The organism is Rothia sp. HMSC065C03 (genome assembly GCF_001837295.1).
Classification (GTDB): domain Bacteria; phylum Actinomycetota; class Actinomycetes; order Actinomycetales; family Micrococcaceae; genus Rothia.
The window spans coordinates 571,470-629,140 of sequence record NZ_KV832006.1 but is presented as its reverse complement, the minus strand read 5'-3'; the positions used below and the strand labels follow the sequence as shown (position 1 = coordinate 629,140).

Here is a 57,671-nt window from a genome sequence, read left to right as displayed (position 1 = left end):
GGGCTGCCTCGAGGTTCTGTTCGCAGACCCCGCACGCGGCATGTACCAGAAGATTGTGACCAGCGGCGACGCAAAGACCCTGCTGGGTGGCGTGTTCGTTGGTGACACCGCTCCCTTCGACTCCCTGAAGCCCCTGCTCGGTCGCGAACTGCCCGCTGAGCCGAACGTTTACCTGACCGCAGCTGGCGGCGGCGACGGCATCCCCGATACCGAACTTCCCGACGACGCAATCCTGTGTTCCTGCAACAACATCAGCTTCGGTGCTGTCCGCGAGGCTATCGTTGACGGCAACCACGATGTTGCATCCCTGAAGTCCTGCACCACCGCAGGTACCCAGTGTGGTTCCTGTGTTCCGATGCTGCAGAAGACTCTGGAACAGCAGATGAAGAAGATGGGTCTGACCGTCTCCAAGGCACTGTGTGAGCACTTCGACTTCTCCCGTGCTGAGCTGGCTGAGGCTGTGCGCCTGACCAGCCTGGATGACTTCGACTCCGTGCTGGCACGCTTCGGCCGCGGTGGCGACGGCTGTGCAATTTGTAAGCCGACCGTTGCATCGATTCTCTCCTCCTTCCGCAACTCCTACGTCCTGGACGCAGGCCGCGGTGGTATTCAGGAGACCAACGACCGTGCGCTGGCAAACATGCAGAAGAACGGTACCTACTCCGTCGTTCCGCGTATTCCCGCAGGTGAGATTCCCGCTAAGAAGTTGGGCGTCATCGCAGAGGTCGCTGAAGAGTTCGGTCTGTACGTGAAGATCACCGGTGCACAGCGTATCGGTATGTTCGGTGCTCGCCTGGAGCAGCTGCCCTACATTTGGGAGCGCCTGGTGGATGCTGGCTTCGAGTCCGGTCAGGCATACGGTAAGTCCCTGCGTAACGTGAAGTCCTGCATGGGTTCGACCTGGTGCCGCTTCGGTGTTCAGGACTCGACCGGTATGGCAGTCCAGCTGGAGAACCGTTACCGCGGCCTGCGTTCCCCGCACAAGTTCAAGTTCGGTGTTTCCGGCTGTAACCGTGAATGTGCCGAGGCACAGGGCAAGGACGTCGGTCTGATTGCAACCACCAACGGCTGGAACCTGTACCTGGGTGGTAACGGTGGTGCAAACCCCGCTCACGGTCGCCTCTTCGTCAAGGACGCCTCCAGCGAGGACATCATCCGCTACATCGACCGCTACCTGATGTACTACATCCGTACCGCAGACAAGCTGCAGCGTACCGCTCGCTGGCTCGAGGATCTGGATGAGGAGCACGGCGACGGTCTGGCACACCTGCAGTCCGTCCTCATTGAGGACTCCCTGGGCGTGTGCGAGGACCTGGAGCGCGACATGCAGCGTCACGTTGACTCCTACGAGGACGAATGGGCAGCAACCCTGCGCGACGAGCGCCGCCTGCGCCGCTTCCGTGCCTTCATCAACGAGCCCAACGGTAGCGACGAGGGTTCGCACCTGTACGTGCTGGAGCGCGAGCAGATTCGCCCCGCAACCCCCGAGGAAATTGCGGCGGCAGAAGCTGGCGAGTCCAACACCGTCCTGCTGACCGGTGCCAAGATTCCCGTGGGTAAGCCCAGTGACCTCAACCCGGTCCCGGCAGCGTAGTATGGGCCCGAAGATTCCTCCGTTCCCGCCCCGCGAGTTCGCCACTATTGACGAAATTCTCGCGGGCGGGGCGCCCGGGCACAGCCTGGACGATAGCGTGACGGAACGCGGCATTCTTCTGCCCGGCGAGCCTGCTGAGAACCCCGGCAAGGTCTACATTGTGGGTGGCGGCCCCGGTGCCGCCGACCTGCTGACCCTGCGTGCGGCACGTGCCCTGAGCGAGGCGGACGTGGTCCTCCTGGATCACCTCGCCCCGCAGGAGTACGGCGAGTACGCACCGAACGCCCTCATTGTTGATGTGGGCAAGGTTCCCGGTAAGCACGCTGTTCCGCAGTCCCGCATTCAGCAGCTCATGATTGATTACGCGCTTTCGGGTAAGACCGTGGTGCGTTTGAAGGGTGGCGACCCGTACGTGTACGGTCGCGGCGCTGAAGAGCTGGATGCGTGCATCGCCGCCGGCCTGGAGGCTGAGGTTATCCCCGGTATTACCAGCGCCATCGCGGTTCCTGCGCGTGCGGCGATCCCGGTGACTCTGCGTAAGGTGTCCTCGATTTTCACCGTCATTTCTGGTCATTCCGGCCTGTCGGAGACCGAAGTGTCGGCGGTTGAGGCGACCCTGCGTGCCCAGGGCACCGTGGTGCTGCTGATGGGCGTTCGTACCCTGCCCGATACGGTGGCGTCTCTGCTCTCTCGTGGGATTGAGGCTGACACGCCGCTGGCAACCATCGAGAACGGTTTCTCTGAGAAGGAGCGCGTGACTGTCACGACCCTTGAGAACGCTCAGGCGGATTGCGCATCGGTCAAGGCGCCGGCTATTACCGTCATCGGTGAGGTCGTGCATTATGCTCGCGATAATCAGAACCGCTTTGTGAGCGAGGTTCACGAGCGTCTGCGTGAGCGTTCCACCTCCTAGAGGCGGCGCGCTAGATAGTATTGCACAGCCCCGCATCCTTGGTTTTCCTAGTTGCCGAGGAGCGGGGCTGTTGCTGTGCCGGGTCATATTGCCGTGCCGTGAGCGCCGAGGCACAAAAACATACGAAAGCGGGGCGGGTATCAGTTGATACCCGCCCCGCTTTCGTCAGGGGTATTGCTCTCAGAGCCTAGTCTCGGAGCTTAGAGTCTCAGTACCTAGATCTTGAAATCGCTGCTACTACCGGAGCTAGAGCCACCGGAGCTGCCGGAGCCGCCACCGCTGGACTTGCTTGCCGAAGCCGATGAGGAGGTGCCCTCAAAGACCTTGCGGAATTGGTCGCTGTACTCCGACACGAAGTACTCGCGGCTGGTCACGCGCCACTTGCCCTCGGCGTACACCACGTAGATCACGACATCCAGGGTGCTTGCCTTCTGAACCTCACCGGTACCCTTCTGGTAGATGGTGTATTCCTTGACAACATCCCGGCAGGGGAACGCCACAACAGCCAAATCGGAAGAGGCAAGAGCCTTCGCATCGAGATCGTCACGGATGCTCAGCTTGCTCTCGTAGTCCTTAGTCCAACCGCCCGCAGCGTAGAGCTTAGCAATAGCCTTCAGATTGTTGACCAGACCGCTGTCAGCGCCGTGGACCAGACCCTTGAGGTACTGCAGGTCGCCGTTGTACATCGCGGCAATGTACGCGCTCTGGTAAGCAGCCAGGGTCTTGTAAGCGCCCTCGAGGCTGACGGTACGCTGAGCCACCGTATCAATGACCGGAATCGGGACGTTCTTCGCGGGGGAGGTGTCGGTCGGCTCAACATAGTGCGCAATGGCGGGCTTGTACTCGTACTTGACGTCGCCAATGTACTTCTTATAGTCCTTCAAGAACTCGTCGGACGGAATAATCTTCGCGTTGTTGCGGCTTGCCGAGGACGAAGCAGAGGCGGATGCCGAGGCAGACTCAGAAGGCGAAGCTGAAGCCGAAGCTGAGGGGGAAGCGGAAGCGCTCGGGGAACCGGAGGAAGTATCGCCGGTACCGGTGGGGCGAATATCCTTGTTGAAAGCGCATCCGGCTAGGGCCAAAGCACCGGCGGTCAGGCCACCAAAAAGAACGGCGCGGCGGGTCAATCCGTTTCGGTCGTTAGCAGAGAAGCTGGCGTGTGCACTCGGCCGGAAGGACATGGTATCTCCTGAAAGTGGTTGATCGAGGTAGCTCGCTTCACAACGCTGTGATGCGTACGAAAGGATCCGCCTCATCGTTTTTGTATGGTGTGCGGTACAGGGGGGGGTACCGGGATACGGGTGTGCCGGAGCGTGAACTGCGGCGGTATGAAGTATCCACTTCTTACTATAGAAGACTGGTTTTAAAACTTCGTCAAAAAACCCTGGACATTGTCTTTAAGACGCAATAACCCAAAGTCGGTGAGGTGCAGGGGTGATTGTGCCTCAACGACTTTGAGCTATGGACTATTGGATTTATAAGACGGGGCTACTCTCGACTGCGGATACTCTCGGCTGGGGTTACTCTCGATCGGGGGAGGTAATGCCGGGGAGGGGGTATTATGCCCCAGCGGAATTAGAGCCCTGCGGAATTAGACCTTAGTGGAGCCGCGACCCGAGGACGAAGAACCGCTAGAACCGGCAGAACTGGAACCTCCGGAGCCAGAAGAGGCGGAAGAGCCCTTGCCACCATTCAGACGCTCGTTCAGATAATCGTTGCCGATTCGCCACCACTTACCCTCGGTGTAGAGCATCACGTGCGGAATGGCTACCTGAGTAATCGCCGGTATCTTGCGTTCGGTGCCGTCCGGCTGATGGATGGCGGTGGCAGAATACTTGGCGTCCATCATGATTTCTACGTAGCCGTCACTGTTCTTCAGGGCGGTTCGAGGCTCCGTATTCCGCATGGAAATGCTGCACGTGAAGTCCATGTACCAGCCGTTCTGCTCATACAGTTCCTTGACTGCTTTAACCTCGTCGATAGCACTCTTGTCTGCCGGGTAGGTCAGCTCAATCGCCTGATCTGCGTAGCGACCATCCTTGAGCGCGGTGATCTGTGCGCTGTAGTACGCGCGCAGAGTCTCGTAGGCGCCCTGGAACGTCGGTTCTTCACGGTGCGGAACGGTCTTGAGGGGCTTAGGTACGTTCTTCGCAGGGGAAGAATCCGTTGCGGGCTGGTACTCGCCCATGTATTCACCGGTCAGCTTCAGAGGGCCGGGGTACTTTTCCCAACCCTCAACGAGTGCATCCTCAGATACGGGTACGCGTGCCGCGCTGGACGAGCTGCTCTTAGCGCTTGCTGATGCGGTCGCCGAAGCAGACTGTGAAGCAGACGGCGAACTAGACGCAGAAGCGGTCGCGCTCGCGGAAGGGGTGGGGGAGCCGACCTTCGCTTTTGCTTCTTCGCTCAACGGGCGAATATCGGAGGCGCAACCGGCCATGAGGGAAACCGCGCCACCGAGCAGCAGGGCGCGGCGGCTCATAAGGCGGGAAGCGGCGGAACGGGTACTCGAAGAGGGCGAGAGCATCGGTGAACTCCTTGATTTATCGTGATCTAGTCCGAGGGCGGGCTCGGGGCACCCGGCGGCGGGCGCGTGGTTGTATGGCGTGTTGGGTGAGGTCGTGAAAGGGGATAAAACGTCAGGCAAATGCCGCGGTTTCAGTCCACATCCGGAAGTGACCTCGGGTGCGTACATGCTGCTGGTAGAGCGAACGGATACGCGGTGAACTCATCGTTGAGACTGCTATGTTCACACCCCGGTGAGAGGGCAGATGCTATCGAATCGTCATTGATGTGTTGCACGATTCATTTTAGACTATTTTGAACTCAAAATGCATGAAAATACACCTTAGTAATCTCTGTGAGTCTATGGATCACTCAAGATATCAATCACTGTAAAGTATTGCGGCTACACCCTGTTAGTGAGGAGCTGTTTGATGGAGGCAACTGTTCCGTGAGAGGGTTGCGTGCATGTTGAGCTAAGTGATTTCAATCATATTTATGACTTGGAAAATGAAAGAGCTGCGCCTCAGTGTTTCCAAGGGTGGGGGAGAGGAGGGTGGTTGGCTCAACCTTCTGGTCGTAAGAAAGTCTTCAAAAGCCCAGAAGAAATACCCGATTCAACAAGGGGAAACCCGCTCAACAATTCCCAAATATGCACTCTATTCACCCGCTATGCATTGCTGAATCATTCAGAAAAACCGGTTCCCACACGGGGTGTTGAAGGGATGAAAACGTGCAGGGGTGAATATCTAGTGGAATTACATCGGTGTTCACCCTATATCTTGTGGTTGCACTGACTGCAATCCCATGGGCTCCCACGAAAAAATCGAAACCCACTTAAAGCAACACCGGGGGAATGTAAAAACATACATCCTTAAACACGCCCGAGCGTGGGGTGAGGCGAGACCCCTTAAGCCCCCTACTTGCTCTAAATATCGCCGAACGAAGAACCATTCTGTTTTGTGTCCCCGGCATCGGCGCATCTGAATAGTACTGTTCAAACCCACACCCCGCGGGGTTGCATACAGGCACAAAAGCCACATAAACTATTAGTGTTTGCAACGACCCGGCCATCACCGGCGAGCAATTCGGAAGAACGGACCGCACCTGCGGGCACCCGCCAATCGCTGCGGCGAGGGTGTCTTAGCGGAAGAGATGTAGTCCCAGTAGAACCGGACGGTTAAGCCCGATATAGCTGTAATAAGCGACTGATACCCGCCCAACGCGCCGCTCTTCCGGTGGCTAGGTATCGCGGACACGCGACGCCACGTAGCCCCGGGAGGGTTCGGTGCGTTGAGCTGTTAAATCAGTAAGCAAGGTGGTACCGCGCCGCATCCCGACCCCCGGCACAACCCGGCAAGTCAGCGATGCCCAGGCGTCCTTGCACCCGTCATGTCAATCCTCACCCGCTGAAACGGTGCGGACGACGAGTGCTACGTACCCTGTCGCCCCAACCTCTCAGCGTTGAGAACAACAGATAAGGGCGCACAAACACATGTCCCATGTTTACCCCAAGGCGAGCGCCTTCGAAGCCGCAGGAAGCGGCGTCACCGCATCGCCCAAGTTCCCCGCACTCGAAGAGGCAGTCCTCGACTACTGGAAGAAGGACAACACCTTCTCCGCATCCGTTGAGAACCGCCCCGCAGGCGAAAACGGTGAGAACGAGTTCGTCTTCTACGACGGCCCTCCCTTCGCCAACGGCCTGCCCCACTACGGCCACCTGCTCACCGGCTACGCCAAGGACCTCGTCGCCCGCTACCAGACCCAGCGCGGCCACAAGGTCGAGCGTCGCTTCGGTTGGGACACCCACGGCCTGCCCGCAGAACTCGAGGCAATGAAGCAGCTCGGCATGACCGACAAGCGCGAAATCCTCGAAATGGGCATCGACAACTTCAACGACGCTGCCCGCGCATCCGTGCTTAAGTACACCAACGAGTGGGAAAAGTACGTCACCCGCCAGGCGCGCTGGGTCGACTTCGAAAACGACTACAAGACCCTGAACGTCGAGTACATGGAGTCCGTCATCTGGGCATTCAAGCGCCTCTACGACAAGGGCCTGACCTACCAGGGCTTCCGCGTGCTGCCCTACTGCTGGAAGGACGAGACCCCCCTCTCCAACCACGAGCTGCGCATGGACGACGACGTGTACAAGGACCGCCAGGACCAGACCGTCACCGTCGCATTCCGCCTCACCGCAGACACCGCCCTCGGTGCTGACGAGAAGGTCGCCGCAGAACTCGACGGCGTCGAAGCACTCGCATGGACCACCACCCCCTGGACCCTGCCCACCAACCAGGCGCTCGCAGTCGGACCCGAGATTGAATACTCCGTCGTACCCGGCGCAGGCAAGTTCGAGGGCCGCTCCTTCCTGATCGCCTCCGACCTGCTCGGCTCCTACGCTAAGGACCTCGGCTACGAAGGCGACCAGCCCGAAAAGGACGCAGACGCAGCCGTCACCGCACGCTACACCGGCTCCCAGCTCGAGCACGTGCGCTACACCCCGCTGTGGGACTACTTCGCAGACGCCGAAAAGTGGGGCACCGAAACCTCCTGGCAGATCCTCGTCGCCGACTACGTCACCACCGGTGACGGTACCGGTATCGTCCACCAGGCACCCGCCTACGGTGAAGACGACCAGAAGGTCTGTGAAGGCTACGGCATCCCCGTGATCCTCTCCCTCGACGAAGGCGCAAAGTTCCTGAACCTCTTCGCCGAGCCCACCGCCTCCGGCTCTACCGCTCTGGCTGAGATTGCAGGCGTGCAGGCATTCGATGCGAACCGCACCATCATCAACGCCCTCAAGGCAGACGATGTGCTGATCCGCGAGAAGTCCTACGTGCACTCCTACCCGCACTGCTGGCGCTGCCGCACCCCGCTCATCTACCGTGCAATCACCTCCTGGTACGTGAAGGTCACCGACTTCAAGGACCGCATGTACGAGCTGAACAAGCAGATCAACTGGATCCCGGAAAACGTGAAGTACGGCCAGTTCGGCAAGTGGGTTGAGAACGCACGCGACTGGTCCATCTCCCGTAACCGCTTCTGGGGCTCCCCGATCCCCGTGTGGGTTTCGGACGACCCGAACTACCCGCGCATGGACGTGTACGGCTCCCTCGAAGAGCTCAAGGCAGACTTCGGCCGCCTGCCCCTGAACAAGGACGGCGAACCCGACCTGCACCGCCCGTACATTGACGAGCTGACCCGCCCGAACCCGGACGACCCGACCGGCAAGTCCACCATGCGCCGCGTGGAAGACGTGCTCGACGTCTGGTTCGACTCCGGCTCCATGCCCTACGCACAGGTGCACTACCCCTTCGAGAACCAGGAATGGTTCGAGAACCACTACCCGGCAGACTTCATCGTCGAGTACATCGGTCAGACCCGCGGCTGGTTCTACGTGCTGCACGTACTGGCGACCGCGCTCTTCGACCGCCCCGCGTTCAAGAACGTCATCAGCCACGGTATTGTGCTCGGCTCGGACGGTCAGAAGATGTCCAAGTCCCTGCGTAACTACCCGGACGTCTCCGAGGTTCTCGACCGCGACGGCTCCGACGCGATGCGTTGGTTCCTGATGTCGTCCCCGATTCTGCGCGGCGGCAACCTGATCGTGACCGAGCAGGGCATCCGTGAGGGTGTTCGCCAGGTCATGCTGCCGCTGTGGAACGTCTACCACTTCTTCGCCCTGTACGCTAACGCCGCTAACAACGGCGAAGGCTACAGCGCAAAGCTCAAGTACGACTCGCAGCACGTGATGGACCGCTTCATCCTCGGCAAGACCCGCGAACTCATCGAGCAGGTCACCGTAGCGATGGACTCCTACGACATCTGGAACGCTTGCGAATCCCTGCGCCAGTACGCCGACGCACTGACCAACTGGTACGTGCGCCGCTCCCGCGAGCGCTTCTTCAACGAAGACACCGACGCATTCGACACCCTCTACACCGCACTGGTGACCGTGTCGAAGGTCGCCGCGTCCCTGCTGCCGCTCAGCAGCGAGGAAATCTACCGCGGCCTCACCGGTGAACGCTCCGTGCACCTGGCTGACTGGCCCGAGGCATCCGCTTTCGCTGACGAGTCCGACCTGCTGGCTCTCATGCAGACCGTGCGTGAGGTCTGCTCCGCCGGTTCGGCACTGCGCAAGGAAAAGAAGATCCGCGTGCGCCAGCCGCTGCAGAAGATGACCGTGGCGATCGCACCCGAGCAGTTCGCAGCCCTGGGTACCGCTTTCGGTGAGAAGGGCGCGGAGTACTTCGCGAACATCGTCGAGGACGAGCTGAACCTGCGCCAGGTGGAGCTGGTCAGCGCCGATACCGTCGACCCCGCTGACTACGGCATCTCCCAGCAGCTGAAGGTCAACGCACGTGCGGCAGGTCCGCGCCTGGGCAAGCAGGTGCAGGTTGCCATTAAGGCATCCAAGTCCGGTGACTGGACCGTGACCGAGGACGGTACCGTCCTGGTCGGCGTGGCAGCTCTGGACGGCGGCCTGGCTCTGGAAGAGGGCGAATACGAGCTGGCAACCGTGGTTGCCGCTGACGCTGAGGGTGCTGAGCACACCGCGGCTGCGGTTCTGCCCGGCGGCTTCCTGGTCCTCAACATTGAGCTGACCGACGAGCTGGTTGCCGAGGGTATCGCCCGCGACACCATCCGCGCTATTCAGCAGGCACGTAAGGACGCCGACCTGAACGTTGCGGACCGCATCAACCTGAGCATTGCGGCACCGGAGGAAACTCTGGCAGCTCTGCGCGCCAACGAAGCACTGGTGACCGGCGAAACCCTCGCCGTGTCCCTGCAGCTGAGCGAAGCAGCCGAGCTGAGCATTAGCGTAGCCAAGGCATAAAACGCCTGAACCGTACGGCCGTCCCGCCCCTTCATCGGGCGGGGCGGCCCGTCGTCTATCCCGCCGCACGGTTATCCTGCCGCACGGTGGGCCCCTGTCGGCACCGGCCGGCTATCCCAGTGAGGAGAACAATGAGCGAGAAGAATTACCCCGCAATTCCCGACCCCGAGGGCGTGGAGCGGGTCTACGGTGAACTGCTGGCGCGAGCACCCGAAAACAAGATGGCGCCGCGCCTGGACGCTGTGGCGCGCGCCGTCGAAATCCTCGGCGACGTGCACCGTGCCGCCCCGGTGATTCACATCACCGGCACGAACGGCAAGACCAGCACCGCCCGCATGATTGAGGCGCTACTGCTCGGCCACGACCTGCGCGTGGGCCGCTTTACCAGCCCGCACCTCGAAAGCGTCACCGAGCGTATCTGCATTAACGGTGCACCCGTACCGGACGCCACCTTTGTGCGTATTTGGGAGGAAATCGCCCCCTACCTGCAGATTGTGGACGCGGAGATGACCTCCCGCGGCGAGCCCGCCCTGACCTTCTTCGAGTCCGTTACCGTGCTCGCCTTCGCGATTTTCGCGGACGAGCCGGTGGACGTGGTGGTGCTCGAGGTCGGTATCGGCGGCACCTGGGATTCCACGAACGTTGCCGACGGTGTGGTTTCCGTGGTCACCCCGATCGGTCTGGACCACACCGACATGCTGGGCGAAACCCTCGCCGAGATCGCGACCGAAAAGTCCGGCATTATCAAGCCCGGCGGCTTCCTGGTTTCTGCGGCACAGGACCCGGAAGCGGCGGACGTGCTGCTCGCTTCCGCCCGCGAGAAGGAAGCATCCTTCGCCTTTGAGGGCGTGGAGTTCGGCATTGTCTCCCGTGAGCTTGCGGTCGGCGGTCAGCTGCTGACCCTGCGTGGCCTGGCGGGCGAGTACCCGGATGTGCCGCTGTCCCTGCACGGTGCGCATCAGGCGCAGAACGCCGTGGTGGCTCTCGCCGCCGTGGAGGCGTTCTTCGGCGGTCAGCGTCAGCTGCCCGAGGACGTGGTGCGTACCGCGTTTGAGACGGTGCGCTCGCCGGGCCGTCTGGAGGTTGTGCGCACCGAGCCGCTGACCATCCTGGATGCGGGCCACAACCCGCACGGTGTGCGTGCGTCCGCGGCTGCGCTGACCGAGGCGTTCAAGCTGTCCCACCTGCACGCGGTGGTCGGCATCCTGGGCGAGAAGGATGCCCTGGGCATGTTCGAGACCATGCGCGAAGAGTATGTTGACGCTTCCGACGGCACCTTCCGACTGTACCTTGCGGCGTCGGATTCGCCGCGTGCGATTGCCCCGGAGCGCCTGCACGAGCTCGCCCTGGATGCTGGCATTGATGAAGACTCAATCGAGGTGTTCGAGCACCTGGATGAGGCGATTGCCACCGCCATGGAGAACGCTCTCTTCGAGCAGGAGTCGGCGGGCGTGCTGATTACCGGTTCGATTACGGTCATCGGTGAGGCGCGTACCCTGCTCGCTGCGCATGAGCAGGCGAAGACCCCCGGCGCTGAGGCTGAGGAGCTGCCGGATGAGCTGCCCGCCGAGGCTGGCCTGTACGCCGGTTCTGCGGGCGCGGCGTCGGCTTCGACTCTGGCTGCCGCGGCCGCTGAGGCTGCTGCCGCCGAGCCGGATGAGCTGCTGAACGACATCATGGCCGAGTTGGGTGGCGAGTCTGCGCCGGGTTCTTCGCTGGAGGACTCGCTGGGCCTGCCGCTGGGTGATTCGTACACCGATGATTTCTTCGGTGACGATGACTCCGAAGACGAATAAAGCCCACTGAGGTTATTGATGAGAAAGCGGGGCGCCGCTCTCCGGTTGGTTTTACTGGGCTAGTATTACCGGCTGGGGGAGCGGTGCCCCGCTTTTTCGCACCCAGCCTTTTTGTGCCTCCGCCTTTCTGTCTTTTGCCTCTGCCCTCGCGCTCCCACTCGAACCCCACTTGAACCCACGTTCCCTCACGCGTTCCCAGGGGCTCTCACGCAACCCCAATCGCCCGATTTTTTTCGGCATACCCCACCCCCACCCACCCAAAAATCGAAAATAACGAAAATTTTTGGGCACCGAGCACACAAAACCGGGCGCGCCTCCACGACACGGTGCTATATTCACTGAGGCGCCGGCCCCAACGTTCGAGGCCGCACCAACACACCCGCACACATACGCATACCAGCGACGGTATGCCACATAGCGAAAGGCACCCATCATGCCCGCACCCTTCACCGATTTGATTGGCACCGATTCATTCACCGAGTCCCTGCGCCAGGAGAACATTGCCACCTGGCTGTCCGCCACGAATCACCGCTTTGTTGCTGAGCTTTTTGACGGCTCGATTGCCCCGCAGGTCATGGCGGGCTACCTGGTGCAGGACTACCGCTTCCTGGACACGTTCCTCGCCCTGATTGGTGGCGCTATCGCCAACGCTGACACTCTTGCGGGCCGCCTGCGCCTGGCACAGTTCGCGGGCGAAATTGCCGGTGACGAGAACACCTACTTCCTGCGCTGCTTTGAGACTCTGGGCGTGACCGAGCATCAGCGTGAATCCATGCCCGACACGGAGGCGACCACCGGCTTCAAGCGCCTCTTCCTGGATGCGGCGGCAAGCGGCAGCTACGCGGCGATCCTGTCGGTGCTGGTGGTTTGCGAGGGCCTGTACCTGGATTGGGCGTCGAAGGCTCCCGCCAAGCGCCCCGATTCTTTTGTGCACCACGAGTGGATTAGCCTGCACGACTACCCGGAGTTCCGTGAACTGGTTGATTTCCTGCGCCGCGAACTGGACCGTGTGGGCCCGTCGGATGCGCAGCGTGCCCGCGAGTTCTTTAGCCGCGCGGTGGAGCTGGAGCAGCTGTTCTTTGACGAGTCGTACACCCACCCGCTGCCCTAAGTAATACCCTTGATGAAACCCCCGGAAGGTTCCGCCCGCCGCTGAGTTGCGGGCGCCTCCCGGGGGTTTTGCGTGCTGAAGAGGCCCTGAAGGCGACCCGATAGCTCCCCGAAGGCGCCCCGAAAACGCCCTGAAAACGCGCCCATCTGCGTAAAATAGCACGTCATAAAACGGAACATTTAGGCTGATGGCGTGCCATTTGGTGGTGTGAGAAGCTAGGATAAATGAGGTACTGCTTCCGGGGTGCTGGCTATGCCGCGCCGGTATGTACCCGCTACTGCACGAGGTGAGGCGCACCCTTGAGGAACCTAACCGGCACCTCCTCAGCCGTCCCCGGCGTCTGCCGCGTTGACGGTTGCATGCGCCCCTCAACACTACAGAGCTTAAGACGGTGCTGCTGGGACAGTACCACCGTAAAACACTATCTAAAGGAGTCGTATGAGTACCGCCGCATCGAGTACTACCGAGCCCACCCACGCTGCAAAAGAAGCGCAGCACGGGCACGCGGGAACCCCGGGCGGCTACTCAGACCGACAGCTTGGATTCTGGCTGGTTGGCGCCGGCCTGATCGCACTCATTTCTTCGGCGATTCTGGTGTACGAGCGCCTGCAGATTTACATTGATGCTGGCCACTCCACGGTCTGCGATATCAACGCCCTGCTCAGCTGCGGCACGGTGATGCGTACCCCGCAGGCGGAAGCTTTCGGCTTCCCAAACCCGTTCATTGGTCTGGTGGGCTTCTCGATTGTGGTGACTATCGGTGCTGCGATCATGGCGGGCGCACGCTTCAAGAAGTGGTTCTGGGTGTGCATGAACATTGGTTTGGCGGCGGCGACCGCATTCATCATGTGGCTGTGGTACCAGACGACGTTCCAGATTAACGCTCTGTGCCTGTTCTGCATGATCGTGTGGGTTATGACCATCACCCTGTTTGTGAAGACCACGGTCCGCAATATTTCGGCGGGTGTTATTCCGGCGTCGCAGTCGATGCGTGAGAGCGCTCGTGGCTGGTCGTGGTTTGCGATTAGCCTGTGGCTGATCCTGATTTTCGGCATTATTGTGATCCGCTTCTTTGAGGTCATTGTGAATATGATGCGCTAAGCGTTCATCTCTGAGCTTGGTTTGAGGGTCGATGCCCCGAACGTGCAACGCCCCGGTACTTGTTGGTGCCGGGGCGTTGTTGCGTCTGCGGGCGGGTGAGGCTGCGCAGAATATGCCGGGCTGAATACGCCAGGCTGGGGCGCCGGGTAGCGGGGGAGGCGCCGGTAACTTTGCCGGTGGCAGTCAGCGGGGAGGCGGCGCGGGTGCGTATAATGGTCAGGTATATTCTTGAGCGGCGTCAGCTGGAGCCGTCCGCGGGTTTTGCCTGCGGCGTTGACTGCCTGCCGTTCTGCTGGACACTAGATTCTTGATACCCCTTCGAGGAGACCCGTGAAGACTGCCGGAATTGCCGCAATGGGCGCTGCTGCCGTTATTTTTCTGACTGCCCTGCTGTTGCTGACCGCCGGTCACTTCTCGCTGCTGTGGGTGATTCTGCTGGTGGTTTCTCCGTTTGTTTTCATTCTGGGCGTTCCGTTTGCGACCGGTTCCGGTCCGGAGTACCTGCCGACCGACCCGAAGCTTGCTCAGCAGGCTCGTGAGGCGCGCGATGCGGAGCTGGGTCTGGACTAGCCCCTCCTCTGTGAAAGTTTTTGAAGCCGGGTGGTGCGTAGTGGCACGCCCGGCTTTGCTGTACCCGCAATGCGTCCGCCGCAGAGTGCCCGCGGTATTGTGCCCGTGCATCCTGCCGGGAGGTGAAGCCCAGATAGGATGGGCGGGGTGGCTTAGAGGTACCCTCTACCGGGTATAATGGAACACGGTGTCTTGTGCGCCCCGCACGCGCATAAAGATCCCCACCAACGCATCGAGGGAGAGTACCCGAAGAGCGCCGGCTATAAGCCGCGGAGCATAACTGTCGCACCGCGCGGGCCGCCCGCCTCGGCGAAGAAACCCGAAGACCGGCAGAGCACCCAGGAAGGGTGTGAGCGTGCCGTGCTCGAGAGCGAGGTGGCTGTGACCGTCGCGGCGCGCTCTGCGTTCCGCCCGCTCGCCCCCTACGGCAGAAGCACTGAATGAGATAGTGCCCGCGAAGAACGCGCACCGTAGGGTGAGGCTTGAGCCGCGGTGGCAGCAACTAGGCTTTGCGCTGTATGCGCGCTGTTAAAATCCTTGCGGTGCGGAGCAGGGTGTAACGAAAGAAGATTAATGTCTGACGAGAAGAACGTCGAACTTGGGGTTTTTGAGGCGCTGAACGCCCTCGCGGAGGAGAAGAACGCCTCTGCAGAGACCCGTGAAACTCTGCGTAAGAATGTTCGTGAGAGCTCTGAGGCTCAGCAGGGTGCTGAGCGCCGCCGTCCGGGTCGCCCGAAGAAGGAGAAGGCTCCTGAGGTTCCCCTGGATGAGGCGATTGCTGCTGGCCTGACCAACCTGCGTAATGCTAAGGCTAAGCACGCGCCGGCACCGAAGGTTGCCGCTCCCGTTGCGTCTGAGACCGAGGTTGCTTCTACTCTGGATAGCCTGTTTGAGGCTGCTGAGAAGAAGGCGGCTGAGCCTGCTGTTGAGGAGAAGACCGCTAAGGTCGAGACCGTCGAGAAGACCGCGAAGGTTGAAGAGGTCGCCAAGGTTGAGAAGGTTGCTAAGACCGAGACCGTGGAGAAGACCGCGAAGGTGGAGGAAGTTGTTGCCCCCGCCGCTGAGTCTGCCGAGCCTGCCGTTGAGGTGAAGGAAGAGACCGCCAAGGTTGAGGTCGTAACCCCCGCACCGGCTGAGAAGGCTGAAGATCCCGCTGAAGAGGCTGCCGCAGAGCAGCCCGCCGAGGCTGCTGCAGTTGCTGAGGAATCCGCAACCGAAGAAGCTGCACCTGAGGCTTCCGCCACAGAAGAGCCCGCAGCTGAGGAACCCACCGCCGAGGAGCCCGAAGTAGCTCCCGAGCCGGTAAAGACCATTAGCGACCTGCAGCGCGAGAAGCTGCAGGAGCTGCGCTCGCGTACCCCGATGGGTGCGATGCCGCTGTTCATGGCGCCCGAGCCGGAGGAGCTGAGCGAGCTTGCTGTTGCCGCCAAGCTGGAGCGTGAAGCACGCCGCGCCGCTGCTGAGGAGCAGAAGCGTAAGGAGCGCATGGAGCGCCGCCGTGAGGAGGCTGCCGCTGAGGCTGAGGTGACGAGCCACCGTCGCCGTCGCCGTCGCCGCGGTACCGAAGATATTGAGATTGAGGGCGGCGTTGATGATGACGTTGAGACCGTCACCAAGGTGCGTGCACCGCGCCTGGCTGACTCTCACGCATCCAACACTGTGACCGGTGTGCGCGGTTCTACCCGCCTGGAGGCGAAGCGTGTGCGCCGCCGCGAGTCCCGCTCCCTGGGTCGCCGCCGCCACATCGTGACTGAGGCTGAGTTCCTGGCTCGCCGCGAGTCTGTGGACCGTCAGATGCTGGTTCGTCAGAAGGACGGCCGCATCCAGATTGGTGTGCTTGAGGACGGCGTGCTGGCTGAGCACTTCGTGTCTAAGACCCAGCAGGATTCCCTGATTGGCAACGTGTACCTGGGTAAGGTTCAGAACGTTCTGCCGTCCATGGAAGCTGCGTTCGTTGACATTGGACGCGGCCGCAACGCTGTGCTGTACGCGGGCGAGGTCAACTGGGATGTCACCGGTCTGGACGGTGCGCCCCGCAAGATTGAGAACGCCCTGAAGCCCGGCGATTCGGTTCTGGTGCAGGTCACCAAGGACCCGATTGGTCACAAGGGTGCCCGCCTGACCAGCCAGGTTTCCCTGCCCGGCCGCTTCCTGGTGTACGTGCCGGGTGGTTCGATGACCGGTATTTCCCGCAAGCTGCCCGACACCGAGCGTGCGCGTCTGAAGAAGATTCTGAAGGACAAGCTGCCCGAGGGTGCCGGCGTAATCGTTCGTACCGCGGCGGAGGGCGCTTCTGAGGAGGAGCTGACCCACGACATTAACCGTCTGCGTGCGCAGTGGGAAGAGATCCAGGAGAAGGCTAACTCCCGCAAGGTGCTGGCTCCGGAGATGCTCTACCAGGAGCCCGACCTGATGATTAAGACCGTGCGTGACGTCTTCAACGAGGACTTCACCGCGATGATCGTTCAGGGCGAGAACGCGTGGGATTCCATCGAGGCGTACGTGACGTACGTGGCGCCGGACCTGGTTTCCCGTCTGCAGCAGTGGGATTCCGCGGATGACCTCTTCGACCACTACCGCATCAACGAGCAGCTGGCGAAGGCACTGGACCGTAAGGTGTACCTGCCTTCGGGTGGTTCGCTGGTGATTGACCGTACTGAAGCCATGACCGTGGTGGATGTGAACACCGGTAAGTTCACCGGTAGCGGCGGCAACCTTGAAGAGACTGTCACCAAGAACAACCTGGAAGCTGCTGAGGAGATTGTCCGTCAGCTGCGTCTGCGCGACATCGGCGGCATTATCGTCATTGACTTCATTGACATGGTGCTTGAGTCGAACCGTGACCTGGTTCTGCGTCGCCTGATTGAGTGCCTGGGCCGTGACCGTACCAAGCATCAGGTGGCTGAGGTGACTTCGCTGGGTCTGGTTCAGATGACCCGTAAGCGCCTGGGTACCGGTCTGCTTGAGGTCTTCTCGGAGCCCTGCGAGCATTGTGCCGGTCGTGGCCTGGTGGTTCACGATCAGCCGCTGAGCGGTCGTAGCGGTGGCGCGTCGGATTACATCCACCGCCATGAGCGTAATGACCGTAAGCGTAGCCGTGCCGCTGCCCGCGAGGATTCTCGTGACCAGCAGAAGCAGGATGCTCTGGAGTCGAAGAAGGCTGAGCGCCGTAACGCTATGGCTGCGGTGGCTGCCGCATCCGCTCAGAGCGAGGACGTTTCGGAGGAGACTGCTTCGACCCGCAAGAAGCGTAAGCGCCGCAAGCGTTCGCGCCGCGCAGAGACCGCTGAGCTTTCGCTTGAGCAGGAGATTCAGGGTATTGCCGAGGCTGCCAGCGAGCAGGCTCACGCCGAGGTTGCTCAGCGTGAGGACAAGGTCGCTGAGGTCACCGGCGGCAACTGGATTGGCGAGCAGGGCGGTTTCTCCCTGGAGCAGCTGGCAAGTGCGTTTGACCGCGCGGAGGAGTCCGCTGAGGATTCCTCGAAGGACTCTGAGCAGGAGCGTTCGGAGGACCGTTCGGAGGAGCGTCGTTCGTCCAAGCGTGGCGAGAAGAAGTCTACTCGTAACCGCCAGCGCCGCGAGCTGACCAATGCGGATATTGCCGCTGTGGAGGATTCCGGTGCGGGTGCGCTGGAGGACGAGCACCACGTTGACCCGGAGCTCGACCCGCGCTTTAGCCGCTCTTCGGATCGTTTCGAGGCGATTCGCGCTGGCGAGGCGAAGGCTCGTGCTTCTCAGAAGGCTGGCCGTCTTGCCCGCACCGAGGGTGAGTCGTTCCGTTCGGGCCGTGAGGATCGTGCGGCGAAGCGTCAGAACCGCGAGCAGCAGAACGCTGAGGCAACCTCCGAGAAGGCTCAGGAGTCCAAGCGTGTTGAGCGTGAGGACCTGCGCATTGAGGATGTCCGCGAGACTCCGCGTGCGTCCCGCCGCCGTGCTCGTCGTGCCGCTGATGAGAAGCGTGCCGAGAAGGCTGCTGAGCAGAGCGTGGCAACTGAGCAGAATGTGGCATCTGAGCAGGCACCCGCAAAGGGTGATAAAGTTGAGAAGTCTGCGAAGGCTGAGTCTCGCCCGGTCGTGACCGGCGTGATTGGTGCTCCGGCTGTGACCGGTGTGATCGGTTCGGCTCCTGCCGCAGTTGAGGCTGAGGCTCCGGCCGAGGAGGCTCAGAAGCCTGCGGCTCAGGTTCCGGGTTCAACCCCGCGTAAGCGTCGCACTCGCCGTGCGGCGTCGAGCGCTGGTGCTGGTGCTAAGGTAGTAACTGTTGACGCTTCCGAGCGTGCTGAGGGTTCCGTGGTTGCTTCCGCTTCTGTTGCGGATGTGGCTCCGGTGGCTGATGACGCTTCGGCTCCTGTCTTGTTCGGCATTGGCGTTGCCGCTGCCGATATTAAGCGTGAAGGTAAGGACGATTAGTCTTTAGCTTCCGATCATCGGAATTCCGATGGTGTGTATGTTGCGCCCCGGCGGGGTGGAGTAATCCACCTCGCCGGGGTTTTTATGCCCGGTCTACCTGCGGTGTATCTGCCGGGGTTGAGTAGTATCACGTGCCGACTTCGGGTGTTCCGAAAATTTATCTATTGCGCGGCGCGTAGATCATGCCGTATCCTTAAGGACTGGTGTTTATCTCAGTGAAGCCCTATCGACGCAGGGCCAGCGGGAGACACCGCTCCCACCCGCATCGTCTTCGGCGCGGTCGAGTATTCGGCTGAGGTTGGAACGTGCGGGAGAGAGACACCACCGGTGAGCCTCGCGTGTTGGCTTCGGCGGGCAATCCCGTCGGAACGCACGGGCCGTTCCTCCTTGTTCGCGGTCATTTGATTGGCGGGGGAGGGCGCACAGCAATGAAAGCGCAGGCTGCTCATTCGTGTGAGATTCAAGAAGCAAGTTGTCGAGAAAAGTGAGTCCCATAGTGGCATACGCGATTGTACGCGCTGGCGGCCGCCAGGAGAAGGTTTCCGTAGGCGACCTCGTTACCCTTGACCGTGTTGCAGGCGAGCCCGGCAGCACCATCGAGCTGCCCGTGCTGCTGCTCGTCGACGGTGACAAGGTCACCGCTGACGCAAAGTCCCTGGCTTCCGCCAAGGTTGTTGCTGAGAAGGTTGAGGACCTGCGCGGTCCGAAGATCGTTATTCAGAAGTACAAGAACAAGACCGGTTACAAGAAGCGTCAGGGCTTCCGCGCCGAGCTGACCACCGTCAAGATTACCGCTATCAACGCGTAATTAAGACGACCGGAATTCAACCCTAAGGTAGGAATACAGAATGGCACACAAGAAGGGCGCAAGCTCCACCCGTAACGGCCGTGACTCGAACCCCCAGTACCTCGGTGTTAAGCGCTACGGCGGCCAGTCCGTCAACGCAGGCGAGATTCTCGTTCGCCAGCGCGGCACCCACTTCCACCCCGGCCTGAACGTTGGCCGCGGTGGCGACGACACCCTGTTCGCTCTGGCAGCAGGCACCGTCGAATTCGGTACCCGCAAGGGCCGCAAGGTCGTTAACATCCTGGCAGCAGCTGAGTAATACTCACCGCTAGGGCAGAGGGGGTAGGCGTTAGTCTACCCCCTCTCGCTATGACCTCGAATGCCGTGGATGCCCGTGCTGGGTTCCACGATGAGGCGCACCCCAACCCGGTCGCGCCTGCCGCCGCATCCGCAGCATGATTGGTGTGTGCCGTGCGGTGGCGAAGTGAAGATGTTCAAGATAAGGAGAACCCGTGGCAGAGTTCGTGGACCGCGTGGTCTTGCATGTATCTGGCGGTCGCGGAGGTAACGGCTGCGTCTCCGTGCGACGTGAAAAGTTTAAGCCCCTGGGCGGCCCTAACGGCGGTAATGGTGGTAATGGTGGCGCGGTGATTCTGCGCGTGGATAACCAGACCACGACCCTGTTGGAGTACCACCACAGCCCGCATCAGCACGCCCCGAATGGCGATATTGGTCGTGGCGATATGCACCACGGCTATAACGGTGAGGACCTGGTTCTGACCGTGCCGCAGGGTACTGTGGTGAAGGACCGCGAGGGTAATGTTTTGGCTGACCTGCTGCGTGTGGGCGACGAGTATGTTGCTGCCCATGGTGGTATGGGCGGTCTGGGTAACGCTGCGTTGGCTTCGGCTAAGCGTAAGGCTCCCGGTTTTGCTCTGTTGGGCACCCCCGGTGAAGAGGCTGATATTGTTCTGGAGCTGAAGTCCATTGCGGATGTGGCTCTGGTGGGTTACCCGTCGGCGGGTAAGTCTTCGTTGATTGCTGCGATTTCTGCGGCGCGTCCGAAGATTGCTGACTACCCGTTCACCACCCTGATCCCGAACCTGGGTGTGGTGCAGGCAGGCGATGTTCGCTATACCGTTGCGGATGTTCCGGGTCTGATTGAGGGCGCTTCTGAGGGTCGCGGTCTGGGTCACCGCTTCCTGCGCCATGTGGAGCGTTCTTCGGCTCTGGTGCACGTGATTGACTGTGCGACTCTGGAGCCGGGCCGTGACCCGATTAGCGACTTTGAGGTAATCCGCGGCGAGCTGCAGAACTACGAGGTTGACCCGACTGCGGGTGTGACCGTGCCGTTGCATGAGCGTCCGCAGATTGTGGTGCTCAATAAGATTGACGTTCCTGAGGCTCGTGAGCTGGCGGAGTTTGTTCGCCCCGAGTTTGAGGAGATGGGCTTTAAGGTCTTCGAGATTTCGACGGCATCCCATGAGGGTCTGAAGTCCCTGATCTTTGCGATGGCAAAGCTCGTGGAGGAGGACCGCGTGGCTCGTGCCGCTGCCGAGAAGGAAGCGGAGCGCGTCGTGGTTGAGGCTCCTGTGGTTCGCCCGAAGGGCTTCCGCGGTAAGAAGAAACAGGAGTTCATTATTCGCCGCGAGGAGCGTAACCTTGAGCCGCTGTTCCGCGTGATTGGTGAGAAGCCTGAGCGTTGGATTCAGCAGACTGACTTCAATAATGATGAGGCTGTCGGTTACCTGGCGGACCGCCTGGCGCGTCTGGGTGTTGAGGATGAGCTGTTCAAGGCTGGTGCTCGTGCCGGTGACGCTGTGGTGATTGGTGAGAACGACAACTCGGTGATCTTCGATTGGGAGCCGACCATGGTCGGTGGCGCTGAGCTGCTGTCCTCCCCGCGTGGTACGGATGCTCGTCTGGAAGAGATTATTCGCCCGACTCGTGCGCAGAAGCGTGTGGAGTACAAGGAGCGTATGGACGCGAAGGCGGAGGCTCGTGCCGAGCTGGAGTCCGAGCGTGTTGCAGGCGTGTGGACCGAGTCGGTCGAGTACCGCAAGAAGCTGAAGGAAGGCAAGGTCGACGAGAATATCGACATGCCGAACGTTGACGACTAATAGTTCAGCGTTAGCTGTTGCCTGGTTGAGGCTTGGTCGTTAGGTATTGGCGCCGCGTGCCGGGGTTCGCTCCGGTGCGCGGCGCTTTCTTTTGTGCACTGTGACTGCCTCTTGCGCTGGTTTTGCGCGCCGGAACATGCGGGTGAGTCTGTTGCAGGATGTGATGGCTGAGCGTGCTGGCTGGGTATTCCACTGGCGGCTTAGCTCACCCCCGTCATTTCGGTGTTTTTGACCGTAAGAAGGTAGCATAGAGGGGAATGTACGCGGGCACCGTTTTCGGTGTTGCGTACCTTCTGTGTACCTGCCCGCATCCGCGCCTGTGGCGGCTCCCAAGTTGCCGTGGTGCGGTCTCTGTCCCCAGCAAGGACGGCATTTGTGACTGACCAGCCTGTTCACCTTGATTTTGGTGCTCCGAGCACCGAGTCGATTCCCCCGCGCACTCCCGGTCGGGTGCGTCTGGGCGTGATGGGTGGAACCTTCGACCCGATTCACCACGGACACCTGGTGGCAGCTAGTGAGGTTGCCGCCGTGTTCGACCTGGATGAGGTCGTGTTTGTTCCGACCGGTCAGCCCTGGCAGAAGGTGGGGGAGCGGCACGTGAGTGACGCTGAGCATCGTTACCTGATGACGGTGATTGCGACTGCGTCGAACCCGCGTTTTACGGTGAGCCGTATTGATATTGACCGTGGCGGCGCCACGTACACCTTTGATACGCTTAACGAGCTGAGCGCCCTGCGCCCGGATGCTGACCTGTTCTTCATTACCGGCGCGGACGCGATTAGCCAGATTATGACCTGGCGCAATGCCCATAAGCTGTGGGATTTGGCGACTTTTGTGGGCGTGACCCGCCCCGATCATGAGCTGGATCCGCCGCTGGCTGAGGGTCGTCATATTACGACTCTGAAGATTCCTGCGATGGCGATTTCTTCGACCGATATTCGTCGCCGCGCAGCTGAAGATGCCCCCATCTGGTACCTGGTGCCGGATGGTGTGGTGCAGTACATTGCTAAGTACGGCCTGTACAAGAAGGACGCTTTGACGGCGTACCGTGACGGCTTGCCCCGCGTGAAGGATGAGTCTGGGCAGGCACCCCAATCGACGAATAATGAGGGAACACATGAGTGAAGCTACGGGTTCGAAGCCCTATAGCGAGGACGAAGCGTACCTCTACGAGACGTACGTGACCGAGGACGGCATTGAGGTGCCGCCGCCTACTAAGGTGATGGGTCCGCGTCGTCTTGCCCGCTACCGTGAGGAAGTTGCCGAGTACCTGCGTGCAGCCCGCCGCGGTGAGCCCGCGAAGCCTGTTGCGAACATGGGCTCCGTGATTCATGCGGGTGCTATTGACCCGCAGGTTCTGGCTGTTCAGCGTCGTTTTGCGGCGCTGGCGGCTCAGGGCAAGATTGAGACTGAGGCGAACGATGAGGAGAAGCTGCACGAGCCTGCTCCTCTGACCAGTAGCCTGCGTGTTCTGCGCCCTGAGGAGATTGCGCAGAACCGTGTGGATGCGACCAGCCCCTCCGCGGTGGATAACCCGATGACTTCTTCGATTCCGGTGATTGCCGTGGTCAAGGAGGAGGAGCCGGAGCCCGAGTTGCACCAGTACTTGGTGCGCGATGAGCCGAAGGTTGAGGAGCTGGACAGCTCTGACGTTGAGGCTGAGCAGACTGAGGTCGCTTCCGTTGAGGAAGAGACCGTTGAGGTTGCTGAGGTTGAAGAGTCTGCTGACGAACTGCCCACCCGCGTGAGCGCAGTGAACGCGCAGGGTCTTGACCTGAGCGTGCTGGATAGCGCCTCCGCTGGTGACACCGTGGACTCGGTGGACGGCGACCCGACTGTTGCTCTGAGCCCGGATGAGGTTGAGGAGCTGCTGCAGCGCATGGTGGATCGTCAGGATCCCGAGGAGTCCGCTGCCCTGGTTGAAGAGGTCACCGAGGAAGCTGAGGAGTCAGAGGAAGCCGCGAAGGATGCAGAGTCCAAGGTTGCTGATTCTAAGGTTGCTAAGTCCAAGTCTGCTCCGGTACCTTCCGCTGAGGCTTCCAAGGAGTCCGCTTCTAAGGGCGCTGTTGAGAAGACTGAAGAGGTTCTGCAGCCTGCGCAGAAGGCCTCCCTGGCGTGGCTGTGGATTGTTCTGCTGCTCGCCCTGGTCGTTGTTGGTCTGATTATGATTTTTGGCCCTAAGTAGGCCGTGAACAATGCACCCCTGTTGCGGGTGCTGCCGGCGGGTGTTCTGCCGGCAAGGAAGGAAAATATGACTGCTGCACAGTCCTCGATTGAGGCTCTGCGCATTGCCGCCCGCGCTGCGGAGGAGAAGCAGGGAACGAACCTGTTCGCTGTGGATGCATCCGACGCGATGGGTCTGATTGATGGCTTCCTGGTGGTTTCTGCCCACAATGAGCGCCTCGTGAACGCTGTTGCGGATGAGGTTGAGGACGCTCTGCGTGAGCAGGCTGACCTGAAGCCGGTCCGCCGTGAGGGTCGTTCCTCGGGCCGTTGGATTCTGCTGGACTTCGGCGATATTGTCGTGCACGTTCAGCACGAGGAGGACCGCGAGTTCTACGCTCTGGATCGTCTGTGGGCTGAGGCTCCGCGTATTGAGCTGGGCGTTGAGAACGAGGCTCCCTTCGACATTGAGGGTGAGACTGAGGAAGATGCTGCACGCATCATTCCCGCTCAGGACGAGGCGTAAGCTTCTGCTTGATTTTTAGCTGATGAGGGGTGGGCTCTGCTGGCGCTGTATGGTGCCGCGGGGGCCGCCCCTTTCGGCGTGTTTGGCTGGCGTGTTCGACCTGCGTGTTTGGTCTGCGTGTCGAGGGTGTTTCTGTCTGCCCGGTTGCCCCTTCTGCCAGCCCGGTCGCACGGGAACTTTTTGGATTTTTGGGTGCGCTGGTTTGCATCGCTGTCCGTGGTGTGTGTAATATATTCATGTTGCCTCGTTGAGGTCACTAACAGAATATGGGGATATGGCGCAGCTGGTAGCGCACCTGCATGGCATGCAGGGGGTCAGGGGTTCGAGTCCCCTTATCTCCACGTTTTCCTCGGTTGAGGAGCTTGTCGCCCGGTTCTTGTGAATCGGGCGATTTTGCTATCTGCCGATAACTCTCGATAGTCAACAACACAGTTCATAGTTGAGGAGTCACTCATGGGAGCGCACGCACATCACGGCCACGGCGGGCATCACGGGCATCACCACGACCATTCGCATGCCCCGAGCCCGGAGGACGCCGCCTCGATGCGTCCGCGCCTGCTGATTGCGTTCAGTCTGGCGGTCGTTATTGTGTTGGCGCAGGCGATTGGTTCGTTGGTCACCGGAAGTCTTGCGTTGCTGACTGATACGGCGCACGCTGTTACGGATGCCTCGGGCCTGCTGGTGGCGCTTACGGCGGCTTCGCTCATGACGCGCCCGGCGACCTCGCGCCGCACGTGGGGTTTCCGCCGCATTGAGGTGCTTGCCGCCCTCGGGCAGTCGGTGCTGCTGCTGGCGGTGGGTATCTACACGGCGGTGGAGGGCGTGCATCGCCTGTTCGCTCCGCCGGAGGTGCCCGGCACCGAGCTGCTGATCTTTGGTGTGGTTGGCCTGGTGGCGAACGCTATCGGCATTGCGGTGCTGGCTACGGCGAGGAACGCGAACTTCAATATGCGTGCCGCGTTCCTGGAGGTGCTCAATGACGCCCTGGGTTCGCTGGGCGTGATTGTGGCGGCTATCGTGATTTGGCTGACCGGCTTCTACCAGGCGGACGCCCTTGCCGGCCTGCTCATCGCGGCGCTGATTGTGCCGCGTGCGATGCGTTTGATGAAGCAGACCACGGCGGTGCTCATGGAGTTCACCCCGGACGGCCTGGACCTGGACGCGATGCGTGAACACATGCTACGCGTTGACGGCGTTGTAGAGGTGCACGATGTGCACGCTTCGATGGTGGCGACCGGTCTGCCGGTGGTGACCGCGCACGTGGTGGTTGCCGATTCGTGCTTCCATGACGGGTCTGCGGTGACGATTTTGGACCGTATCCGTTCGTGCGTGGCGAGCCATTTTGAGGTGTCGGTGGAGCATTCGACGTTCCAGCTGGAGACTGCCGAGTTGGGTGGCCGTGAGCCGGCTTCGATTCGCCACCCGTAGGTTTTGCCCGGGCTTCGCCGGAGGTTCTGCCCGCCGCGGTAAATTACGGCAGAAAACGGCAAACCAGAACAGGTACCAGAGCCTGAAATAGCGGGGGAGTAGTGACCGTTATATTTGGTGGCTTCAACACGCAAAAGATACACTCTTTAGGGAGCAAAAGGTGCTCCTCACCCACGCACTTTGACAGGTTCGCTGGCTGGCTCTTTAGTTTGGTAGCCGCGGAAGCCTGTAACGATGAGCGCCTCAGCCCAGCTGAAACGGAATAGCTGAAACGGAACAGCGGGCGGGCGCATCCTGGAATTTTTGACGAGAACAACCACGATTAGCAGCAGATACGGAACACTATGCATTCACCTATTGCCACTTACCTGACCGAGACCCTCGAGTCGGTCGCTTCTGATACCTCCGGTGAGTTGGCAAACTACATTCCGGAACTTGCCGCCGTGGACCCGGACAAGCTTGCCGCGTCTATCGCCATGGTTGATGGTGAGCAGTACGCCGCCGGTGACTCCGATGTGGAGTTCACGATTCAGTCGATTTCTAAGCCGTTCGTGTACGCCCTCGCGCTCGCGGACCGCGGCTACGATGACGTGCTTGCGAAGGTGGGCGTGGAGCCTTCCGGTGAGCCGTTCAACGAGCTGTCCCTGGAGGACGGCTCCGGTAAGCCGCTGAACCCGATGATTAACGCGGGCGCGATTACCACCCATTCGCTGGTGGGCCCTCCCGGTGCGACTCAGGGTGAGCGCATGGAGCGCGTCATTTCTGGTCTGTCTGCATTTGCGGGCCGTCGCCTGTCGGTGAATGAGCGCGTGTACGAGTCTGAGCTGGAGCACGCGCACCGCAACTACGCGATTGCGCACATGCTGCGCGGCCACGGCATCCTGACCGGTGACCCGACCGTGGCGGTGCAGGGTTATACCCGCCAGTGCTCGCTGATGGTGACGGTCAAGGATTTGGCGTTGATGGCGGCGACTTTGGCGAACTATGGTGTGCATCCGGTGACGGGTGAGCAGGTGGTTCCTAAGACTGTGGTGCGTCAGGTGCTGAGCGTCATGTTCACGTGCGGTATGTATAACGCTGCGGGTGACTGGGCGACCCAGGTGGGTGTGCCGGCGAAGAGCGGCGTGGGCGGCGGCATTATTGGGGCGGTGCCCGGTCAGCTGGGTGTGGCGACGTTCTCGCCGCGCCTTGACGGTCACGGTAACAGTGTGCGCGGTGTGGAGCTGTTCGAGCAGTTCTCTGATGACATGGGCATGCACGTGATGAACGTGCCGACGGTGGCTCGTTCGGCGTTGCGCGCGAACTACCAGATCGGTTCGGGCGATGAGTCTATGCGCCTGATTCAGTTGCAGGGCCGTATCCGTTTTGCGGGTGTGGAGCGCGTGATTCGTGAGATTGTGGAATCCCCGATGGAGGGTTCCAAGGTCGCCCTGGATGTGACGCGCGTGTACGCGGTGGATGAGGTTGCTCAGAGCATGCTCCTGGAGCTGATGCGTCGCCTGCGGAATGACGGGTACAAGGTGTACCTGATTGATAATGACGAGACAATCACGAATACGGATGCGCTGCGCAGCATGGGTGTGAAGGTTCTGACGAACCCTGCGGCGGTAACTTCTGCAGAGTCGGATGCTGAGCGCGTGGCTGAGGCTGACGCTGAAGAGGCTGCGGAGGCGGCGGAGGCGCTGGAGGCGGGCGCATTGGAGGCGTTGGAGGCGCAGGCGTTGGAGTCTGCTGAGCTGCCTGCGGCTCCTGAGGCTGAGTAGGTTTCTTGCCGCGGCATCGGCTGCACAATATATGTTTGAGTGCCCCTTTCCCGGGTGCGTGGTGAACGCGTTCTGGGGGAGGGGCCTTGCTGTGCTGTGGCTAGGGTTCCTACCGTGCGGCGCGGGTGCCTGTAGGGCAGTGCTGGTTCCTAGTACGTGGCGTGGGTGTCTATAGTGCGGTGCTGTTTTCTGTCGCGCGGCGCAGGGTAGCGTAGGGCGCTGAGCGCGGTCTTCGGTGAGTGAACGGGCTGAAAGAGCGTAGAGGTTCTTTAATAGCGCCGTTGTTAATCATTAAGTAATATTTTGAATTTTTCGATATCTAACGGCGGTCTCATCATACACTCATAATATGAACACTGTTCCACACTCAGAAACACCTATCACTCCTCGTCAATCCGCTATCGCTGACCCCGCCGCTGACCGAGCGGCAGCGGGTACTTCTGCCCGCGCCTCCATGGGTCGCCGCGAACTACTTCACCACGTTGGTACCTTTGGTTTGGGCGCGGTGGGCTTCGGCGTGCTGGGTCTTGGCTTGACCGGTTGCACCCCCTCCGCGGCGGAAGGCACCCACGGGGCGGCTAGCGGGTCAGCATCGGGCGGCACCCCGTCCGGTAGTGCGTCGGGTAGTGCCTCGGCGACTTCTTCGGCAAGCTCCTCGGCTACCCCCTCCCCATCTGCAACTAGCTCCACATCGGGGACCGCATCCCCGACCGCCGCGGCATCTAAGACAGCTTCTGCATCCGCAACCTCCTCGAACCCGGTCCCTGCGGCTCGTGCCTGGGACGGCCCGCAGACCGGCCTGCCCGGTGAGGGAAAGTACATTGCGTGGACGGTCGATGACGGTGCCGACCCGGAGGTGGTGCGCGCCTACGCGGAGTTTGCCCACCGTACCGGCACGCGCCTGACCTTCTTTATCAACGGCCAGTACCCGGCGTTTAAGCAGCATCGTGACCTGTTGCTTCCGCTGGTGAAGAGTGGCCAGCTGCAGATTGCGAACCATACGTATAGTCATGCGGCGTTGACGAGCTTGACGGATGAGCAGATTGTTCAGGAGTTGACCCGTAATGATGAGGAGATTAGGCGGCTTTTTGGGGTGTCTTCGAAGCCGTATTTCCGCCCGCCGTACGGGTATTATGATGCGCGCGTGTTGGCGGCTGCGGCGTCGTGTGGTTTTACGCGCCCGGTTCTGTGGTACGGGTCGTTGGCGGATTCGTCTAATATTTCTTCGGCTGAGGTGTATGCCTATGCGGAGAAGTATGCGTTGGCTCAGCATATTGTGATTGGGCATTTGAATTATCGGGGTGTGGTGTCTGAGCTGGACCGTATTCGGGCGTTGTTGGATCGGCGCGGGTTGAAGACGGTGACGATTCGCGACTATTACGGGTAGTGCGGGGGAGCCCTGGCGGGGTCTGGTGGGTATACTGGGAGGCATGACGAAGCTTCCTCAGAACCCTATCCTTCGGCAGGTGCACCGCTTCCGTGAGGCGCTGCTGTTTTTGCTGTATTACACGGTCTCTTTTCAGGGTGTGCGTTGGATGCGTACCCGCCACCCGCGCCTGGCGACGGCGTGGTCGGTGACCTTGTGGGTGAAGATGGTGTTGCGTGGCATGGAGCAGGTGGTGCGTATGCTGGTGCCGGTCCTGCAGGATGCGGAGGCGCGCCGTGCTCGTGCTGAGCGTGCCCGCGCCTACCAGCCGCGCTAACCTCACCGGCTGAGCTAACAGAACTAGGCTGATACGACGAAGCCCCCTTGTACTTTCGGTACAAGGGGGCTTTCGCTATAAGAACGGGCAGAAGCCTAATGCTTCTTCTTCGGCTCACACGCCACGCCGTCACCGTCTTTATCTAGACCAGGGCGGTAACCCGGCTCACCACGATGCAACGGTGCCGCACCCGCAGCAATAGCCGCATCACAATTCTTGTAATAAACACTCGACTGCGCCGGAGCCTGCTGCACCGGCTGAGCGGGAGCCTGCTGAGCAGGAGCCTCAGCCGCTGGAGCCGGTGCCTGCTGGACGGGCGCCTCCGTAGCTACCGGCGCCTGCTGAACAGGAGCTTCCTGCTGAACAGGCTCAGCCTGTTGCGCGGGTGCCGCAGAAACCGGAGGTGCCGGAGCCTCCACGGAAGGTGCCTCAGTAGCCGGTGCCTGCACGGGAGCCTCAGTCGTCGGAACCGGAGACGGGGTTACCGTCGGGGTAGGAGACTCCGAAGGAGTCGCAGACGCACTCGGCGTCGGAGAAGAACTAGGAGTAGCTGAAACCGAAGGGCTGGCAGAAACAGACGTCGACGATGACGCAGAAGGCGCAGGCTTCGGAGCGCGAACAGACGAAGAGCAACCAGTCAGCAGCAGAGCACCCGCAAGAACACCAGCGGTCGCGGTGTGAATTTTCAACACAATATTCCTTTATAAAGTGAGTGGACAAGTGTGTTCACCGTAGAACACACACTCAAGTGTAAATGAAAACGGCCCCATTCGCAGGCAATATTGAGCCCCCCAAACATTTCTGACAAGGGAAGACGTAACGTGCGGGCATAGTAAAGCCCCCTCGTACTAGAAATAGTACGAGGGGGCTTCGCTACACCTGGGGCTGCATTAGCCGGGGCGCTAGGGGAGTAGCACCCCCGCCGCGCACTTCTCAGCGGCTACTAGGAGCAGTTGCCGTTCATATCGCAGGACGGACCCGCCTCCGCAGCATTGTTACCTGCAGCATCACCAGCCGCGCCCGCCAGCGGGTTCAAAAACTCCACACGGTGAGTCTCCTCCCACACCTGACGCAGCGCCTGTACCAGCATCTTCGCAGGCTGCGCACCACTCACTGCCCACTTCGACTCAATCAAAAAGAACGGCACACCATTAATGCCCAGCTGACGCGCCAACTGCTCATCAGCACGCACATCCGCCGCGTAACGGTCACTCTTCAGCACCGCCTCAACCTCGGCAGTGTCCAGGCCAATCTCAGAAGCAATATCCAGAATCGACTCGTGATCCTGCACCGAACGGCCCTGCGTAAAGTACGCCAGCTTAAACGCCTCCTGCGCCGCCGACGCCAAACCCTGCTCCGCCGCATAATGAATCACACGGTGCGCATCAAACGTGTTACCGTACCGCGCCTGCCGCCAATTGAAATCCAAACCCACCTCGCGGGCACGCTCCGCCAACGACTCCTGGCTCGCAATCGCCTGCTCCAGCGGCATCTGATATTTGCCCGCAATCAGCTCAGGCAGCGAACCGGCAGGATGCTCCGTAGCCGACGGGTCCAGCTCAAAACTATGCCACACCACCTCAACCTCGTCACGGTGCTCAAACTCGGCGAGCGCCAGCTCCAGGTTACGCTTGCCCACGTAGCAGAAGGGGCACACAATATCGGACCAAATATCAATACGCATTGTCGTCTATTCCTCTCACACTCGGATGCGGCACACTGCCGCCACTATACGCTCACCTAACGCCCCGGCTGCCGCACTTATTCCCGCGGCTATTACCCGCGGTTATTCCCCAGAGTTTATTCTCGCCGGGCACGGCAAAGCCCCCTCGCGCCGGTCCGTACAGAATCTCAACACAGGAATATCTGCACGGGAACCGGGGCAAGGGGGCTTCATCGGGGAAGGTCTACACCAACCTATCGGCGGGCGGCCGCCGGTGCGGTAGTGGCAGTAGCCGCGGGTGCAGTCGTTGCCGCCGGTGCAGTGGTCGCTCGAGCAGGCGGAGCAGTCGTAGCCGCAGGTGCGGTCGTCGCCTGCTGGCTAGCCGCAACCTCATCCTCATAGCGGGTGGTCGGTGCCTGAGTCGGAGCCTCAGTAGTCGGCTCCGGGGTAGGGGTAGGCGCCTCCGTAGTTGCCTCGGGGGAGGGGGTGTGCTCCTCCGGGGTGGGGGTCGGCGAAGGTGCCGCCGCCTTAATCTCTTCCTCGGAGGCGTCACCGTAGTAGTCACGAATCGTCACCGCAGTCAGGCCGCGGTCATCAATCAGGCCCTTCACCTTATCCAGGATCGGGATGATCGTTTCGTAGTTCAGGTGACCCAGCACAATCTGCTGCGGCAGCATGTAGCGGATGCAACGCATGTAAATCACGCGGGAGCTGGTCTTAGCCTCATCACCGGTCGTGCCGTTCCACATGACCGGGCGGGTAAAACCAATCTCGCCAGCAGCCTTCAGAACCGCATCGTTGTAACGGCCGTACGGCGGGCGGAAGTACGGCTTCGACGAGACACCGAACATGCTCATAATCTCGTCTTCGTTACGCTGCAACTCTTCCTTCACACCCTCAGCATCCAGGGTGGTCAGGTCGGCGTGGCTGTAGGTGTGGTTCGCAACCTGAATCTGGCCGCTCTGAACCAGCGGACGCAGCAACGACACGTGCTCCTTAAAACCGGTGTACGAAGCGTTAATGAAGAAGGTCAGGCGAGTATTCGTACGCTTCGAGAACTCAGCGTAGCCGCGAATCGCCTCCGGGCTTGCGCCGTCATCAACAGTCCACGCAACATACTTGCCGTCACCAACGAGGGAGTTGCCGATACCGGGCCATTCGCGCGGCTTATCAACCGGGTTGCCAGCAGCGGCAACCGTCGGCGAATTCGTTGCGGCGGGGCGAGTAGCGGCAGCAGAGGTCTCGCCGCCAGCCTGATACGGAGTGAAATTACCGCTGGTGCCGTCGTAGTCATTCGACTTCTTCGAGCAGGCAGCAATCAGCGGAAGCATAGCAGTGCCGAGCACAAAAAGTCGGCGGTTAGGCTGTGAGTGGGTCATACTCTCCAGGATAACGCCCCCACCTGCAAGGAACGAATCTGAACAGCGAATACACCCTAAATAATGTGCACATCACACCCTGCGCTCAGCACCACAGTATTAATAGGTATAAAAACTACGTATAAGAACACAAAATCCTAAAGCCGCAAGCCGGTAACGCTCCGCTACACTAGTGGGATGGAGAATTTGGGCACTCACGAACTGCGCAACCTTGTGAACGATGCTGCCGACGAGGCAGTCAACATCGGCTACCGTGTTGCAGACCGGCTGCACAGGTGGCGCGAAAAGCGCGCCATCGTCGCCGGTCGCGAGCCTATCCTCGTGCCCACCGAAGGCTACGGCCGTGCCGCCTCCGAAGGAAACCCCGGCTGGGTTCGCATCATCGCCCGCGCACTCTACAAGACGGTCAACCTCGAACGCCTGCTGCAGGTTGTAGAAGGCACCCAAGACACCGCCAACCCCATGCGCGGCTGGCGCTCTTTCACCGCAACCGCAATGTCCGATGCACCCGTCACCATCGTCATCGACGGCACCAAATATGAGGCGTACACCGACCGCGGCGGCGTGCTCGACGTCAAACTCAGCATCGACCTGGACCCCGGCATGCACGAAGTCATCATGTACGTGCCCGGCTCCCGCGCCGTAGCAACCAGCGTCTACATCGTTCCCGAAAGCCAGAAGCTCGGCGTCATCATGGACGTCGACGACACCGTCATGGTCACCATGCTGCCGCGCCCCCTCGTCGCCGCCTGGAACTCCTTCATTCTCGACGAGCACGCACGCATCCCCACCCCCGGCATGGCGGTCATGACCGACCGTATCCGCCGCAGCCACCCGGATGCGCCGTTCATGTACCTATCCACCGGCGCCTGGAACATCACCCCGACCCTGCGCCGCTTCCTCAGCCGCAACGGCTACCCGCGCGGCACGTTCCTGCTCACCGACTGGGGCCCCACCCCCGACCGCTGGTTCCGCTCCGGAACCAACCATAAGGTCGAGTCCCTGCGCCGCCTCGCCGAGGAATTCCCGCAGATGAAGTGGATCCTCGTCGGCGACGACGGGCAGCGCGACCCGTACATCTACAACGGCTTCGCGGTACGCTACCCGGACAACGTGGCGGCAATCGTCATCCGCAACCTGACCGTGGGGGAGACCATGCTCGCCTCCGGCCGCGTGTGGAGCGACTACCGCGCCGAACAGATGATGCGCTCGCCGCTGTGGATTGAAGCCACCGATGGCGTAACGCTCAGCAAGAAGCTGCGCGAGCTGGGCCTGATCGATTTCTAGCCGGTTACTGCTCACCGGTTGCTAAAACCAGCATGGATACCCAGTAAACCCACCGCAAATACCGCGAAATGCCGGTATATGCGGTGGGTTTTGGTGTTTCAGCGGAATTAACCAACTTAAACCCACGACACACCGGCTGCTGAAAAAGAGTTAAAAATCTTTTCTACAGCCTTAATCACATAGCTTAAACCCGCTCGAAGGGGGTTAACCCCCGCCTTTAAGAAAGTCCGTTCTGCTTTAAAACCGCGCCGTTCCGCGCAAGAACGGGTGAGAGCGGAAATCTCTTTAAAATCAAGCCCGAATCTGCCGGGTTTTATGCCCCCAAACGTATACATGAGGTTAACTGAACCTCAACTCAGCGGGCGAATGAACCCTTAAAAATCCTGACCAACTTAAACCCCACCTGTGGATAACCCGGCACACCCCGCGAAAATACGGCGAACTAGCCCCGCGGCAGGGTGTGGATAAGCTGTAGACACCCCCTCTTAAGTGGGTTCAACTGTGGGTTTATCGAACGAAACACGACCCTCGCACCACATCATCTTGTGGTGCAGAAAAATCTCGACACTAGATGTAGTATTAATACTCGGTTCCACCACTACGGCACTTTTAGGCGCCCTGCCCCAGCGCAGGAAACCACCACACCCCACTAGGAGGGGGCAGCGGACGGCACAGCGCCCGCCGTAAACAACACGTGGTGAACCACCGACGAAACACGCCAGATTCATTCACGAGATAAGCCCGCCCGAGCGGGAGAAAGTAAGAGGCACTCCCATGGTAGTGACCGTGTACACCAAGCCCCAGTGCGTCCAGTGCAACATGACCTACCGCGCCCTCGACGCGAAGGGTATCAGCTACACCAAGGTTGATATCACCGAAGACGCTCAGGCCCTCGAAATGGTCAAGTCCCTCGGCTACATGCAGGCACCCGTCGTCATCGCAGGCGACGAGCACTGGTCCGGCTTCCAGCCCGACAAGATCAACGCTCTGGCAGCGTAACAACCCTGCCGAAACCCGTACAAACGGAAAATCGGCACGGAACCACACCGGCCCACGAGAATAAGGAGTACAGATTGAGTACCGCCCTCACGCCCAACCCCGTCGACGAGCACGCAGAAATCCGCAAGATTCTTATGGATGCACGCAATGCTTCCGAGGGTCGAGCGACCGAGGACGAACTGGACGATACAGCGCCACTCATCGTGTACTTCTCCTCCATCTCCGGTAACACCCACAAGTTCGTGGAGAAGATCCGTGCCCGCCGCCTCCGCCTGCCGCTGCGCACCGGCGAAGACACCCTCATTCTTGATGAGCCGTTCGTGCTCATCGTCCCCACCTACGGCAAGCCCGAAGGCGCCGGTAACGTTCCCCCGCAGGTGGTTAAATTCCTGAACGTGGAGCAGAATCGCCACCACATACTCGGTGTGATTGGCTCCGGCAACACCAACTTTGGTCCGCTCTTCGGTATCGCGGCAGACATTGTCGCCAAGAAGTGCGATGTGCCCGTGCTCTTCAAATTTGAGCTCATGGGCACCGATTCAGATGTAGAAAAAGTCAACGAAGGATTGGAAGCATTTTGGACGCAAAACTGCCCTCAGCACTAGAAACTCTCGGTGCGAGCCACAACGGCAAGAGCGTGCCCGAGAAGTTCAAGGGTATGAGCTACCACGAGCTGAACGCACTGCTGAACCTCTACGATGAGAACGGCCAGATTCAGTTCGATGCAGACCGTCAGGCGGCACGTCAGTACTTCCTGCAGCACGTCAACAACAACACCGTCTTCTTCCACGACCTGGAAGAGAAGATCGAGTACCTGATCGAGAACCAGTACTACGAGCCGGAACTCTTCGACAAGTACAACTTCCAGTTCATTAAGAACCTGTTCAAGCGCGCCTACGCCGTGAAGTTCCGCTTCCCGACCTTCCTGGGTGCCTTCAAGTTCTACACCTCCTACGCGCTCAAGACCTTCGACGGTCAGCGCTACCTGGAGCGTTTCGAAGACCGCGTCTGCATGGTCGCACTGCTGCTGGCAGAAGGCAACGAGAAGCTCGCCGAAGACATCGTCGACGAGATTATCTCCGGCCGTTTCCAGCCGGCAACCCCCACCTTCCTCAACGCAGGTAAGCGTCAGCGCGGCGAGCTCGTCTCCTGCTTCCTGCTGCGCATGGAAGACAACATGGAGTCCATCGGCCGCTCCATCAACTCTGCACTGCAGCTCTCCAAGCGCGGCGGCGGCGTGGCATTCGCCCTGACCAACCTGCGCGAGTCCGGTGCGCCCATTAAGAAGATTGAGAACCAGTCCTCGGGCGTTATCCCCGTCATGAAGCTGCTGGAAGACGCCTTCTCCTACGCAAACCAGCTCGGCGCACGTCAGGGTGCCGGTGCCGTGTACCTGCACGCACACCACCCCGACATCTACGCCTTCCTGGACACCAAGCGTGAGAACGCTGACGAGAAGATCCGCATCAAGACCCTCTCCCTGGGCGTTGTCATCCCCGACATCACCTTCGAGCTGGCGAAGAAGAACGAGGACATGTACCTCTTCTCCCCGTACGATGTGGAACGCATCTACGGCGTGCCCTTCTCCGACATCAACGTCTCCGAGAAGTACTACGAGATGGTCGATGATGCACGCATCACCAAGACCAAGATCAACGCGCGTGAGTTCTTCCAGACCATCGCAGAGATCCAGTTCGAGTCCGGCTACCCGTACGTGATGTTCGAAGACACCGTCAACCGCGCGAACCCCATCGCCGGTAAGATCATCATGTCCAACCTGTGCTCCGAGATCCTGCAGGTTTCTGAGCCGTCCACCTACCACGCTGACCTCGGCTACGAGACCGTCGGTAAGGACATCTCCTGCAACCTCGGCTCGCTGAACATTGCACTGACCATGGACGGCGACGACTTCGGCAAGACCGTGGAAACCGCGATTCGTTCGCTGACCTCCGTCTCCGACCAGTCCGACATCCGCTCCGTACCCTCCATCGAGCGCGGCAACAACATGAGCCACGCCGTGGGTCTGGGCCAGATGAACCTGCACGGCTACCTGGCACGCGAGCACGTCTACTACGGTTCCGAAGAAGCACTGGACTTCACCAACATGTACTTCTACACCGTCGCCTACCACGCAATCCGCGCCTCCATGCAGATTGCTAAGGAACGCGGCCAGCGTTTCGAGGGCTTCGAGAACTCGAAGTACGCATCCGGTGAGTTCTTCGCAAAGTACATTGAGAAGGAATGGGCACCGCAGACCGAGCGTACCCGCGAACTGTTCGCTAAGCACCACATCCCCACCCGTGAAGAGTGGATTCAGCTGGCTGCTGACGTGGCACAGTACGGCATGTACAACCAGAACCTGCAGGCTGTTCCGCCGACCGGCTCCATCTCCTACATCAACGGTTCGACCTCTTCGATTCACCCGATCGCTTCGAAGATTGAGATCCGCAAGGAAGGCAAGCTCGGCCGCGTCTACTACCCGGCACCGTACATGACCAACGAGAACCTGGAGTACTACCAGGACTCCTACGAAATTGGTTACGAGAAGATCATCGACACCTACGCTGTTGCAACCCAGCACGTGGACCAGGGCCTGTCGCTGACCCTCTTCTTCCGCGATACCGCAACCACCCGCGATATCAACCGCGCCCAGATTTACGCATGGCGTAAGGGCATCAAGACCATCTACTACATCCGTCTGCGTCAGATGGCTCTTGAGGGTACCGAGGTTGAAGGCTGCGTATCCTGCATGCTCTAGCCCGAATGCTGTGACGCATTCAGCCTGAGCTGGCACACTATAACTAAAGACTGGAAGGGGCGGTTACGGTAAACACGCAAACCGCCTGCGCGACTGGCTGGCCGCGCGTGGCACCGTAACCGCCCCTTAAGAATCGGAGAATTACTAATGAGCGAAAAGGTGAAGCTCGTCGACCACGTGGTCGAGGCTATCAACTGGAACCGTATTGAGGACGAGAAGGACCTTGAGGTTTGGGATCGTCTGACCGGTAACTTCTGGTTGCCGGAGAAGGTGCCGCTGAGCAACGACGTGCCCTCCTGGAAGACCCTGACCGAGGAAGAGAAGCAGCTGACCATGCGCGTCTTCACCGGTCTGACCCTGCTGGACACCATCCAGGGTACTGTCGGTGCTGTGTCCCTGCTGCCGGACGCTGTGACCGCGCACGAAGAGGCCGTGTACACCAACATTGCGTTCATGGAGTCCGTGCACGCAAAGTCGTACTCCTCGATCTTCTCGACCCTCGCCTCCACCAAGGAGATTGACGAGGCGTTCCGCTGGGCTTCTGAGAACGAGCACCTGCAGAAGAAGGCGAAGATCGTTCTGTCCTACTACACCGGTGACGACCCGCTGAAGAAGAAGGTTGCCTCCACCCTGCTGGAGTCCTTCCTGTTCTACTCGGGCTTCTACCTGCCCATGTACTGGTCTTCGCACGCGAAGCTGACCAACACCGCTGACCTGATTCGTCTGATTATTCGTGACGAGGCAGTGCACGGCTACTACATTGGCTACAAGTTCCAGCGCGGCCTGGCGAAGGAGTCCGCGGAGCGTCAGGCAGAGCTGAAGGAGTACACCTTCAACCTGCTGTACGAACTGTACGAGAACGAGGTGGCGTACACCCACTCCCTGTACGACGGTGTGGGTTGGAGTGAGGACGTTAAGAAGTTCCTGCACTACAACGCTAACAAGGCTCTGATGAACCTGGGCTACGAGCCGATGTTCCCGGCGACCGTGACTAACGTGTCCCCGGCAATCCTCTCGGCACTGTCCCCGAACGCTGATGAGAACCACGACTTCTTCTCCGGTTCCGGCTCTTCCTACGTGATCGGTAAGGCTGTGAACACTGAGGACGAGGACTGGGACTTCTAAGGCGGAGACTTCTATCCTGGGACTTCTAAGCCCCTTCTCGCCTTGAGATATCAGGCTGAGATAAACCGACCCCCGCGTATCCACTGTGGATGCGCGGGGGTTCCGCCGTTTAACCGGGCTATTTAACGTGCCAGGATGCCCAGGCTTCCCCGGTATAACCTGGCGCGGAAGCGGCGGAGAAGCAGGGGAGTAGGAGCGGTCTTTCTGGTTCCGGTTGTCGGAATTTTTACCTTCACCCCGTAGCATAAAAAATTATTGATATATCGGGGTGCGGGGCGTACTCTGATACGACTAACTATCAACGCAGATTTGAAAGGAACATCATGCGTTCAGTTGTTATGGAAGCCCCCGGCAAGGTCGTCGTCAACGAAGTTGAGAAGCCGACCCTGCTCGAACCCACCGACGCCATCATCAAGCTCGCCGCATCCTGCATCTGTGGCTCCGACCTGTGGCCCTACCGCGGCGCACAGCCCGTTGACCACCGGGCAATGGGCCACGAATACATCGGTGAGGTCGTCGAGGTCGGCTCCGAGGTCACCACCGTAGCCCCCGGCGACTTCGTCGTAGGCTCCTTCTGCATCTCCTGCGGCGAATGCGAAACCTGCACCGCAGGCTACCCCTCCCGCTGCCTCAAGGCAATCGCAACAGGCGACGCCTTCATCGGCGCACGCTCCAACGGCACCCAGGCAGAATACGCCCGCGTACCCTTCGCAGACGGCACCCTCGTCAAGACCCCCGCCGCACCCACCGCAGAGCAGATCCCGCACCTGATGGCGGCATCCGATGTGCTCGGCACCGGCTGGTACGCAGCGGACGCCGCGAAGGCAGGCCCCGGCAAGACCATCGTCGTTGTTGGCGACGGCGCAGTCGGCCTGAGCACAGTCATCGGCGCTAAGCAGCTCGGCGCGGAGAAGATCATCATCATGTCCCGCAACCCCGAACGTCAGGCGCTCGCTAAGGCATTCGGCGCAACCCACATCGTGGAAGAGCGCGGCGAAGAGGGCATCGCCAAGGTCATGGAGCTCACCGACGGCGTGGGCGCACACGGCGTCGCGGAGGCTGTTGGCACCCAGCAGTCCTTCGACCAGGCTCTCGGCTGCGTACGCCACGGCGGCTACATCGGCTTCGTGGGCGTTCCGCACGACAGCTCCATCGGCACCGATAAGCTCTTCGGCAAGCAGGTTCACCTGGAAGGTGGCCCCGCCCCCGTACGCAAGTACCTGCCGACCCTCATCGAGCTGATTTACAAGGGCGAAATTGAGCCCGGCCGCGTCTTCGACATGGTTCTGCCCATTGACGAGGCGGCTAAGGGTTACGAGGCAATGGACCAGCGTACCGCTACCAAGGTTCTGCTGACCATGCCGTAATAGCCGGTCGTATCGCCGGTTCCTATACCGGTTCCTATACCAGTATTCCGGCGCGTATGCGCTACTGATCCCCGCACCGACCCTGTCGCTCCACGTGAGCGGAGGTCACCGGTTGCGGGGATTAGTGCATTAAAAATTGGGTTTATTTGCCACCTTCCGGCGAGGTGAGGGACAAATGAGTGAGCCAAGGCATAGAATAAAAGAGCATGATTCGTACAACTCGAAGGATGACAATGACGAAGAAGCCTTTCCCTTCCGACCTCGAAATCGCACTTGCCGCCGATCTTTGGCCTATTAACAAGATCGCAGCAGACAACGGCATCAGCGAAGATCGCCTTGAACCCTACGGCAAGTATGTCGCTAAGGTCCTCCTCGACGAAACCACCAACGCAGAGACCGCCCGCAAGCGCGGCTCCAAGTACATCGTGGTTACCGCAGTCACCCCCACCCCGCTCGGTGAAGGTAAGACCGCAACCTCCGTCTCCCTCGCACAGGGCTTCGCCCAGACCGGCCGCAAGGCAATCCTGGCTCTGCGTCAGCCCGCAATGGGCCCGACCTTCGGCATCAAGGGCGGCGCAGCAGGCGGCGGCTACTCCCAGATCGTTCCCATGGAGAAGCTGAACCTGCATCTGACCGGCGACTTCCACGCCGTCACCGCAGCGCACAACCTGCTTGCCGCCATGATCGACAACCACCTGCACCACGGCAACGAGCTGCGCATCGACCCGCGCGCAATCGAGTGGCGCCGCGTTATCGACATGAACGACCGCTCCCTGCGCAACATCGTCGTGGGCCTGGGCGAACGCATGGACGGCGTGGTCCGCGAGACCGGTTTCGACATCACCAGCGCCTCCGAAATCATGGTGATTCTCTCGCTGGCAACCTCCTTCAAGGACCTGCGCGAGCGCCTGGCAAAGATCGTGATCGGCCTGAACTACGACGGCGAGCCCGTCACCGCAGCCGACCTGAAGGCTGACGGCGCAATGTCCGTCATCCTGGCAGACGCAATCAACCCGAACCTGCTGCAGACCCTGGAGCACACCCCCGCGCTGATTCACGCGGGCCCCTTCGGTAACATCGCAACCGGTAACTCCTCCGTGGTCGCAGACTACGTTGGTCTGGAGTACTCCGACTACGTGATTACCGAGGCTGGCTTCGGTGCCGACATGGGTGCGGAGCGTTTCTTCAACGTCAAGTGCCGCGTCTCCGGCCTGAAGCCGGACGCAGCAGTGCTCGTCGTGACCGTGCGCTCCCTGAAGTCCCACTCCGGCCTGTACAAGATCGTTCCGGGCAAGCCCCTGCCCGAAGGCATGCTGCAGGAAAGCCCCTCCGACGTGGAGAAGGGTGCAGAGAACCTGAAGAAGCACATCGAGATCGTGCGCAACTTCGGTGTTCAGCCGGTCGTGGCAATCAACGCCTTCCCGACCGACTTCGAGTCCGAGCACGAGACCATCCGTCGTATCGCTGAGGAAGCTGGCGCTCGCGTCGCTATCCACCGCGGTGTGGCTGAGGGTGGTAAGGGCACCACCGACCTGGCGGACGTGGTTGCTGAGGCATGTGACGACGTTTCGGATCTGAAGTACACCTACGATCTTGAGGACTCCATCGAGACCAAGATTGAGAAGGTTGCGACCAAGGTCTACGGCGCGGACGGCATCTCCATCGCTCCCGCCGCCGCTAAGCAGCTGAAGCGTTTCGCTGAGCTGGGCTACTCGCACCTGCCCGTGGTTATCGCGAAGACCCACCTGTCCATCTCTTCGGATGCAACCCTGAAGGGCGCACCGACCGGCTGGACCCTGCCCGTGCGCGAGGTTCGCCTGGCTGCAGGTGCTGGCTACGTCTACGCTATCTGCGGCACCATGCGCACCATGCCGGGTCTGAGCAAGAGCCCCGCAGCTGAGCGCATCGGCTTCGACGAGAACGGCGTGATGGTCGGCCTGTCCTAAGGGCTTGTCCTAAGGTGACTGTGCCAGCTGATCTATAGCTAGTGGAGGCGGCGCTCCTTCCCCACAGCGGGGGAGGGGCGCCGCCTTTGCTGTGCCCTATGGTGCTTTTGTGGAGTGTTCTGCCCCAGATACATGGAAGCATGAGGGGCGAATACGAGGTGCGCAACGTTTGAGGGCGGGGGAGCGGAGTTCTTGAAAACAGAATGCAACTAGGCTGCAACCGGGGGGAGTGAAGGATTCTGAAACCCCTAGTGGAGGGGTCTTTCAACCTTTCATTGAGGCTTCTAGGGCGCCTGTTTTGAGGGCGGAATTGGTACGTGCTGGTTAATAATTGGGCTCTATTTGTGCTTGAAGGTCAGGTTTTATTAAACAATCTGTAGAGGTTGATTTTTTAGTGACACGCTGTCTTGCATTTTGTGAAAATATGGCATTGACTAGGTGTTTTGCTTTTTGAAAGGGGTTATAATGGGTGCACTCAGTGAACCTGAAGGTGGGGCTGATGTTATTGTTTTGTAATAAAACCTCTACTTTAGGGGGTACCTACAGGGGTAAAACAGACCAATTGATTTTGCCCTCGCGCGAATAATTGTGCAGATTTTGAACGGTGAGCAGTACATTTTTTCCTGCTCATGAAGTTGCAAGTACTTGAAGATACTTTCACCTTAACCCTCTACTTCCGCAGAATACCGGGCTAAAACTGTGTATTGAACCTTTGGGATTGCCGAGTGTGGAGCTTAAGTTAAAGGTGCACCGAAGTGCCAAAAGAGGGAAATTCTAAAATTATTTTGGGTGAAATAAGTCACGCTAAAACTCGAAAAAAATGAAATTGGTACGTATGGATACCCTAAAAAACACCTGTTTTTATTACAGAATGATTACAATGAGGCGCGGGTCACTAAATCCGGCTCTCCGTACCAAATTGGGTGGTAAAACAGCCCCCAAAAAGTTCGCTACTATTGAGTCATCAAGTAATCGTGAGATTTCCAAAGTCCTCGGGTTGCTTGTGTTTGAGTGAGTGATAGATACCCCTGGGTGTCATGAGAAGCGACTGTGTATCGATGCGCAGTCGCTTCTCTGTTTAACTTTTGAATTTCAGTGGAACCTCAGCCGGGCGGAATCCAGCCGGAACCTAATCCGTACCGAGCATGCTCCAGAATCTGTTCCCTGTGCATCCCGCACAAGCAACCCGTACATGTATCCCGCGCGTTCAACGCCGAATGCGCTGATAGGGGAGCGAACCGCATAGGCGCATGCTGTGCGGTCACAACCCCTACACTGGAACTATGACTACTTACCCCGAACCCACCCTCATCTTTGAGAACCCCGAACTGACCGTCCGTGCGTTCAGTGTCTCCGAGATGGACAATAGCGTCTACCTCATCACCATGCGCGCCACCGGCGAGCAGGTGCTCATCGACCCTGCAGACGATGCAGAAGAACTCTACGCATTCACTCTTGACGCGCTCCTGAACGACTGCCCGCAGCTCGAACTGGCAGATGGTGAAGAACGCCGCGTGCGCGTCATGGAGAAGGAAGAGGACTTCAACTCCATCAGGCCCCGCACTATTGGTCTGACCGGCATTCTGGTTACTCACGGCCACTGGGACCACATCCGCGCTATTAAGGAGCTCGACCACCTCACCGGCGCCGTGACCTCCGCGGGTGCAGCTGACGCTGCTGAGATTAAGGAACTGGAAGACTACATCGTCGAAGAAGAGCTGACCGGCGGCGAAAGCTTCGACTTCTACCTCTCCGACACCGTCATCCGCGCCCTGCACGTGCCCGGCCACACCCCCGGATCCATCGTCTACACCCTCGAAACCACCTGGGAAGACGGCACCCCCGCAACCCTGCTGTTCACCGGCGACGCCCTCTTCCCCGGCGGCGTGGGCAAGACCGATTCCCCGCAGCAGTTCGGTGAGCTCTTCTCCAACGTGCTCGAAAAACTCTTCGGAGGCTTCGAAGACGACGCCATCGTACTGCCCGGCCACGGCCGCTCTACCACCCTCGGCGACGAGCGCCCCCACCTGGAAGAGTGGGGAACCCGCGGCTGGTAGGCCGCACTTGATGAATTGCGCCTCCTAGTCCACCTCATATAAGTACTGCACCCTCATGCCTTCACCCGCCGCATAATCCCGCTGGTGAAAGGCGTGAGGGTGTAGAATTTAAGTTCGAAGATAAGACGAAAGGATTTTCGATGACACCCCGCCCGGCACACGGTAGCACCGCACTCAAAGCGAACGATCTGACTAGCATCCGGGTTCAGGGTGCCCGCGAAAACAACCTCAAGAACGTAGACCTCACCATTCCGCGTGATGCGATGGTCGTCTTCACCGGCCTCTCCGGCTCCGGTAAGTCCTCCCTCGCCTTCGACACCATCTTTGCGGAAGGTCAGCGCCGCTACGTCGAGTCGCTGTCCTCCTACGCGCGTATGTTCCTCGGACAGGTCGACAAGCCCGACGTAGACTTCATCGAGGGCCTCTCCCCGGCGGTGTCTATCGACCAGAAGTCCACCTCCAAGAACCCGCGCTCAACCGTCGGTACCATCACCGAAATCTACGACTACATGCGTCTGCTCTGGGCGCGCATCGGCCACCCGCACTGCCCCGAATGCGGCGAAGAAATCACCCAGCAGACCCCGCAGCAGATTGTGGATATTCTGCAGGAGTACCCCGAACGCACCCGCCTGCAGATCCTCGCACCCGTCGTCAGCGCACGTAAGGGCGAGTTCGTAGACCTCTTCAAGGATCTGCTCACCCAGGGGTACTCGCGTGCCCGTGTGGACGGCGAAACCGTGCAGCTCTCCGACCCGCCCAAGCTCGCCAAGCAGTACAAGCACACCATCGAGGTGGTCGTCGACCGCATCGTCATTAAGGACGGTATCCATCAGCGCCTGACCGATTCCATCGAAACCGCGCTCAAGCTCGCCGACGGCCGCGTGCTCATCGACTTCGTGGACCGCGAGCAGGACGACCCCGAACGCACCCGCTCCTTCAGTGAAAACCTCGCCTGCCCCAATAATCACCCGCTGCAGATCGACACCATCGAGCCGCGCGCCTTCTCCTTCAACTCGCCGTTCGGCGCATGTACCGCCTGCGACGGTATCGGCTCGCGCCTGGAAGTAGACACCGAACTGCTCGTACCCAACCCCGACCTGACCCTCGGCGAGGGCGCTATCGCCCCCTGGTCGCAGGGCAAAGCAACCACCGAATACTGGCTGCGCCTGCTCGCAGGCCTGGGGGAGGAGCTCGGCTTCGACCTGAACACCCCCTTCAAGGACCTACCCGCCAAGACCCGCGCCGCCATCCTGGACGGCAAGGACTACAAGGTTGAGGTGTCCTACCGTAACCGATTCGGCCGCGAACGTCGTTACACCTCCGGATTCGAAGGCGTGAAGGCGTACATCAAGCGCAAGCACGAAGAAACCGAATCGGACTTCGCCCGCGACCGCTACGAACAGTACATGCGCCAGGTTGCCTGCCCCTCCTGCGGTGGCGCGCGCCTGAACCCGACCATCCTCGGCGTGAAGGTCGGCGGCCAGTCCATCGCAGACATTACTGACCTGTCCCTGGCTGACGCGCTCGCCTTCGTGCGCGGTCTGCAGCTCAGCCCCCGCGAAGCCAAGATTGGCGAGCAGGTCCTCAAGGAAATTGATGCGCGCCTGCAGTTCCTGCTGGACGTGGGCCTGGACTACCTGACCCTCTCACGCTCTGCCGGTACGCTCTCCGGCGGTGAGGCGCAGCGCATCCGCCTCGCAACCCAGATTGGTTCCGGCCTGGTCGGCGTGCTTTACGTGCTCGACGAGCCCTCCATCGGTCTGCACCAGCGCGATAACCGCCGCCTCATTGAGACTCTCACCAAGCTGCGCGATATGGGCAACACCCTTATTGTGGTTGAGCACGACGAAGACACCATGCGCGAAGCCGACTGGATCGTGGATGTGGGACCCGGCGCCGGCGAGCACGGCGGCGAAATCGTGCACTCCGGCAGCTTTGAGGAGCTGCTGAAGAACACCAAGTCCATTACCGGCGACTACATGGCTGGCCGCCGCAGCATTGAGGTGCCCGCCTCCCGCCGACCCGTGGACAAGGAACGCCAGCTGACCGTGCGCGGCGCCCGCGAAAACAACCTCAAGAACGTGACCGTCTCCTTCCCGCTGGGCGTGTTCACCGCGGTGACCGGCGTGTCCGGATCGGGTAAATCCACCCTCGTCAACGACATTCTGTACACCTCCCTGGCGAACAAGCTCAACGGCGCCAAGCAGGTACCCGGTCGCCACAAGAGTATCGACGGCCTGGAACATCTGGACAAGGTCATTCACGTGGACCAGTCGCCCATCGGTCGTACCCCGCGTTCGAACCCCGCCACCTACACCGGCGTGTTCGACCACATCCGCAAGCTGTTCGCAGAGACCAGCGAAGCGAAAATGCGCGGCTACACCCCGGGTCGATTCTCCTTCAACGTCAAGGGCGGCCGCTGCGAGGACTGCTCCGGCGACGGCACCCTGAAGATTGAAATGAACTTCCTGCCGGACGTGTACGTGCCCTGCGAAACCTGCCACGGCAAGCGCTACAACCGCGAAACCCTCGAAGTGCACTACAAGGGCAAGACCATTGCCGACGTACTCGAAATGCCCGTGGAGGAGGCAGCAGAGTTCTTCGCCGCATTCACCCCGATTGCGCGCCACCTGAACACCCTCGTGGATGTGGGCCTGGGCTACATTCGCCTGGGCCAGCCCGCAACCACCCTCTCCGGCGGTGAAGCGCAGCGCGTGAAGCTCGCAACTGAACTGCAGAAGCGCTCCAACGGCCGCTCCATCTACGTGCTGGACGAGCCGACCACCGGCCTGCACTTTGAGGACATCCGCAAGCTGCTCGCCGTGCTGCAATCGCTGGTCGACAAGGGCAATAGCGTCATCACCATCGAGCACAACCTGGACGTGGTCAAGTGCGCCGACTGGATTATCGATATGGGCCCCGAAGGCGGTAGCGGCGGCGGTACCGTCATCGCCGAGGGCACCCCGGAACAGGTGGCTCAGGTGAAGGGCTCGCACACCGGCGCGTTCCTTGCTGAGATCCTGAACTAGTCAAAAACTTGCCCTAGAGGAAACCTACGTGACTGATACTCAAGGAACCGAACCCACGCGGGGAGCTCAAGCAACCCGTGGCGCTGTGAACCGTGATGCCGTGAATCGTGGTGCTGTGACCACTGCGGACCGTGCGCGGCACATCCTGCACACCCAGCTGGAGGCGGACTTCTGCCAGGCACCCGGCTCGATTAGCCGCGCCCTCGAAGAGCTACGCGACTACCCGGAAGCCGAGAGCCTGCCGCTACTCGCCACCGTGCAGCCTCCCTCCGAGAAGATGGGCGCCGCACGCCGCCGCAACGACGATATCTGGGAGTTGCGCGTCGCCAACTACGCGAGCATCGGCATTCTCTGCGCCAAACATCCGCGCGTGCTGGACAAGGCCATCGACTACATGCTCGGCGACCAGTCGAACTGGCTCGGCGACTACGCGCAGCTACGCCAGCTCAACGAACTGCTCACCCCCTACACCCAGCAGGTCAGCGGCACGAGCATCTACTACACGCCCGGCCGCGCCCTGCTGAACTCGGTCGTACCTGAGGGTGTGCAGGCGCAGGAGGTCAAGTGCGCCGTGCCCGGTGTGGGCATGATGCGCCGCGTTGACCCCGCCGAGCTAAAGGCTGCGTTGCTTGCCGAAATCACCGGCGAGCGCACCATCCGCAGGGAGGCGAACGCCTCCGCGGGGGCGCTTGAGGCCGACCCGGAGGACACCGAGGCGCGCGTAACCCGTCTGCGCGTGGAGCTGCTGGACGCTGAGCAGTTTGAGCGCTTCCGCGGGGATAAGCGCTACTCGAACGCGCTGGGCTTTAGCGTGACCCGCCCGGATGTGCTGGTGCTCGCCGCATACCCGGTGGATGAGAACGCATCTAAGGCACCTGATGCACCCGCGGCGGGGGAGAACCCCGCGCTCGCAGACCCTATCGCTATGGTTGGCCTGAGTGACGATTCGCCGATTATGCGTCAGATTGGCATTGATGTGCTGCCCGCCTGGCGTGGTGCCGGCATCGCCAGCGTGCTGGTGCGTGATGCGGCACGCCTGACCCTGGCGGAAGGGTACCTGCCGTTCTACGGTACGAGCCCGTCACACATGCTGTCCCAGAGGGTTGCGATGAATGCCGGGTTGGTGCCGACCTGGTGGGAGTACGTGTCCACCAGCCTGAACGACCTACCCATGGACTAGAGCCGTCTGCGCTAGTCATAACGGACATGTAGAAAGCCCCGAGATTCAGAGTCTCGGGGCTTTTTGCTACTGAGTTTCGCGTGTTAGCCGCGCGGGGTTCAGCGTGCCGGGATTTTCTCGGCTTTCAGCATCTAGAACCTTACCAGTTACAGCTCCGCGCCGTTGCTGGCAATCACCTCGCGGTACCAGTGGAAGGACTTCTTGCGGTAGCGCGCCAGGGTGCCGGTGCCGTCGTCGTTGCGGTCCACATAGATGAACCCGTAGCGCTTGGACATCTGAGCGGTGGAGGCGCTAATCATGTCGATGCAACCCCAGGTGGTGTAGCCGAGCACGTTCACGCCGTCCTCAATCGCTTCGCGTACCGCGTGCAGGTGCTGGCGCAGGTAGTCGATGCGGTAGTCATCCTCCACGGTGAGCTCACCGTTCACCTCGACCAGTTCGTCGCGGGCTCCCAGGCCGTTCTCCACGATGAATAGCGGCTTCTGCCAGCGGTCCCAATACTGGTTGAGGACCACGCGCAGGCCGGTCGGGTCAATCTGCCAGCCCCATTCGCTGGCGGGTAGGGTCGGGTTCGCCACGCCGCCGAGGATGTTGCCTTCGCCGCGCTTGCCTCGTGCTGGGTCACCGGTCGCGCAGGTGGACATGTAGTAGCTGAACGACACGAAATCCACGGTGTTCTTCAGGTCCTCGCGGTCCTGCTCGGTGATGGTCAGCTCCACGCCCTTCTCGCGCAGGGAGCGCAGGAAGTAGCCGGGGTATGCGCCGCGCACGTGCACGTCACCGAACGCGAAGTGCGCCTGTTCCGTCTGCATGGCGGCGAGTACGTCGGCTGGGTCGGGGGTGAGCGGGTAGGTGGGCATGGCAAGAATCATGCAGCCGACCTGGGCGCCGGGCGCCAGTTCGCGTGCCGCAGCGGTGGCGCGTGCGGAGGCGACCAGCTCGTGGTGCATTGCCTGGTAGAGGTCGGCGTCGCTGAGCTGCTCTGCCGGGGTGTTGATGCCGCCGGACATGAACGGCAGGTGCAGCATCGAGTTGATTTCGTTGAAGGTCAGCCAGTACTTCACGCGCTTGCCGTAGCGAGCGAACACGGTGCGGGCGTAGCGTTCGTAGAAGCCGATGAGTTCGCGGCTGGTCCAGCCGTTGTACTGTTCGACCAGGTGCAGCGGGGTTTCGTAGTGGCTGAGGGTGATGAGCGGTTCCATGCCGTGCTTTTCGAGCTCGTCGAGCACGCGGTCGTAGAAGGCGAGGCCCGCCTCGTTCGGGGTTTCTTCGTCGCCGCGGGGGAAGATACGCGACCAGGCGATGGAGAAGCGGAAGACCTTGAAACCCATCTCTGCGAGCAGGGTGATATCTTCGCGGTAGCGGTGGTAGAAGTCGATGCCTTCCAGCTTGAGGTTGTCCTCGGTGGGTTCTGCGGTGCGCGGGTGCAGGCCGCCGGCGGGCAGCACATCCTGCAGGCTGGGGCCCTTGCCGTCTTCGTTCCAGGCGCCCTCGAACTGGTTGGCGGCGGTGGCGCCTCCGAAGAGGAAACCGGCGGGGAACGCGCCGAGCGGCTGCGGCTCGGTTAGCGCCGGGTTGGAGTTGGGCAAAGAGGTAGTCTGGGCGGTGATGTGCTGGTCCTGATGCACGGCATCCTCCAAGGTGCTTTAGGTCTTTCTTCTACCCTAGCGGAGGGGGTGGGGGATTACTAGGTTTTAGCTACCCGGGTGGGCGTTTTCGCATTGTGGGGAGACGTAGGAGCTGTGGCGGGCGTAACCGTAAAATAGGAACGTGCAGATTATTCGAGAGACCGGCCCCGAATCCGGCGATATCCTAATTCACCACGACCAGACGGTGCAGATGCTCCGCGAGGTGGCAACCGGCAAGCGTGAAGCCACCCTACGCATGTATCAGCCGAACCCGACGGTCGCGTTCGGCCGCCGTGACGAACTGAACCCCGGCTTCGCGGAGGCCTCCGCGGCGTGCGCCGAGCACGGCTTCGAGGTGCTGGTGCGCAAGGTCGGCGGGCACGCCGCCGCCTACCATCAGGGGTGCCTGGTCGTGGACCATTTTCAGCCCGCCTCCGACGCCCGCAGCGGTAACACCCTACGCTACGAACTCTTCGGTTCCATGTACGCGCAGGCGCTCCGCGAGGTCGGTGTGGATGCGCGCATGGGCGAGATTCCGGGGGAGTACTGCCCCGGCGAGTATTCGGTGCACGCGCAGCTTCCCGCCTCCGCAGGTGGTGGCCGCATTAAACTGGTCGGCACCGCCCAGCGTGTGGTGACCGGCGGCTGGTGGTTCAGCACCGGCATCGTGGTCTCCGACTCTGCGCCCCTGCGGGCGGTCACCGCGGACGTGTACCGTGCCCTCGGCATGGAGCTGGATCCCGCCACGGTTGGCGCGGCGCAGGACGCGAACCCCGCCCTGCTCATGGAAGACCTGGAAGACGCCATCGTTGAGGTGTACGCCCAAAACGGTTTTCACTAGGTTGTTTTATTTCTGACTTTTATCCGTAACTTATTCGATATATCCCCACCTGAAGCGAAGGAGCATCCATGCGTTGGGCGCAGATTAAAGACTCGAAGGGCAGCCGCGCGGTCTGCTTCTTCGAAGAGACCGTGTACGAGCTTCCGGCGAAGCTCAGCCCGCTACTGAATTTCTACAGCCGGTTCCGCCTGAACTTTGGCGACCCGAAGAACGCCGTGGCGATCCTGAAGGAGAACGGCGCGACCGTCATGGGTCACGGCGAGGAGCTGTGGAACTCCCTACCGTTTATTCGCCCGCTGGATAAGCCCGGCAAGATTGTGTGCGCCGGCCTGAACTACCGCGACCACGCCGCGGAAATGAACCTTGAGGTGCCCGAGCATCCGGCGCTGTTCGCGAAGTTCCCGAACGCGCTGATTGGGCCCGGTGAGCAGATCCGCATGCCCGCCGCCGACGGCACCGGCAGCACCAAGGTCGACTGGGAGGTTGAGCTCTGCCTGGTCGTGGGCGCTCGCCTGCGCAACGCCACGGAGGAGCAGGCGCTAGATGCCCTGATGGGTTACACGGTTATGAATGACGTGTCGGTGCGTGACTGGCAGGGCCGTTCCTCGGAGTGGTTCCAGGGTAAGAACTGGGACGCGATGACTCCGTTTGGTCCGGTGATTGTGAGCGCCGATGAGGTTGACCCGGTTGCCGGTCTGGAGCTGGTCTGTGAGGTGGACGGCGTGGTGCGTCAGCGCGGCACGACGGCGGATATGGTGTTTACCCCGGCGCAGCTGCTGTCCTATATTTCGCGGTTTATGACCCTGGAGCCGGGTGACCTGGTGGCGACGGGTACGCCCGCCGGGGTTGGGCTGTCGCTGCATCCGCGTCAGTGGTTGAAGCCGGGGCAGACGGTGCGCACCCGCATCGAGGGCATTGGCGAGCTGGTGAATGTCTGCTCGGAGGCGGGCGCACTGTAGTTATTCGGTAGCTCTGTACGCAACCGCGAATGAACCCACGTGAACCCACGGAGGCGCCTGCAGCACCTGCTATTGGGTGCACTGGAAGGCACCCATAAATGAATACTTATGCACCCCGCGTGTGTTTTTGAGGCGCATGCGGGGTGTTTTTTATTCCTTTTAAAGCTCCCGGTGAGCGGCTTGGGATTCCGCTAGTGCACAGTGAAGAGTACTCCGTGCGGGGGAGTGTGGCGAATGCATGGTTACGCACTGTCAAACACACGAAAACTTTAAACTTTGACCTAAATCTTAGGGTTTCGAGTGGGTTTTGTGGGTCTGTGGAGGTGAAGTAATGCATGTGCCCCGACTGTAGATTTGGCCCAAAAGCTACCGATTGAGCACACGAAACCCCCTGTTTCAGTGACTGAGACCATATCTGCCTAGAGTGCAGAATTCCAAATTGTGGGCACGTGTGAGAAATTCAACAGAAGGTTTTGGTGCGTCATTCCGGGAACTTTGAGGTTGAAGGTTTAGTTTCCCGTGCGCGTTTTTCGTTTTTCTCAAGTTGCCCTCGCCTGACTAGGAATAAAGCCCAAACACTGCGGTGCAAATTCCGAAAGCCTGAACGTCTATCAGTGCACGCAGGTGTAAGGAAATATGAGTCTAAACCTGAACCTTTAGCAAAAAATCGGTGCCCCAAATCACAAACTCGTTTTGCGTTCACCCAAAAGACTATGTAGGGTATGGGGATTATCTGAGAGTTTCCTGAGAATTCCTGCCAGAAGATCAGGACCCACCCGGGCACACCCTCAGATGCATATTTCACTCACGTCCGTGTTTGTTCATACAAACGCACTCACTCAAACAAGCCGACACGAACGGAAGAAAAACATGACCACAACTGCATCCAAAAACCCGGCACAGCGCCCGGCAAACCGCCGCCGTGCCACCATCGCTGCCTCCGCAGCACTGGCAACCGTCATCACCGGCGCGAACCTCCCCGCGACCTTCGGTGCAACCGCCCCCACCCGCAACGTAGCCGGTACCACCTGCGTCGACGCAGGCTACCGCACCGTGCCGACCCTGGCGAACCTCACCAACGTGACGCCCGGTCCGACCTGCTACTGGAACCCCGACCAGAAGGCACAGAGCATCGCGACCCTCGCACCGGTTAACTCCTCCCTCACCAAGGCGCAGCTGACCACCACCGAGAACACCTCGCCCCTGAGCGGCAAGCTCGCCCGCGATTCATTCGCCGCCAAGAAGCTCACCGGTACCGAAGCCGTCGCAGCCAACAGTAGCGAAATCAGCCGCACCTTCCTCGAATACACCGGCGATGCGGGTAACCACCCCGTCACCACCGCCATCAACGCCGGCACTGTGAAGAAGGACCGCGCCCAGACCGTTGGCGGCCACGAGAATATCCCGACCCTCGCCGTGAACTCCGCGAATCCGCACCAGGAGTACGTCGAGGTCGTCTCCCGCGACAACCGCGTTAACGCTAACGCGGAGAACAAGCGCATCCTCACCGGCGGCATCCCGATTCCGAAGTGGCTTGCCGAGGACCACGGCCTCTCCGGCGACCAGTCCGTCGCCCTCTATGACGAGGCGACCGGCATCTGGCGCTCCTACTTCAAGTTCGTCAAGGATGCAGACGCACAGACCTACACCAGCACCGCCCGTGTGCAGGTTGGCGGTGGCAACGTATCCACCCCCAAGAGCGCAAAGATTCAGTACGACAACGTCGGCCGCGGCAACGCAGGTCAGACCGTCACCATCAACGCACCCGTGAGCATCGACGCGAAGTCCGGCAATGCCCGCACCTCCTACCCGATTGCTCGCGGCGCGAAGTTCCGCCTGGCAAAGAACGTACCCGGCGCGTCCATCGACGCGAACACCGGCGTTATCACCTACAAGATTCCCGCAGGCACCCGCGGTACCGTGGACATCCCCGTTGCGGTTGACTACCCGGCAACCTACCACGTGTCCTCTGGCGGCTACATGCTCGCTAAGCCGAACTTCGGCGGCGTGGGCGAAGACAACTACTGGCTGACCCTCAAGAACGGCACCTCCTCCGTGGTGGGCCTGGCAAATGAGCTCACCCAGATTGGCGTGGATGAGCTCAAGGCAGGCAAGATCAACCACATGGTGTCCATCACCGCGGCTGACTACGCGGCGCTGACTTCCTCCTTCCCCGCGAAGGGCACCGACGGCAAGCTGGACATGAGCAAGTACCCGAACGCGCCCCGCGCCGGCCAGCGTGGCTTCCTGCCCGCGAACTTTGACGTGGAAGAGCACCTGCGTAACACCGGCCACGCCGACGACCAGCTCACCCGCATGATTCTGACCGCGATGAAGGAGTACGGCTTCATCATCGCGGACCGTAACCTCTTCACCAACGCATTCAACCTGGAGGCGGCAAGCTCCTACGCGCCCTACGCCCGCCAGGGTAAGAACGTGTACAAGGAAGACCCGAAGCTCGCGGCAATGTTCGCGAACTTTGTGCCCAGTGGCTTCACCGGCAACCAGTTCCCCTGGCAGCAGGTGCAGTGGATGCCCGTGAACTACACCGAGTCCGCTGAAAACAGTGCAGGCCGCAACACCGCCAGCGCAGATACCAGCGTGAAGTTCAAGTACCCCTCGGATTCCTACGGCAAGACCGGCACCGGCTCCGGCGTGATCTACCAGCCCGCCGAGCACCACGCCACCGTCTACTCCGGTGAGACCGCAGTCGCGCAGAGCGTGCACCAGTCGCACAAGGCTTCCCCGAACTACCGTTACGCCCGCGACTACAACTTCCAGGAAATCGAGCAGACCCCGAACTTCAAACCCAGCCGCTGGGTCAACAAGGAGAAGGTCAACACTGCTGGCGGCCAGTTCTCCAGCGCGGAGACTGGCATCCGTTTTGCCTCCAACGGCAAGACCGGCACCTACTCGATTGATCTGAACACCCACGAGGTTACCGGCACCACCTGGGACCTGCGCCGCGATAACGGTACGAACATCACCGTGAACCGCACCGGCAAGGCGCCCGCACGCATGTCCGATGTGAAGGCGAAGAAGGGCTCCGCCGCGCAGCTGTACTCGATCCCGCTGAAGGTGCACGTTGTGGATAAGAACAGCCCGATTGCCCGCGAGGATTCGGTCTCGCTGTACTCGGGTACCACCCAGAACGTGGCGGTGCTGAACAACGACGAAGCATCCTTCGGCGCATACAGCCGCGGCGAAACCGTGAAGAAGCTGGAGCTGCTCAACGAGCGCGGCCAGGTCGTCAGCTCCTACAGCGACGAGTACGGCACCTACCGCGTGGTGACCCTGCCGAATGGCACCCAGGGTATTGCGGTTTCTGCTAAGAATAAGCAGGGCTTCGCACCGCTGGTCCGCTACCGCGCAGTGACCGACAAGGGCGTAAAGTCCGCTGAAGGTTACCTGCAGGTGGCAGTCGCCAACCGCTAAAGGCCTGCTAAGGTTGCATACCAGCGAGCATCAGCGCACATAGGGGAGAGGGGCACGCTCAAGAAAGCACGCCGTGCAGGCGTAACTTCCTTGACGTGCCCCCTTTCCTGTACATAAGGTGAAAATACTATGACTCAGAGCCACCACACAGACCAGACCGAAACTAACACCACCCACACTGACCATGCCCACGAGCATGCATCGGACCATGCCCACGAGGTGCCCGCCAACGCGCCCCTCCTCGAAGGTAGCGGCCCCAAAGATTGGGAGGAGCAGTTCGGCCCGTCCGTGGCGATTTTCTCTGCGCTCGCGAATCCGCTGCGCCTGGCGATTGCGCACCACCTGATGCACCGCCCGCACAGCGTGAGCGAACTGCACACCTGCCTGGGCATTTCGCAGCCGCTCGCATCGCACCACTTGCGCATCCTGCGTGAGGCGCACGTGATTGACCGTGAGCAGCAGGGCCGCACCACCATTTACCGTCTGAAGGACGACCACATTAGCCACATTGTGGTTGACGTGTATGAGCATACGCGTGAGCATCATGCGGACTAGTCTGCCCTCAAGCTGAGCGTTGGCTGGGAGCCGTTGTAAGATGGTGTGTGTCCGTGCACCAGTACAGTGCGGAATAGTATGCGCACCGGCGGCGCCCGAGTGGCACGCTTGCGCCTGAGTTAAGGAGACTTATGTCTGCCGCTGATTCTTCAGCAATTGTTATTAGCGTTTCTGGTGAGGAGCGCGAGGTCACCGCGAAGACTGCCGCTGAGCTGTTCGCTGACGACCCGAAGATCGTTGTGGCACGCGTGAACGGCGTGCTGGTTGATCTCTCCCACGAGCTGTCTGCTGGCGATTCCGTTGAGCCGGTTTTCATTCACGAACCGGACGGCCTGAACGTTCTGCGCCACTCCGCTGCGCACGTGATGGCGCAGGCGGTGCAGGAGTACCGCAAGGACGCCAAGCTGGGCATCGGCCCGTACATTACTGACGGCTTCTACTTTGACTTTGATGTGGCTGAGCCGTTCACCCCGGAAGATCTGAAGAAGATCGAGAAGTCGATGATTAAGATCATCAAGTCCGGTCAGCTGTTCCGCCGCCGCGTGGTCACCCACGACGAGGCTGTCGCCGAGATGGCAAACGAGCCGTACAAGCTGGAGCTGCTCTCCCTGACCCAGGGCCCCGGTTCTGGTGCGGATGCCGCCGAGGGCGCATCCGTGGAGGTCGGCGAGGGTGAAATCACCATTTACGACAACGTGCACCCGAAGACCGGCGAGACCGTCTGGAAGGACCTCTGCCGCGGCCCGCACCTGCCGAACACCAAGCTAATCGCTAACGGTTACGCCCTGATGCGTGCCGGTGGCGCGTACTGGCGCGGTTCTGAGAAGAACCCCATGCTGCAGCGTATTTACGGTACCGCGTGGCCGACTAAGGACGAACTGGTGGCGTACAAGGAGCGCATCGCTGAGGCAGAGCGCCGCGACCACCGCCGCCTGGGCCGTGAGCTGGACCTGTTCTCCTTCCCGAAGAACATTGGCCCCGGCCTGCCGGTGATTCACCCTAAGGGTGGCGTGATCAAGCGCGAGATGGAAGACTACGTGCGTACCCGCCACATTCAGGAGGGTTTCCAGTACGTCAGCACCCCGCACATTTCGAAGGAAGACCTGTTCTACACTTCCGGTCACCTTCCGTACTATGCGGACGGCATGTTCCCGCCCATGGAGCTGGATAACGGTCATTACCGTCTGAAGGCTATGAACTGCCCGATGCACAACGAGATTTACCGTTCTCGTGGCCGTTCGTACCGTGAGCTGCCGCTGCGTTTCTTCGAGTTCGGCACCGTGTACCGTGACGAGAAGTCCGGCGTGTTGCAGGGCCTGACTCGTGTGCGCATGATTACTCAGGACGACTCGCACTCGTATGTGACGAAGGAGCAGGCACCGGACGAGGTGCGTCACCTGCTGAAGTTCATGCTGAGCCTGCTTGAGGACTTCGGCATGACTGACTTCTACCTTGAGCTGTCGACTCGCGACACTGAGGGTGATAAGAAGGATAAGTTCATCGGTACTGATGAGCAGTGGGAGGCGGCTACCGCGGTTCTGGAGCAGGTTGCGAAGGAGACCGGCCTGGAGCTCGTCCCGGATCCGGGTGGTGCTGCGTTCTATGGCCCGAAGATTTCGGTTCAGGCGAAGGACGCGATTGGCCGTACCTGGCAGATGTCGACCGTTCAGTACGACTTCAACCAGCCGAGCCGTTTCGGTCTGGAGTACCAGGCTGCGGACGGTACCGTGCAGGAGCCGGTCATGATTCACTCGGCGAAGTTCGGCTCGATTGAGCGCTTCCTGGGCGTGCTGACCGAGCACTATGCGGGTGCGTTCCCGGCGTGGCTGTCGCCGGTCCAGGTCATTGGTGTGCCGGTGGCTGAGGCGTTCAACGACTACATGACTGAGATCGCTGACAAGCTGCGCGCGCACGGTGTGCGTGTTGAGGTGGACTACGGTTCGGACCGCTTCACCAAGAAGATCCGTACTGCGTCTACTGAGAAGGTTCCGTTCATTCTGATTGCTGGCGGTGAGGATGCGGAGCACGGCGCTGTTTCGTTCCGTTTCCGCGGCAACAAGCAGGAGAACGGCGTGCCCGTGGATGAGGCTGTGGCACGTATTGTGGAGCATATCCGCAACCGCGTGAACGAAGACCCCA

The 57,671-nt window shown here is 60.6% G+C and carries 39 protein-coding genes and 1 tRNA gene (1 of these 40 only partly in view); 34 read left to right on the top strand and 6 right to left on the bottom strand.

From position 1 onward, the window contains the following. Both nirB and cobA read left to right on the top strand, forming a co-directional pair. On the top strand, positions 1–1,594 hold the 3' portion of the coding sequence (nirB, locus tag HMPREF2605_RS08140; RefSeq protein WP_005509080.1) for a nitrite reductase large subunit NirB. 1,076 nt of this gene lie to the left of the window's left edge; only the last 1,594 of its 2,670 coding nucleotides appear in the window; the start codon falls outside the window, past its left edge; the stop codon is at positions 1,592–1,594. Position 1,595: 1 nt separating this feature from the next. Further along, complete coding sequence (gene cobA, locus HMPREF2605_RS08135) at positions 1,596–2,507, top strand: uroporphyrinogen-III C-methyltransferase (RefSeq protein WP_070847877.1); 912 nt, start codon at positions 1,596–1,598, stop codon at positions 2,505–2,507. Positions 2,508–2,722: 215 nt separating this feature from the next. Here the strand turns inward: cobA and HMPREF2605_RS08130 are convergent, their stop codons facing one another. After that, a complete protein-coding gene (locus HMPREF2605_RS08130; RefSeq protein WP_070847874.1) occupies positions 2,723–3,688 on the bottom strand; it encodes a DUF6318 family protein in 966 nt (321 codons plus the stop codon). Between the two features lie 410 nt (positions 3,689–4,098). After that, complete coding sequence (locus HMPREF2605_RS08125; protein ID WP_070847871.1) at positions 4,099–5,034, bottom strand: DUF6318 family protein; 936 nt, start codon at positions 5,032–5,034, stop codon at positions 4,099–4,101. 1,470 nt (positions 5,035–6,504) lie between these two features. Between HMPREF2605_RS08125 and ileS the strand changes: the two genes are divergently transcribed. From ileS to HMPREF2605_RS08035, 17 genes are all read left to right on the top strand, one after another. Then, positions 6,505–9,846, top strand: a complete 3,342-nt coding sequence (gene ileS, locus HMPREF2605_RS08120) for an isoleucine--tRNA ligase (protein ID WP_070847868.1) — start codon at positions 6,505–6,507, stop codon at positions 9,844–9,846. Between the two features lie 131 nt (positions 9,847–9,977). Then, complete coding sequence (locus tag HMPREF2605_RS08115) at positions 9,978–11,642, top strand: bifunctional folylpolyglutamate synthase/dihydrofolate synthase (RefSeq protein ID WP_070847865.1); 1,665 nt, start codon at positions 9,978–9,980, stop codon at positions 11,640–11,642. 433 nt (positions 11,643–12,075) lie between these two features. Continuing rightward, complete coding sequence (locus tag HMPREF2605_RS08110) at positions 12,076–12,753, top strand: TenA family protein (RefSeq protein ID WP_070831058.1); 678 nt, start codon at positions 12,076–12,078, stop codon at positions 12,751–12,753. Positions 12,754–13,191: 438 nt separating this feature from the next. Beyond that, complete coding sequence (locus tag HMPREF2605_RS08105; RefSeq protein ID WP_005505760.1) at positions 13,192–13,854, top strand: vitamin K epoxide reductase family protein; 663 nt, start codon at positions 13,192–13,194, stop codon at positions 13,852–13,854. A 330-nt stretch (positions 13,855–14,184) separates the two neighbouring features. Further along, a complete protein-coding gene (locus HMPREF2605_RS08100) occupies positions 14,185–14,424 on the top strand; it encodes a hypothetical protein (protein ID WP_005505761.1) in 240 nt (79 codons plus the stop codon). A gap of 573 nt (positions 14,425–14,997) precedes the next feature. After that, positions 14,998–18,834, top strand: coding sequence for an Rne/Rng family ribonuclease (locus HMPREF2605_RS08090; RefSeq protein WP_083324872.1), 3,837 nt, complete (start codon positions 14,998–15,000; stop codon positions 18,832–18,834). 496 nt (positions 18,835–19,330) lie between these two features. Continuing rightward, positions 19,331–19,642, top strand: a complete 312-nt coding sequence (rplU, locus tag HMPREF2605_RS08085) for a 50S ribosomal protein L21 (RefSeq protein ID WP_005505764.1) — start codon at positions 19,331–19,333, stop codon at positions 19,640–19,642. 40 nt (positions 19,643–19,682) lie between these two features. After that, positions 19,683–19,940 (top strand): 50S ribosomal protein L27, encoded by a 258-nt coding sequence (rpmA, locus tag HMPREF2605_RS08080; protein WP_005505766.1) that lies wholly within the window; start codon positions 19,683–19,685, stop codon positions 19,938–19,940. Positions 19,941–20,133: 193 nt separating this feature from the next. After that, positions 20,134–21,741 (top strand): GTPase ObgE, encoded by a 1,608-nt coding sequence (gene obgE, locus HMPREF2605_RS08075; protein WP_049354514.1) that lies wholly within the window; start codon positions 20,134–20,136, stop codon positions 21,739–21,741. Between the two features lie 375 nt (positions 21,742–22,116). After that, positions 22,117–22,866: a nicotinate-nucleotide adenylyltransferase gene (gene nadD, locus HMPREF2605_RS08070; RefSeq protein ID WP_049354513.1), complete on the top strand. Its 750-nt coding sequence runs from the start codon at positions 22,117–22,119 to the stop codon at positions 22,864–22,866. Then, on the top strand, positions 22,859–23,926 hold the full coding sequence (locus tag HMPREF2605_RS08065) for a hypothetical protein (protein WP_049354512.1): 1,068 nt from the start codon (positions 22,859–22,861) through the stop codon (positions 23,924–23,926). The genes nadD and HMPREF2605_RS08065 overlap by 8 nt, the downstream gene beginning before the upstream one ends. 66 nt (positions 23,927–23,992) lie before the next feature. Then, entirely contained in the window at positions 23,993–24,430 is a 438-nt protein-coding gene (gene rsfS / locus HMPREF2605_RS08060) for a ribosome silencing factor (RefSeq protein ID WP_005505774.1), read from the top strand. 268 nt (positions 24,431–24,698) lie between these two features. Continuing rightward, positions 24,699–24,771: transfer RNA gene (locus HMPREF2605_RS08055), tRNA-Ala, on the top strand. A 112-nt stretch (positions 24,772–24,883) separates the two neighbouring features. Continuing rightward, the gene (locus tag HMPREF2605_RS08050; protein WP_070847860.1) at positions 24,884–25,858 is read left to right on the top strand and encodes a cation diffusion facilitator family transporter; all 975 of its coding nucleotides are present in this window, start codon (positions 24,884–24,886) and stop codon (positions 25,856–25,858) included. A 344-nt stretch (positions 25,859–26,202) separates the two neighbouring features. Next, on the top strand, positions 26,203–27,621 hold the full coding sequence (locus tag HMPREF2605_RS08045) for a glutaminase (RefSeq protein ID WP_070847859.1): 1,419 nt from the start codon (positions 26,203–26,205) through the stop codon (positions 27,619–27,621). A gap of 349 nt (positions 27,622–27,970) precedes the next feature. Continuing rightward, on the top strand, positions 27,971–29,008 hold the full coding sequence (locus HMPREF2605_RS08040; protein WP_070847856.1) for a polysaccharide deacetylase family protein: 1,038 nt from the start codon (positions 27,971–27,973) through the stop codon (positions 29,006–29,008). A 43-nt stretch (positions 29,009–29,051) separates the two neighbouring features. After that, positions 29,052–29,324, top strand: coding sequence for a hypothetical protein (locus tag HMPREF2605_RS08035; protein WP_070847853.1), 273 nt, complete (start codon positions 29,052–29,054; stop codon positions 29,322–29,324). Between the two features lie 95 nt (positions 29,325–29,419). Here the strand turns inward: HMPREF2605_RS08035 and HMPREF2605_RS08030 are convergent, their stop codons facing one another. The 3 genes from HMPREF2605_RS08030 to HMPREF2605_RS08020 all read right to left on the bottom strand — a co-directional run bounded on the left by HMPREF2605_RS08030 (position 29,420) and on the right by HMPREF2605_RS08020 (position 32,366). After that, positions 29,420–30,016 carry an excalibur calcium-binding domain-containing protein gene (locus HMPREF2605_RS08030; protein WP_083324871.1) on the bottom strand — a complete coding sequence of 199 codons (597 nt, stop codon included), beginning with the start codon at positions 30,014–30,016 and terminating at the stop codon, positions 29,420–29,422. Positions 30,017–30,267: 251 nt separating this feature from the next. Continuing rightward, positions 30,268–31,008, bottom strand: a complete 741-nt coding sequence (locus HMPREF2605_RS08025) for a DsbA family oxidoreductase (protein ID WP_070847849.1) — start codon at positions 31,006–31,008, stop codon at positions 30,268–30,270. A 233-nt stretch (positions 31,009–31,241) separates the two neighbouring features. Then, positions 31,242–32,366, bottom strand: coding sequence for a polysaccharide deacetylase family protein (locus tag HMPREF2605_RS08020; protein ID WP_070847847.1), 1,125 nt, complete (start codon positions 32,364–32,366; stop codon positions 31,242–31,244). Between the two features lie 177 nt (positions 32,367–32,543). Here HMPREF2605_RS08020 and HMPREF2605_RS08015 point away from each other — a divergent pair, with 177 nt between their 5' ends. The 10 genes from HMPREF2605_RS08015 (at position 32,544) to HMPREF2605_RS07970 (ending at position 48,114) form a co-directional block, all read left to right on the top strand. Continuing rightward, complete coding sequence (locus HMPREF2605_RS08015) at positions 32,544–33,653, top strand: App1 family protein (protein WP_049338467.1); 1,110 nt, start codon at positions 32,544–32,546, stop codon at positions 33,651–33,653. A gap of 774 nt (positions 33,654–34,427) precedes the next feature. After that, the gene (gene nrdH, locus HMPREF2605_RS08010) at positions 34,428–34,652 is read left to right on the top strand and encodes a glutaredoxin-like protein NrdH (protein WP_005505794.1); all 225 of its coding nucleotides are present in this window, start codon (positions 34,428–34,430) and stop codon (positions 34,650–34,652) included. A 74-nt stretch (positions 34,653–34,726) separates the two neighbouring features. Continuing rightward, positions 34,727–35,257, top strand: a complete 531-nt coding sequence (gene nrdI, locus HMPREF2605_RS08005) for a class Ib ribonucleoside-diphosphate reductase assembly flavoprotein NrdI (RefSeq protein ID WP_049342045.1) — start codon at positions 34,727–34,729, stop codon at positions 35,255–35,257. Further along, positions 35,230–37,410, top strand: a complete 2,181-nt coding sequence (gene nrdE / locus HMPREF2605_RS08000; RefSeq protein ID WP_049345554.1) for a class 1b ribonucleoside-diphosphate reductase subunit alpha — start codon at positions 35,230–35,232, stop codon at positions 37,408–37,410. Before nrdI ends, nrdE begins: the two co-directional genes overlap by 28 nt. Positions 37,411–37,557: 147 nt before the next feature. Then, positions 37,558–38,535 (top strand): class 1b ribonucleoside-diphosphate reductase subunit beta, encoded by a 978-nt coding sequence (gene nrdF / locus HMPREF2605_RS07995; protein WP_005505797.1) that lies wholly within the window; start codon positions 37,558–37,560, stop codon positions 38,533–38,535. A gap of 323 nt (positions 38,536–38,858) precedes the next feature. Next, complete coding sequence (locus HMPREF2605_RS07990; protein ID WP_070847844.1) at positions 38,859–39,902, top strand: zinc-dependent alcohol dehydrogenase family protein; 1,044 nt, start codon at positions 38,859–38,861, stop codon at positions 39,900–39,902. A 233-nt stretch (positions 39,903–40,135) separates the two neighbouring features. Continuing rightward, a complete protein-coding gene (locus HMPREF2605_RS07985) occupies positions 40,136–41,848 on the top strand; it encodes a formate--tetrahydrofolate ligase (protein WP_005508799.1) in 1,713 nt (570 codons plus the stop codon). A gap of 1,283 nt (positions 41,849–43,131) precedes the next feature. Then, complete coding sequence (locus HMPREF2605_RS07980) at positions 43,132–43,905, top strand: MBL fold metallo-hydrolase (protein ID WP_070629839.1); 774 nt, start codon at positions 43,132–43,134, stop codon at positions 43,903–43,905. A gap of 140 nt (positions 43,906–44,045) precedes the next feature. Further along, positions 44,046–46,934 carry an excinuclease ABC subunit UvrA gene (uvrA, locus tag HMPREF2605_RS07975; protein WP_070819567.1) on the top strand — a complete coding sequence of 963 codons (2,889 nt, stop codon included), beginning with the start codon at positions 44,046–44,048 and terminating at the stop codon, positions 46,932–46,934. 28 nt (positions 46,935–46,962) lie between these two features. Then, on the top strand, positions 46,963–48,114 hold the full coding sequence (locus HMPREF2605_RS07970; protein WP_070847841.1) for a GNAT family N-acetyltransferase: 1,152 nt from the start codon (positions 46,963–46,965) through the stop codon (positions 48,112–48,114). Positions 48,115–48,260: 146 nt separating this feature from the next. Here the strand turns inward: HMPREF2605_RS07970 and HMPREF2605_RS07965 are convergent, their stop codons facing one another. After that, positions 48,261–49,742, bottom strand: coding sequence for a glycoside hydrolase family 1 protein (locus HMPREF2605_RS07965; RefSeq protein WP_070848158.1), 1,482 nt, complete (start codon positions 49,740–49,742; stop codon positions 48,261–48,263). 142 nt (positions 49,743–49,884) lie between these two features. Between HMPREF2605_RS07965 and HMPREF2605_RS07960 the strand changes: the two genes are divergently transcribed. From HMPREF2605_RS07960 to thrS, 5 genes are all read left to right on the top strand, one after another. Next, positions 49,885–50,583, top strand: coding sequence for a lipoate--protein ligase family protein (locus HMPREF2605_RS07960; RefSeq protein WP_005505814.1), 699 nt, complete (start codon positions 49,885–49,887; stop codon positions 50,581–50,583). Between the two features lie 68 nt (positions 50,584–50,651). After that, a complete protein-coding gene (locus HMPREF2605_RS07955; RefSeq protein ID WP_070847838.1) occupies positions 50,652–51,542 on the top strand; it encodes a fumarylacetoacetate hydrolase family protein in 891 nt (296 codons plus the stop codon). 870 nt (positions 51,543–52,412) lie between these two features. Next, positions 52,413–54,977: a Rib/alpha-like domain-containing protein gene (locus HMPREF2605_RS07950; protein ID WP_070847836.1), complete on the top strand. Its 2,565-nt coding sequence runs from the start codon at positions 52,413–52,415 to the stop codon at positions 54,975–54,977. 129 nt (positions 54,978–55,106) lie between these two features. Next, positions 55,107–55,532 (top strand): ArsR/SmtB family transcription factor, encoded by a 426-nt coding sequence (locus HMPREF2605_RS07945; protein WP_070847833.1) that lies wholly within the window; start codon positions 55,107–55,109, stop codon positions 55,530–55,532. 131 nt (positions 55,533–55,663) lie between these two features. After that, positions 55,664–57,671 (top strand): threonine--tRNA ligase (gene thrS, locus HMPREF2605_RS07940; RefSeq protein ID WP_070847830.1); only part of this gene is annotated, 2,008 nt, incomplete at its 3' end.

Bases quoted from the DNA above. Each gene is read 5' to 3' on its own strand.
- rsfS (WP_005505774.1), top strand. From the start codon at position 23,993: ATGACTGCTGCACAGTCCTCGATTGAGGCTCTGCGCATTGCCGCCCGC.
- HMPREF2605_RS08065 (WP_049354512.1), top strand. From the start codon at position 22,859: ATGAGTGAAGCTACGGGTTCGAAGCCCTATAGCGAGGACGAAGCGTAC.
- nrdH (WP_005505794.1), top strand. From the start codon at position 34,428: ATGGTAGTGACCGTGTACACCAAGCCCCAGTGCGTCCAGTGCAACATG.
- HMPREF2605_RS08040 (WP_070847856.1), top strand. From the start codon at position 27,971: ATGAACACTGTTCCACACTCAGAAACACCTATCACTCCTCGTCAATCC.
- HMPREF2605_RS08125 (WP_070847871.1), bottom strand. From the start codon at position 5,034: ATGCTCTCGCCCTCTTCGAGTACCCGTTCCGCCGCTTCCCGCCTTATG.
- HMPREF2605_RS07945 (WP_070847833.1), top strand. From the start codon at position 55,107: ATGACTCAGAGCCACCACACAGACCAGACCGAAACTAACACCACCCAC.
- HMPREF2605_RS08035 (WP_070847853.1), top strand. From the start codon at position 29,052: ATGACGAAGCTTCCTCAGAACCCTATCCTTCGGCAGGTGCACCGCTTC.
- HMPREF2605_RS07950 (WP_070847836.1), top strand. From the start codon at position 52,413: ATGACCACAACTGCATCCAAAAACCCGGCACAGCGCCCGGCAAACCGC.
- HMPREF2605_RS08045 (WP_070847859.1), top strand. From the start codon at position 26,203: ATGCATTCACCTATTGCCACTTACCTGACCGAGACCCTCGAGTCGGTC.
- HMPREF2605_RS07980 (WP_070629839.1), top strand. From the start codon at position 43,132: ATGACTACTTACCCCGAACCCACCCTCATCTTTGAGAACCCCGAACTG.
- HMPREF2605_RS08015 (WP_049338467.1), top strand. From the start codon at position 32,544: ATGGAGAATTTGGGCACTCACGAACTGCGCAACCTTGTGAACGATGCT.
- HMPREF2605_RS08115 (WP_070847865.1), top strand. From the start codon at position 9,978: ATGAGCGAGAAGAATTACCCCGCAATTCCCGACCCCGAGGGCGTGGAG.
- uvrA (WP_070819567.1), top strand. From the start codon at position 44,046: ATGACACCCCGCCCGGCACACGGTAGCACCGCACTCAAAGCGAACGAT.
- cobA (WP_070847877.1), top strand. From the start codon at position 1,596: ATGGGCCCGAAGATTCCTCCGTTCCCGCCCCGCGAGTTCGCCACTATT.
- HMPREF2605_RS07990 (WP_070847844.1), top strand. From the start codon at position 38,859: ATGCGTTCAGTTGTTATGGAAGCCCCCGGCAAGGTCGTCGTCAACGAA.
- HMPREF2605_RS08025 (WP_070847849.1), bottom strand. From the start codon at position 31,008: ATGCGTATTGATATTTGGTCCGATATTGTGTGCCCCTTCTGCTACGTG.
- ileS (WP_070847868.1), top strand. From the start codon at position 6,505: ATGTCCCATGTTTACCCCAAGGCGAGCGCCTTCGAAGCCGCAGGAAGC.
- HMPREF2605_RS08110 (WP_070831058.1), top strand. From the start codon at position 12,076: ATGCCCGCACCCTTCACCGATTTGATTGGCACCGATTCATTCACCGAG.
- HMPREF2605_RS08130 (WP_070847874.1), bottom strand. From the start codon at position 3,688: ATGTCCTTCCGGCCGAGTGCACACGCCAGCTTCTCTGCTAACGACCGA.
- HMPREF2605_RS08105 (WP_005505760.1), top strand. From the start codon at position 13,192: ATGAGTACCGCCGCATCGAGTACTACCGAGCCCACCCACGCTGCAAAA.
- HMPREF2605_RS08090 (WP_083324872.1), top strand. From the start codon at position 14,998: ATGTCTGACGAGAAGAACGTCGAACTTGGGGTTTTTGAGGCGCTGAAC.
- HMPREF2605_RS08020 (WP_070847847.1), bottom strand. From the start codon at position 32,366: ATGACCCACTCACAGCCTAACCGCCGACTTTTTGTGCTCGGCACTGCT.
- rpmA (WP_005505766.1), top strand. From the start codon at position 19,683: ATGGCACACAAGAAGGGCGCAAGCTCCACCCGTAACGGCCGTGACTCG.
- HMPREF2605_RS07955 (WP_070847838.1), top strand. From the start codon at position 50,652: ATGCGTTGGGCGCAGATTAAAGACTCGAAGGGCAGCCGCGCGGTCTGC.
- nrdF (WP_005505797.1), top strand. From the start codon at position 37,558: ATGAGCGAAAAGGTGAAGCTCGTCGACCACGTGGTCGAGGCTATCAAC.
- HMPREF2605_RS07985 (WP_005508799.1), top strand. From the start codon at position 40,136: ATGACGAAGAAGCCTTTCCCTTCCGACCTCGAAATCGCACTTGCCGCC.
- HMPREF2605_RS08050 (WP_070847860.1), top strand. From the start codon at position 24,884: ATGGGAGCGCACGCACATCACGGCCACGGCGGGCATCACGGGCATCAC.